Source organism: Faecalibacterium sp. AF28-13AC (assembly GCF_003478405.1).
Classification (GTDB): domain Bacteria; phylum Bacillota; class Clostridia; order Oscillospirales; family Ruminococcaceae; genus Faecalibacterium; species Faecalibacterium prausnitzii_E.
Map to the genome: position 1 here is coordinate 1 of NZ_QUFG01000002.1, position 55,903 is coordinate 55,903.

Annotated in this window: 53 protein-coding genes, 4 tRNA genes and 2 rRNA genes (1 of these 59 cut by a window edge); 33 read left to right on the forward strand and 26 right to left on the reverse strand. The window is 62.4% G+C overall.

What is annotated here, in order from left to right:
* From DWY95_RS02535 to DWY95_RS02575, 9 genes are all read left to right on the forward strand, one after another.
* Nucleotides 1-163, forward strand: a 23S ribosomal RNA gene (locus tag DWY95_RS02535); the annotation flags it as partial.
* A gap of 125 nt (nt 164-288) precedes the next feature.
* Nucleotides 289-405, forward strand: a 5S ribosomal RNA gene (gene rrf, locus DWY95_RS02540).
* Between the two features lie 100 nt (nt 406-505).
* Nucleotides 506-1,267 (forward strand): hypothetical protein, encoded by a 762-nt coding sequence (locus DWY95_RS02545; protein WP_118552081.1) that lies wholly within the window; start codon nt 506-508, stop codon nt 1,265-1,267.
* On the forward strand, nt 1,268-1,789 hold the full coding sequence (locus DWY95_RS02550) for a GNAT family N-acetyltransferase (protein ID WP_118552083.1): 522 nt from the start codon (nt 1,268-1,270) through the stop codon (nt 1,787-1,789).
* Nucleotides 1,790-1,914: 125 nt separating this feature from the next.
* Nucleotides 1,915-5,241: a DEAD/DEAH box helicase gene (locus DWY95_RS02555; protein ID WP_118552085.1), complete on the forward strand. Its 3,327-nt coding sequence runs from the start codon at nt 1,915-1,917 to the stop codon at nt 5,239-5,241.
* Nucleotides 5,238-6,221: a C40 family peptidase gene (locus DWY95_RS02560; RefSeq protein ID WP_118552087.1), complete on the forward strand. Its 984-nt coding sequence runs from the start codon at nt 5,238-5,240 to the stop codon at nt 6,219-6,221. The genes DWY95_RS02555 and DWY95_RS02560 overlap by 4 nt, the downstream gene beginning before the upstream one ends.
* A 168-nt stretch (nt 6,222-6,389) precedes the next feature.
* Nucleotides 6,390-7,391: a dipeptidase gene (locus DWY95_RS02565; RefSeq protein ID WP_118552089.1), complete on the forward strand. Its 1,002-nt coding sequence runs from the start codon at nt 6,390-6,392 to the stop codon at nt 7,389-7,391.
* Nucleotides 7,392-7,413: 22 nt separating this feature from the next.
* Entirely contained in the window at nt 7,414-8,265 is an 852-nt protein-coding gene (locus tag DWY95_RS02570; RefSeq protein WP_118552091.1) for a serine hydrolase, read from the forward strand.
* Nucleotides 8,266-8,354: 89 nt separating this feature from the next.
* Entirely contained in the window at nt 8,355-9,134 is a 780-nt protein-coding gene (locus tag DWY95_RS02575) for a TSUP family transporter (protein ID WP_118552093.1), read from the forward strand.
* Nucleotides 9,135-9,186: 52 nt separating this feature from the next.
* On the opposite strand, the gene DWY95_RS02580 is transcribed toward DWY95_RS02575, so the two are convergent.
* A complete protein-coding gene (locus tag DWY95_RS02580) occupies nt 9,187-10,047 on the reverse strand; it encodes a DegV family protein (RefSeq protein ID WP_118552095.1) in 861 nt (286 codons plus the stop codon).
* Nucleotides 10,048-10,240: 193 nt separating this feature from the next.
* Here DWY95_RS02580 and DWY95_RS02585 point away from each other — a divergent pair, with 193 nt between their 5' ends.
* From DWY95_RS02585 to DWY95_RS02605, 5 genes are all read left to right on the forward strand, one after another.
* Nucleotides 10,241-10,660 (forward strand): CPBP family intramembrane glutamic endopeptidase, encoded by a 420-nt coding sequence (locus tag DWY95_RS02585; RefSeq protein WP_243082543.1) that lies wholly within the window; start codon nt 10,241-10,243, stop codon nt 10,658-10,660.
* Entirely contained in the window at nt 10,657-11,145 is a 489-nt protein-coding gene (locus DWY95_RS02590) for a nucleoside deaminase (protein WP_118552099.1), read from the forward strand. Before DWY95_RS02585 ends, DWY95_RS02590 begins: the two co-directional genes overlap by 4 nt.
* Before the next feature lie 247 nt (nt 11,146-11,392).
* Nucleotides 11,393-12,373 (forward strand): 3-oxoacyl-ACP reductase FabG, encoded by a 981-nt coding sequence (fabG, locus tag DWY95_RS02595; RefSeq protein WP_187116956.1) that lies wholly within the window; start codon nt 11,393-11,395, stop codon nt 12,371-12,373.
* Nucleotides 12,374-12,453: 80 nt separating this feature from the next.
* Nucleotides 12,454-13,836: an RNA polymerase sigma factor gene (locus tag DWY95_RS02600; RefSeq protein WP_118552101.1), complete on the forward strand. Its 1,383-nt coding sequence runs from the start codon at nt 12,454-12,456 to the stop codon at nt 13,834-13,836.
* Nucleotides 13,837-13,961: 125 nt separating this feature from the next.
* Nucleotides 13,962-14,037, forward strand: a tRNA-Thr gene (locus DWY95_RS02605).
* Between the two features lie 148 nt (nt 14,038-14,185).
* On the opposite strand, the gene DWY95_RS02610 is transcribed toward DWY95_RS02605, so the two are convergent.
* From DWY95_RS02610 to DWY95_RS02630, 5 genes are all read right to left on the reverse strand, one after another.
* Nucleotides 14,186-15,403 (reverse strand): iron-containing alcohol dehydrogenase, encoded by a 1,218-nt coding sequence (locus tag DWY95_RS02610; RefSeq protein WP_118552103.1) that lies wholly within the window; start codon nt 15,401-15,403, stop codon nt 14,186-14,188.
* A 194-nt stretch (nt 15,404-15,597) separates the two neighbouring features.
* A tRNA-Thr gene (locus DWY95_RS02615) sits at nt 15,598-15,673 on the reverse strand.
* Nucleotides 15,674-15,676: 3 nt separating this feature from the next.
* Nucleotides 15,677-15,753: transfer RNA gene (locus DWY95_RS02620), tRNA-Asp, on the reverse strand.
* A gap of 182 nt (nt 15,754-15,935) precedes the next feature.
* Nucleotides 15,936-16,011, reverse strand: a tRNA-Trp gene (locus DWY95_RS02625).
* A 71-nt stretch (nt 16,012-16,082) separates the two neighbouring features.
* Nucleotides 16,083-16,532 carry an Rrf2 family transcriptional regulator gene (locus DWY95_RS02630; RefSeq protein WP_097792991.1) on the reverse strand — a complete coding sequence of 150 codons (450 nt, stop codon included), beginning with the start codon at nt 16,530-16,532 and terminating at the stop codon, nt 16,083-16,085.
* Nucleotides 16,533-16,670: 138 nt separating this feature from the next.
* Between DWY95_RS02630 and DWY95_RS02635 the strand changes: the two genes are divergently transcribed.
* The 4 genes from DWY95_RS02635 to nifU all read left to right on the forward strand — a co-directional run bounded on the left by DWY95_RS02635 (nt 16,671) and on the right by nifU (nt 19,438).
* Nucleotides 16,671-16,994 carry a rhodanese-like domain-containing protein gene (locus tag DWY95_RS02635; RefSeq protein ID WP_118552105.1) on the forward strand — a complete coding sequence of 108 codons (324 nt, stop codon included), beginning with the start codon at nt 16,671-16,673 and terminating at the stop codon, nt 16,992-16,994.
* Between the two features lie 215 nt (nt 16,995-17,209).
* Nucleotides 17,210-17,644 carry a hypothetical protein gene (locus tag DWY95_RS02640; RefSeq protein ID WP_118552107.1) on the forward strand — a complete coding sequence of 145 codons (435 nt, stop codon included), beginning with the start codon at nt 17,210-17,212 and terminating at the stop codon, nt 17,642-17,644.
* A 130-nt stretch (nt 17,645-17,774) separates the two neighbouring features.
* Nucleotides 17,775-18,992 (forward strand): cysteine desulfurase family protein, encoded by a 1,218-nt coding sequence (locus tag DWY95_RS02645; protein WP_118552109.1) that lies wholly within the window; start codon nt 17,775-17,777, stop codon nt 18,990-18,992.
* A 2-nt stretch (nt 18,993-18,994) separates the two neighbouring features.
* Nucleotides 18,995-19,438, forward strand: coding sequence for a Fe-S cluster assembly scaffold protein NifU (gene nifU / locus DWY95_RS02650; protein WP_118552111.1), 444 nt, complete (start codon nt 18,995-18,997; stop codon nt 19,436-19,438).
* Nucleotides 19,439-19,531: 93 nt separating this feature from the next.
* On the opposite strand, the gene DWY95_RS02655 is transcribed toward nifU, so the two are convergent.
* From DWY95_RS02655 to rsxC, 6 genes are read right to left on the reverse strand one after another with little or no spacing between them, the layout of a single operon-like run.
* The gene (locus DWY95_RS02655) at nt 19,532-20,395 is read right to left on the reverse strand and encodes an RnfABCDGE type electron transport complex subunit B (RefSeq protein ID WP_118552113.1); all 864 of its coding nucleotides are present in this window, start codon (nt 20,393-20,395) and stop codon (nt 19,532-19,534) included.
* 16 nt (nt 20,396-20,411) lie between these two features.
* Nucleotides 20,412-21,044 (reverse strand): Rnf-Nqr domain containing protein, encoded by a 633-nt coding sequence (locus tag DWY95_RS02660; RefSeq protein ID WP_097792985.1) that lies wholly within the window; start codon nt 21,042-21,044, stop codon nt 20,412-20,414.
* Between the two features lies 1 nt (nt 21,045).
* Nucleotides 21,046-21,711, reverse strand: coding sequence for an electron transport complex subunit E (locus DWY95_RS02665; protein ID WP_118552115.1), 666 nt, complete (start codon nt 21,709-21,711; stop codon nt 21,046-21,048).
* Between the two features lie 16 nt (nt 21,712-21,727).
* Entirely contained in the window at nt 21,728-22,276 is a 549-nt protein-coding gene (locus DWY95_RS02670; RefSeq protein ID WP_118552117.1) for an FMN-binding protein, read from the reverse strand.
* A complete protein-coding gene (locus DWY95_RS02675; protein WP_118552119.1) occupies nt 22,273-23,232 on the reverse strand; it encodes an RnfABCDGE type electron transport complex subunit D in 960 nt (319 codons plus the stop codon). Before DWY95_RS02675 ends, DWY95_RS02670 begins: the two co-directional genes overlap by 4 nt.
* A complete protein-coding gene (gene rsxC, locus DWY95_RS02680) occupies nt 23,232-24,554 on the reverse strand; it encodes an electron transport complex subunit RsxC (RefSeq protein ID WP_097792981.1) in 1,323 nt (440 codons plus the stop codon). The genes DWY95_RS02675 and rsxC overlap by 1 nt, the downstream gene beginning before the upstream one ends.
* 326 nt (nt 24,555-24,880) lie before the next feature.
* Between rsxC and DWY95_RS17510 the strand changes: the two genes are divergently transcribed.
* Complete coding sequence (locus DWY95_RS17510; protein ID WP_255535529.1) at nt 24,881-25,009, forward strand: hypothetical protein; 129 nt, start codon at nt 24,881-24,883, stop codon at nt 25,007-25,009.
* A gap of 69 nt (nt 25,010-25,078) precedes the next feature.
* Here DWY95_RS17510 and DWY95_RS02685 read toward each other — a convergent pair whose 3' ends face one another.
* From DWY95_RS02685 to ruvC, 11 genes are all read right to left on the reverse strand, one after another.
* Entirely contained in the window at nt 25,079-27,385 is a 2,307-nt protein-coding gene (locus DWY95_RS02685; protein WP_118552121.1) for an ATP-dependent Clp protease ATP-binding subunit, read from the reverse strand.
* Between the two features lie 25 nt (nt 27,386-27,410).
* A complete protein-coding gene (locus DWY95_RS02690; protein WP_118552123.1) occupies nt 27,411-28,106 on the reverse strand; it encodes a hypothetical protein in 696 nt (231 codons plus the stop codon).
* Between the two features lie 71 nt (nt 28,107-28,177).
* Nucleotides 28,178-29,383: a DUF5711 family protein gene (locus DWY95_RS02695; protein ID WP_118552125.1), complete on the reverse strand. Its 1,206-nt coding sequence runs from the start codon at nt 29,381-29,383 to the stop codon at nt 28,178-28,180.
* Nucleotides 29,376-30,140: a tRNA pseudouridine(38-40) synthase TruA gene (gene truA / locus DWY95_RS02700; protein WP_118552127.1), complete on the reverse strand. Its 765-nt coding sequence runs from the start codon at nt 30,138-30,140 to the stop codon at nt 29,376-29,378. The genes DWY95_RS02695 and truA overlap by 8 nt, the downstream gene beginning before the upstream one ends.
* Before the next feature lie 122 nt (nt 30,141-30,262).
* On the reverse strand, nt 30,263-31,078 hold the full coding sequence (locus tag DWY95_RS02705; RefSeq protein ID WP_118552129.1) for an energy-coupling factor transporter transmembrane component T: 816 nt from the start codon (nt 31,076-31,078) through the stop codon (nt 30,263-30,265).
* The gene (locus tag DWY95_RS02710) at nt 31,072-31,992 is read right to left on the reverse strand and encodes an energy-coupling factor transporter ATPase (RefSeq protein WP_097792975.1); all 921 of its coding nucleotides are present in this window, start codon (nt 31,990-31,992) and stop codon (nt 31,072-31,074) included. The genes DWY95_RS02705 and DWY95_RS02710 overlap by 7 nt, the downstream gene beginning before the upstream one ends.
* A 15-nt stretch (nt 31,993-32,007) precedes the next feature.
* A complete protein-coding gene (locus DWY95_RS02715; RefSeq protein ID WP_118552131.1) occupies nt 32,008-32,847 on the reverse strand; it encodes an energy-coupling factor transporter ATPase in 840 nt (279 codons plus the stop codon).
* Between the two features lie 96 nt (nt 32,848-32,943).
* Nucleotides 32,944-33,819, reverse strand: coding sequence for a class I SAM-dependent methyltransferase (locus tag DWY95_RS02720; RefSeq protein WP_118552133.1), 876 nt, complete (start codon nt 33,817-33,819; stop codon nt 32,944-32,946).
* Nucleotides 33,820-33,837: 18 nt separating this feature from the next.
* A complete protein-coding gene (ruvB, locus tag DWY95_RS02725; protein WP_097792972.1) occupies nt 33,838-34,893 on the reverse strand; it encodes a Holliday junction branch migration DNA helicase RuvB in 1,056 nt (351 codons plus the stop codon).
* 3 nt (nt 34,894-34,896) lie between these two features.
* The gene (gene ruvA / locus DWY95_RS02730) at nt 34,897-35,508 is read right to left on the reverse strand and encodes a Holliday junction branch migration protein RuvA (RefSeq protein WP_097792971.1); all 612 of its coding nucleotides are present in this window, start codon (nt 35,506-35,508) and stop codon (nt 34,897-34,899) included.
* 114 nt (nt 35,509-35,622) lie between these two features.
* A complete protein-coding gene (ruvC, locus tag DWY95_RS02735; protein ID WP_118552135.1) occupies nt 35,623-36,135 on the reverse strand; it encodes a crossover junction endodeoxyribonuclease RuvC in 513 nt (170 codons plus the stop codon).
* 235 nt (nt 36,136-36,370) lie between these two features.
* Here ruvC and DWY95_RS02740 point away from each other — a divergent pair, with 235 nt between their 5' ends.
* The 10 genes from DWY95_RS02740 to DWY95_RS02785 all read left to right on the forward strand — a co-directional run bounded on the left by DWY95_RS02740 (nt 36,371) and on the right by DWY95_RS02785 (nt 47,143).
* The gene (locus DWY95_RS02740) at nt 36,371-37,069 is read left to right on the forward strand and encodes a response regulator transcription factor (protein ID WP_097792968.1); all 699 of its coding nucleotides are present in this window, start codon (nt 36,371-36,373) and stop codon (nt 37,067-37,069) included.
* On the forward strand, nt 37,069-38,583 hold the full coding sequence (locus DWY95_RS02745; RefSeq protein WP_118552137.1) for a sensor histidine kinase: 1,515 nt from the start codon (nt 37,069-37,071) through the stop codon (nt 38,581-38,583). The genes DWY95_RS02740 and DWY95_RS02745 overlap by 1 nt, the downstream gene beginning before the upstream one ends.
* Nucleotides 38,584-38,825: 242 nt before the next feature.
* The gene (gene rpe / locus DWY95_RS02750) at nt 38,826-39,476 is read left to right on the forward strand and encodes a ribulose-phosphate 3-epimerase (protein ID WP_118552139.1); all 651 of its coding nucleotides are present in this window, start codon (nt 38,826-38,828) and stop codon (nt 39,474-39,476) included.
* A gap of 13 nt (nt 39,477-39,489) precedes the next feature.
* Nucleotides 39,490-40,494: an RnfABCDGE type electron transport complex subunit D gene (locus DWY95_RS02755; RefSeq protein WP_118552141.1), complete on the forward strand. Its 1,005-nt coding sequence runs from the start codon at nt 39,490-39,492 to the stop codon at nt 40,492-40,494.
* Nucleotides 40,491-41,216, forward strand: coding sequence for an Rnf-Nqr domain containing protein (locus DWY95_RS02760; protein ID WP_097792964.1), 726 nt, complete (start codon nt 40,491-40,493; stop codon nt 41,214-41,216). Before DWY95_RS02755 ends, DWY95_RS02760 begins: the two co-directional genes overlap by 4 nt.
* A complete protein-coding gene (locus tag DWY95_RS02765; RefSeq protein WP_118552143.1) occupies nt 41,213-41,821 on the forward strand; it encodes an Rnf-Nqr domain containing protein in 609 nt (202 codons plus the stop codon). Before DWY95_RS02760 ends, DWY95_RS02765 begins: the two co-directional genes overlap by 4 nt.
* A gap of 26 nt (nt 41,822-41,847) precedes the next feature.
* Complete coding sequence (locus DWY95_RS02770; RefSeq protein ID WP_118552145.1) at nt 41,848-42,969, forward strand: putative glycoside hydrolase; 1,122 nt, start codon at nt 41,848-41,850, stop codon at nt 42,967-42,969.
* A gap of 44 nt (nt 42,970-43,013) precedes the next feature.
* Nucleotides 43,014-44,306 carry a DUF1015 domain-containing protein gene (locus tag DWY95_RS02775; protein ID WP_118552147.1) on the forward strand — a complete coding sequence of 431 codons (1,293 nt, stop codon included), beginning with the start codon at nt 43,014-43,016 and terminating at the stop codon, nt 44,304-44,306.
* Between the two features lie 67 nt (nt 44,307-44,373).
* Nucleotides 44,374-46,314, forward strand: a complete 1,941-nt coding sequence (locus DWY95_RS02780) for a DEAD/DEAH box helicase (protein ID WP_118552149.1) — start codon at nt 44,374-44,376, stop codon at nt 46,312-46,314.
* Complete coding sequence (locus DWY95_RS02785; protein WP_118552151.1) at nt 46,304-47,143, forward strand: putative RNA methyltransferase; 840 nt, start codon at nt 46,304-46,306, stop codon at nt 47,141-47,143. Before DWY95_RS02780 ends, DWY95_RS02785 begins: the two co-directional genes overlap by 11 nt.
* Nucleotides 47,144-47,227: 84 nt before the next feature.
* Here DWY95_RS02785 and DWY95_RS02790 read toward each other — a convergent pair whose 3' ends face one another.
* Nucleotides 47,228-47,884 (reverse strand): ECF transporter S component, encoded by a 657-nt coding sequence (locus DWY95_RS02790; protein ID WP_158577506.1) that lies wholly within the window; start codon nt 47,882-47,884, stop codon nt 47,228-47,230.
* 194 nt (nt 47,885-48,078) lie between these two features.
* Here DWY95_RS02790 and DWY95_RS02795 point away from each other — a divergent pair, with 194 nt between their 5' ends.
* Nucleotides 48,079-49,521: a PLP-dependent aminotransferase family protein gene (locus tag DWY95_RS02795; protein ID WP_118552153.1), complete on the forward strand. Its 1,443-nt coding sequence runs from the start codon at nt 48,079-48,081 to the stop codon at nt 49,519-49,521.
* Here DWY95_RS02795 and DWY95_RS02800 read toward each other — a convergent pair.
* Nucleotides 49,428-50,345 (reverse strand): hypothetical protein, encoded by a 918-nt coding sequence (locus DWY95_RS02800; protein ID WP_118552155.1) that lies wholly within the window; start codon nt 50,343-50,345, stop codon nt 49,428-49,430. The genes DWY95_RS02795 and DWY95_RS02800 overlap by 94 nt on opposite strands.
* 375 nt (nt 50,346-50,720) lie before the next feature.
* Between DWY95_RS02800 and DWY95_RS02805 the strand changes: the two genes are divergently transcribed.
* Nucleotides 50,721-52,226, forward strand: a complete 1,506-nt coding sequence (locus DWY95_RS02805) for an alanine/glycine:cation symporter family protein (RefSeq protein WP_118552157.1) — start codon at nt 50,721-50,723, stop codon at nt 52,224-52,226.
* Between the two features lie 57 nt (nt 52,227-52,283).
* Here DWY95_RS02805 and DWY95_RS02810 read toward each other — a convergent pair whose 3' ends face one another.
* Nucleotides 52,284-53,552, reverse strand: a complete 1,269-nt coding sequence (locus tag DWY95_RS02810; RefSeq protein ID WP_118552159.1) for an aminoacetone oxidase family FAD-binding enzyme — start codon at nt 53,550-53,552, stop codon at nt 52,284-52,286.
* 234 nt (nt 53,553-53,786) lie between these two features.
* Between DWY95_RS02810 and DWY95_RS02815 the strand changes: the two genes are divergently transcribed.
* Together DWY95_RS02815 and DWY95_RS02820 are read left to right on the forward strand one after the other, a co-directional pair.
* Nucleotides 53,787-55,298: a GGDEF domain-containing protein gene (locus DWY95_RS02815; RefSeq protein ID WP_158577507.1), complete on the forward strand. Its 1,512-nt coding sequence runs from the start codon at nt 53,787-53,789 to the stop codon at nt 55,296-55,298.
* Between the two features lie 85 nt (nt 55,299-55,383).
* A protein-coding gene (locus tag DWY95_RS02820; protein ID WP_118552163.1) for a stage V sporulation T C-terminal domain-containing protein crosses the window boundary here: on the forward strand, nt 55,384-55,903 show its 5' portion. Its footprint extends 23 nt past the window's final position; only the first 520 of its 543 coding nucleotides appear in the window; the start codon lies at nt 55,384-55,386; its stop codon lies off the right edge, out of view.

A 55,903-nucleotide genomic window follows, 5' to 3' on the forward strand; every position in this document is an offset into this window, starting at 1 on the left:
ATAAACGCTGAAAGCATCTAAGCGTGAAGCCGACCCAAAGATAAGATATCCCACTGATTCAATCAGGTAAGATCCCTTGAAGACTACAAGGTTGATAGGCATGATGTGTAAGTGGAGCGATCCATTCAGCAAGTGTGTACTAATAGATCGAGGGCTTGACCACAATTCGCTTGAGACTCAAAGAGTCAACGAAAAAATGATAGCAGTGATTATTCAGTTTTGAAGGCACGTCCTTCTAAAAACACTGGACAAACAGTAGACCGGATGGTATACTGAACCAGTCATATGGTCGGGGACGATGACGGTGAGGTCCCACCTGTTCCCATTCCGAACACAGTAGTTAAGCTCACTCGTGCCCAAGATAGTTAGCTGGAAACGGCTTGTGAAAATAGGTAGTCGCCGACTTGATCGAAACGCTCTAAGAGAAATCTTAGGGCGTTTTTTGTTGCACTTTGGGACCCGCTCTGGTAGAATGAAAGAAACGACCGTAAGGGAGGTGCCGGAAATGGATTGGGTCATGTGTCTGCTGCCCTTTGCCGTGTGTTTTGTGGGCTTTCTTGCCGCCGCGAAGGTGACGAAAAAGAAAAAGCGGATTCTGGCTGCGGCCGGGGTCGTGCTGTTTCTGGCGGCTGCATTCGGCTCGCTGGCCGTTTACCGGAATCAAAAGATCACGAAGCCCATCCGGGACAGTGAGCTGCTCGCAGTGGCAGAACTGCGTCTGGACGCGTTCCTGGGGGATGCAGAGCTGAACGATTTCCAGACCGACCGCCTGACCGAACTGTATGGCGCACTGGGACACTATCTGAACAGCCTGGTCTATCTGCCCTGCATCAACCAGGACACATTTGATGCGGGTACTCAGGATGTGATCCTGCAATTCGGAACGGAGGAGGAGGTAAAACTCTGGCTGGCGTTCTATCCCGACCGCCGGATCTGCCTCGTGAACGGGAAAAAGGCCTATGTTTTTCCAGGTGGAACGGCCGCTTACCAGAAGATCGAAGCGATCCTGGCCTCGGACAGCGTACAGACCACTGTGACCATCACGGCACTGGATGCGGCAAACGACCAGCTGACGGCTTCGGATGCAGAGGGGAAAGAGTATGTGATCCACGGCATCTCAGAAAAGCTGCGGACGCGGGACGAAGAGCAGGTGGACGTCAAGGCGCTTTCGGCAGGCGATACGCTGACCGTTCTTTCGGATGGCGCGGCTCTTCTGAGCGCCCCCAGTCAGTTTGAGCATATTTATAAGATCTATTGGGAGAAATAAATGGACATTTTACCTATTGAAACACATCGCTTGCTGCTCCGGCAGTTTGCGGTAGAGGATGCCGAAGATGTATTTGCAATTTTTTCGGACGAGCAGACCACGCTGGACTGCGGAGGCTACCATGCCTTTGATGCGATGGATGAGGAATATGGCCGCTTGATGCAGAAATTTGCGGGGCAGACCCGATACAGTGTGGTGGAAAAGAAGACCGGGCGGGTCGTTGCAGTGATTTCGATGATGGACGCCGGGCGGGCTGTTCCGGGCTGGGACCTGGGCATTGAAGTTGCACCGGATGCCCGCCGGAAGGGATACGCACGTGAAGCATTGGCCGCGGTGGTGCGGACCTATTTTGAACAGACGGATACCGTGCTGTTCACTGGAGGACACTATGCTTATAATACGGCGTCCGGTGCGCTGCTGAAACAGCTGGGGTTCGTCTATGAGGGTGTGGAACACAAGGCGATGCGCCATGCCGAACGCGGCCCGACTGACCTGGTGTCCTATTTCCTGGAAAAAGAATGAATGCCGAGCGATTTCCGCTGTCTCTTCTTCAAGAGGCGGCGGATTTTTTTCGGCAAAAGCCTTGCATCTGGCCCACCGGTGCGGTATGCTTAACCAATAGAGCTCGCAGGGGGAGGGAAACCGGGATGGATATGGAAGAGATCCAGTATCTGCTGGGCAGTGCGATCTTTGCGCGGGCAAAAAAATATGTGAATCGCATCGAATCGTATGAATGCAAGACCGAAGAGAATGGGGTCCGGCATCTGAGCGCAGAGGTGGAGGGCGGCGGAGACGATCTGTATGAGACGGAGGCATGGCTGCGCCAGAACGGCAGCTTTGTCAGCGCGAGCTGCACCTGCCCCTATAATGACAATGGCAACGGCCTGTTCTGCAAACATATCGGGGCGCTTCTGCTGTATGACCAAAAAGAAACGGCGCAGACGCAGAAATCGTGTCCTTCTAAGATCGGCCTCACCGCGATCCCCGGCGTCGTGCGGGGCACGGCCAATCTGCCCGAAGAGCCGGAACCAGCCCGGAAGGACAGCTATGCCTCCGGGTTGCAAATGCTGTTCGGGCGGAAATGGCGGGGCGATGAGCCAGAATCGGACCCGGAGGCCCGCGCCCTGCTGCGCACCTATCGGGAAGGGGAGTTCTCCGAAGTGGAGGACAGCATCCTGCCCCAGCGCACCGGCTTTGTGGAGCTGGAACCGGAACTGACCGTGCTGCAGGGCGGCACACCCTGGCTGCGGCTCCGCATCTCGGACGGCGGACGGCCCTATGTGGTCAAGAGCCTGGAGGAACTGCTGTCGCATATTGAAAACAACCAGGTTGTCAGCTACGGAAAATCGCTGGCGTTCCAGCACCGGTGGGATGCCTTTACGCCGGAGGCCCGGCAGCTGCTGAACCTGCTGCGGCGGGAGATCATCAACCGGCAGCAGCTGGAAACGCGGGGCTATACCACGAGCCGCTACGCGGAGACCGGCCCGGCCGGCGGCATCACGCTGACGGGAGAGGCCTTTGACGCCCTTGTGAACCTGTATGCCGACCGACACGAGCTGGGCGGCTATGCCTTAAAGGAATGCATCCCCTCCCTGACGATCCAGGTGGAACGGCGGCGCGGCGGTGTGCAGATCAACGTGCGGCCGTCGCTGGGTTCGATCAAAGGGCTGGATTTTGATTACCTTTACAGCGAGGATACCATCTGGCGGCTGGATCGTGCAGCCACCGCCCGGATGCTGCCTGCGTTCCGGGGGCTGAGCGGAAAGAATCTGTTCTTTACGAGCGGGGACGCTACGGCTTTTTGCAGCTATGTGCTGCCGGAACTGGGCCGCTATGTGACCATCGAAGACCCGGAACGGCTGCTGCTGAACCAGATCCCGCTGGCGCCGGTGACGCAGTTCTATCTGGATGCGCCGCAGATGGGGACCGTGAGCGCCCATCTGGAATTTTTGTACGGCGAGGATCGCGTGACGCCCTTTGCTCCGCCGCCGCAGGGGCTGCTGCGGGATGCCCGCACTGAGAACCGCGCCGCCCGCCTGCTGGGCCGGTATTTGCAGCCGGGCGCGGGGCCGATGCAGTACAGCGCATCCGAGGAGGAAGCGGTCTACCGCTTTCTGGACGAGGGTGTCCCGGTGCTGATGAACGAGGGCGAAGTCTACCTGACCGATGCGTTCCGCAATCTGCAGGCCCCGCCGCCGAAGATCTCGGTGGGGGTATCGGTGCATGGAAGCGTCCTCGACCTGGAAGTAGACACCGGTGCGTTCCCGGTGGGGGAGCTGAAGGCTCTGCTGAAGTCGCTCCACCAGAAAAAACGCTACCACCGCCTGCGGGATGGCCGCCTGCTCAAGCTGGACGAGGAGTTCGAGGGGCTGGACGAGCTAAACGAGACGCTGGAACTCTCCGGGGTCAAGTTGAGCAAGAACCACGCGGAGCTGCCTCTTTACCGGGCACCGAGTCTGGATCGGGCGCTGTCGGGGCAGAGCGGGATCCACTTCAACCGCGACGATGCGTTCCGGCGGATCAGCCGCAGCTTCCATGCGGTAAAGGACAGCGAGTATACTCCGCCTGCTTCCCTACAAAAAGTATTGCGAAAGTACCAGCGCGATGGCTACCGCTGGCTGCGGACGCTGGACGGCTACGGCATGGGCGGCATCCTGGCCGATGATATGGGTCTGGGCAAAACGGTGCAGGTGCTGAGCTACCTGCTCTCCATCAAGGAGCTGGGGGAGGAGGCCCTCCCCAGCCTCATCGTCTGCCCGGCGTCGCTGGTGCTGAACTGGGCCGAAGAATGCCAGAAGTTCACGCCGGAGCTGCGCTGCATCGTTGTGGACGGCGGCGCGGCCCACCGCGCGGCCCTGGCCGAGCAGTGGGAGGGGGCAGACCTTGTGGTGACGAGCTACGACCTGCTCCGCCGCGACGAGGCGCTGTATGCAGACCGGAAATTCTATGCCTGCATCCTGGATGAGGCGCAGGCCATCAAGAACCATACCACCCAGAAATACAAGGCCGTGTGCCGGGTGAACAGCCGGGTGCGCTTTGCGCTGACCGGTACGCCGGTGGAAAACCGGCTGGGTGAGCTGTGGAGCATCTTCTCCTTCCTGATGCCGGGCTATCTGCCGCCCTACAAGAGCTTCTGCACCCGGTTCGAAAAGCCCATCGTGCAGGAGAACGACCCGACGGCGGTGCGGCGGCTGAACCAGCTGACCGGGCCGTTCATCCTCCGCCGCATGAAGGCAGAGGTGCTGAAAGAGCTGCCGCCCAAGACCGAGAACATCTACCGCATTGAGCTGGAAGAAGAACAGCGCAAGCTCTATCTGGCGGCGGTGCTGGATGCCCGCGAAAAGCTCAAGGCGGCCAAACCCGAAGACAAGATGGCCGTGTTTGCCGTGCTGATGCGGCTGCGGGAAATCTGCTGCGACCCGCACCTCATCGCCGACAACTGGGAGGGCGGCAGCGCCAAGCTGGACGCCTGCACCGAGCTGGTGACCTCCGCCGTGGAGGGCGGGCACCGCATCCTGCTGTTCAGCCAGTTCACTTCCATGCTGGACCTGCTGGCCAAACGTCTGGATGAAGCAGGCATCAGCCACTTCACGCTGCAGGGCTCGACCCCGAAGCCGGTCCGCGCCGAGCTGGTGCGGCGGTTCAACGGGGGCGAGGTGAGCGTTTTCCTCATTTCGCTGCGGGCGGGCGGCACCGGCCTGAACCTGACCGCCGCCGACATCGTCATCCACTACGACCCGTGGTGGAACGTGGCAGCGCAGAACCAGGCCACCGACCGTGCCTACCGCATCGGCCAGCAGAACCCGGTGCAGGTGTACAAGCTCATTGCACAGGATACCATTGAAGAAAAGATCGTTGCATTGCAGCAGGCCAAGCAGTCGCTGGCCGACACGGTGACAGGCAGCGCCGACGGCGCGATCCTGTCGATGAAGCCGGAAGAGTTGCTGGAATTGTTGGAGGTGCCGGAACCATGAACTTTGCGATTTTTGCACGGCCGGTCGTGACCATTTACGACCTGACCGAAACGACGAAGGAAAGCGACGCGGGGGTCGTCTCCACCATCGGGGACGAGGGCCTGTATGGGCAGGTCTGCCAGGTGCGCACGGCCCCCGGCGGCGTGACGGCAGAGGGCGTAACGCTGCCGGAGGAGATGGCCGAGGTGGTCAGCTTTTACGGCTATCACGGCTATGTGTTCGCATCGGAGCTGCGGTTCTGCGGGGAAGCGGAACTGCGGAGCTACCTTGCCGCCGAATGGGTGATGGCGGGCCGCGCGACCGATGTGCTGACCCTGCCCAAGGTGCAGGGCGTCCGGCTGCTGGAGCTGGAGCGCGGGGCGCTGCTGCGCCGCCTGCCCGAAGAGGCCCCCCACGACGGCTGGGCACTGGTCCGGCTCGTGGATGGACGGACCGGCTATGTCCGGTCTGTGGCGCTGGAGCCGGTGCGCTGGCCGATGACGGCGGTGTTCACCCAGCAGGCAGGCCGCCGCTTTGACGAGGCACTGGCGCTGGCCGAGGGGTGCAGGCCCGAAGAGCTTGTGCCCCGTGCCCTTGACCGCTGGTACGGCGGCAGCGAGGAAGCGTTCCGGAATGCGCTGGCCGAGCAGGCCAAACGGTATCTGGGCACAGAGTACCGCTGGGGCGGCAAGTCGGGCCGGGGCATCGACTGCTCCGGCCTCGTGAGCAGCGCCTACATGCAGTGCGGCGTCCTCATCTACCGGGACGCCCGACTCGTGGAGGGCTGGCCCATGCACGAGATCCCGAAGGAACAGGTCCGGCGCGGCGATGCGCTCTACTTCCCCGGCCACATCGCGCTCTATCTGGGCGAGGGGCGGTACATCCACTCCACCGGTGCCGCAGGGAGCGGCGGCGTGGTGCTCAACAGCCTGGACCCGGACGACCCGCTCTACCGGGAAGATCTGGTGAAGAGCCTGTATGCGGTGGGAAGTTTGTTTTGAACCCGCTCCGTCTCGCTCCGCCTGTCAGCTCCCCCCGAAGGGGGCGCTTTGGGCAAAACCAGAAATTTTGTAGGGATTGCCAAGGCCTCTCCTACAAGGAGAGGCGGCATTGCGAAGCAATGACGGAGAGGTTGTACGAAGGAACGATAGCAGAAAGGACGACACGTTATGAAAGTCTTTGATCTCCATTGTGATACCCTGAGCGAACTGCGCTATGCCGAGCGGCGGGGCGAAGCCAAGAGCTTTGCAACCAATGATCTGCACATTGATCTGGAAAAGCTGCACAAGGGCGACTACATGCTGCAATGCTTTGCCGCTTTTGTGAACCTGAGCGACCCGACCCCCGGCGCAGACCCGCTGGTGACGGCGCTGGAAGAGGTGGATGTGTTCAAGCGGATCATGGCGAAGTATTCCGACCAGATCGCGCCGGTCTACCGCCCGGAGGACATCCGCCGCAACGCGCAGGCCGGAAAGATCAGCGGAATGCTGACCATCGAGGAGGGCGGCTGCTGCAAGGGCAGCCTGGGTGTGCTGCGGCAGATGTATGAGCTGGGTGCCCGCATGATGACCCTGACCTGGAACCACGAAAACGAGCTGGCCAGCCCCAATGTGGTGCCCGGCGGGGGTGGGGACATCTGGCCCTGCAAGCCCAACACCGAGACCGGCCTGAAGGAGCGCGGGTTTGAATTTCTGGCCGAGATGGAGCGCCTGCATATGATCGTGGACGTGAGCCACCTGTCCGACCGGGGGTTCTGGGATATCGCGGAGCACAGCACCCGCCCCTTTGCGGCCAGCCACTCCAACTGCCGCGCTCTGGCACCCCACTGCCGCAACCTGACCGACGAGATGATCCGCGTCATGGCCGAAAAGGGCGGTCTCGTGGGCCTGAACTACTGCTCCGGCTTCCTGGATGACCAGCCGCGCCCGGAACTCTGCCGCAGCACCACGGCCCTGATGGCCCGGCACGCAGCCCATTTCAAGCGGGTGGGCGGCATTGAGATCATCGGCCTGGGCAGCGACTTTGACGGCATCGGCGGCAAGCTGGAAATGGGCGACTGCTCCAAACTTCCGCTGCTGGCCGACGCGCTGCGGAAGGAAGGCTTCACCGAGGACGAGGTGGAGCAGATCTTCTTCCGCAACGCCCAGCGCTTCTTCGAGGAAAATCTGTAAATAGAAAGGGAAAAATTCCGAAATGGATAAAAATATGACGCTGGAAAAGCGGATCGCGGCCGAACTGTACTCCTATCAGGGCAAGATGAGCGTTTTTGTGGACGACCTGCAGGGCCGCACGGTCGAGATCGGGGCCGATGAAGCGTTCGAGACGGCCTCGACCATCAAGGCATTCATCCTGGCGGCGCTGTATCTGCAGGTCAGCCGGGGCAAGGCCAGCCTGGACGAGCGCATCACCTACGAGGAGAGCCAGTTCGTGGACGGCTCCGGTATGCTGCGGGCGCTGGGCGTGGGTGCGGCGCTCAAGGTGAAGGACACCGCCACCATGATGATCATCTGCTCGGACAACATCGCCACCAATATGATCATCGACTATCTGGGGCTGGATACGATCAACGCCTGCATCCGGGAGCTGGGCTTTGCCCACACGGTGCTGCACAATCCGCTCCACTTTGACCGCTACCGCGACCTTGGCACCACTACCCCCCGCGATTACGCAGCGCTGTTCGCGCAGGTGGCAAAGGGCACCCTCGTCAGCAGAGAGGCCAGCGCGGAGATGCTGGCCATCTTCCGCCAGCAGCACTATAACACCATGCTGACCCACGATTTCCCGCAGTTCTATCTGGACTGCGAGGAGACCGGCGAACCGGAACGCATCTGGGTGGCCAGCAAGAGCGGCAGCATGAACGCCTGCCGCAACGACGGCGGCATCGTCCACACCCCTTACGGCGAGTATGTCATCGTGCTGATGAACAAAGACTTCCATGATATCATCGAGTACAACGACCACCCCTCCATGGTCTACGGTGCCCGCGTCTCCCGGATGATCCTGGACCAGATCCTGGCCTGCGAGGGCAGGCTGTATCTGGACTGACCCATTCGCGGTGCCCCGTCGGCTCCTCCCGGAGGAACCGGCCGTGAAAAACCGAAAAATATACAACGACGTGAAAAATAGAGGGAAACATGACAGAAAGTATAACGATCTCTCCGCTGATGCTGGTCTTCCTGATGTGCATGACCGGCTTTGCGGGCTTTGTGGACTCGGCAGCAGGCGGCGGTGGACTCATCAGCCTGCCTGCCTATCTGTTTGCGGGCCTCCCGGCCCACTACACCTATGGCACCAACAAATTCAGCGCCGCCTGCGGCACTACCTTTGCCACGGCGCAGTTTTTCCAAAAGGGTGCCATGAACATCAAAGTGGGCCTGCTGGCGGCAGCAGGCAGCTTTGTGGGCAGTGCCCTTGGCTCCCACATCGTGCTGCTGCTCAGCGATGAGGCGCTGCGGGCCATGATGCTCGTCATCCTGCCCATCGCGGCCGTGCTCATCCTGTGGCGGCGGAATCTGCCGGACGAGAACCGCGACGACGGCACCCTGACGGCCAAAAAGGCCGTGCTGGCTCTGGCCATCGGTCTGGGCATCGGCCTGTACGATGGCATCTTCGGCCCCGGCACCGGCACCTTTGCCATCATCGCCTTTACCACCCTGATGGGCTTTGACCTGCGCACGGCAGGCGGAAACGCCAAGGTGCTCAACCTTGCCAGCAACTACGCCAGCCTGGTCACCTACCTGATGAACGGGCTGGTGGTCTTCTCGGTGGGCATCCCCTGCGCCGTCAGCGGCATCGTGGGCAACCTGCTGGGGTCGCATTTTGCCCTGAAGAACGGCGCCAAGTTCATCCGCCCCATGATGCTCGTGGTGCTGGTGCTCCTGCTGGGCAAGATCGTTTCGGACGCGGTGCTGTAAACAAAAAAACGAGGAACTGCACAAAACAGTTCCTCGTTTTTGCGTCTGGGGGTTACAGATCCAGCGTCAAGGTCTTGTCGAAGAAGGCGATGCCGAAAGCGCCGGGGCCGGCGTGGGTGCCGATGACACAGCCGATCTGGCGGACCAGCAGATCTTCCTGCTGCAGGTTGTCGCGCAGGTAGGTCTGGATGGGCGTCACCTCACGGGGGGAGACGGTGTAACCGGCCAGCGCCGGGAAGGCGGGGTTGATGCCGCCCATCTCCTCGACCTTCTTGAACAGGGCCACGTAGGCACCGGGCAGGCCACGGGCCTTGCCGGCCATGGCGACCTTGCCGTCCTGGATGGTGATAAGGGGCTTGATGCCCAGCATCCCGCCTGCAACGGCTACGGCAGCGGGCAGGCGGCCGCCCTTGCGCAGGTACTTCAGGTCGTCGATGGCGGCCACAAGGTGCAGGTGCTCCTTGGCATGTTCCAGAATGGCGGCGATCTGACCGGCCGTTTTGCCGGAATCCCGCAGCTGGACGGCCAGGCGGACGAGCAGGGCTTCGCTCAGGCAGACGTGTCCGCTGTCCACAAAGAGGACGTTGTCCACATTGGCCATGTCGGCGGCCAGCTTGGCGCACTGGTAGGTGCCGGACAGCGCGTGGGACAGGAAGATGCCGATGACCTCATCCCCGGCGGCAGCGGCTTCGAGGAAGAAGTTCTCGAACAGTTCCGGGCTGGGCTGGCTGGTGGTGGGCAGCTTGCGGCACCCGGCCAGGATCTCATAGTAGGCGGAGGGGGTCATGTCCACGCCATCCCGCAGGACGGTGCCGTCCTCCAGCGTGACGTTCAGGGGAATGACGGTCACGCCCAGCTGCTCGGCTTCGGCGGGCAGGATGTCGGACGCAGAATCGGTGAGAATACGGATCATAAATACAATACCTCCGAGGGTCGTGGCCGTAAAACGACCAATTCATCAGAAAAGTCGTGGGAATTATACCAGATGCAGAGGGAAAAAGTCAATTGTTTGAGCAAAAATTTCTTCGCATTTTCGCAAAACAGCTCCTCGGCTTGCGCAAATGGGGGCGGATGTGGTACAATGTCCGCCGATGGGAGGGCTGTGCGTGAAAGAAAAACAGGAAACGGCCGCGTTCTGGAAAACGTTTGGTCTGGCGGCGCTGCTCTGGGCTGCGCTGGCAGCGGGGTCTGAACTGCTGTTTCCATCGTCGGCTGCGGCCCCGGCGGGGGCGGCAGGCATCCTGCGCAGCTGTCTGGTGCTGCCGGTGGCGGAGGAACTGGTCTTTCGCGGGGCCGCGCTGCGGCTGCTGCGTCCGCTGGGGCGGAATGCGGCCATCCTGGGGCAGGCGGTGCTGTTTGCTGCGCTGCACGGCAGTCTGCAGGCCAAAGCGTACGCGCTTGGGATGGGGCTGCTCTTCGGCTGGGCGGCAGACCGGTCGGGAAGCCTTCTGCCCGGCATCCTGCTGCATATCCTGAACAATGGGGCCGTGCTGGCCCGCTGCCTGGCAGAAAGGGGAACACCATGACCGATTATGAACTGATGGGCGCGGCGCTGGCCGAAGCCGAACAGGCCGCTGCGCTGGGCGAAGTACCGGTGGGGGCCGTCATCGCGAAGGACGGCGAGATCATCGCATCGGCCCACAATACGCGGGAGACCGAGAAAAATGCCCTCCACCATGCCGAGCTGCTGGCCATCGATGCGGCCTGCAAAAAGCTGGGCGGCTGGCGGCTGTGGCAGTGTGAGCTGTTCGTGACGCTGGAACCCTGCCCCATGTGCAGCGGGGCCATCCTCAACAGCCGAATCCGGCGGGTGGTCTACGGGGCGGCAGACACGAAAGCGGGCTGCTGTGGGTCGGTGACCGACCTGTTCGCCCTGCCGTTCAATCACCACCCGGCGGTGGAAAACGGGCTGCGGGCCGAGGAAGCACAGGCGCTGTTGCAGGCGTTTTTCCTCCGGCTGCGGGAGGAGCGGGCCGGCAAACCCCGCTGGAGACCGCCTGTGACGAAGTGAAAACTGAAAAAAGTGGGAACTGCGTGAAAAAGTCTGCGGTTCCCACTTTCTTTTTTCGAGAAATTGTGCTATATTATTCAATGGAAACTTGTCGAAACCACACACAATCGTTCCCAGGCACGCCGCAGGACCGGACTTGACCGGAAGAAGTGAGCAGAGCGCTGTTCTGGGGAGCGTGGAACGGCAGTTCCTCCTGCCTGTGCGGATTTTTGCGCGGGCAGAGAACAAGCGACAGGAGGGCTGACTCTTGTACGATGACGAATTTGAGCTGACATTCAATCTGCAGGACGAGGACGCCGCACCGGTGGAGCTGCCCAAGGCGGCGGAAGAGGCCGGACCGGAAGCCCCGGCTGAAACGCGGGAACCCGCAGCCGATGAGGAACCGACCATCGTGCTGCCGGACCGCAGGCCGGAGCCGGCCGCAGAAGCGGCAGCGCCGGACATGCCGCAGCCGGAAGCACCCACAGCATCCGAACCGCAGCCGGAGGCACCGCCCCGGCCTGCCAACGGGCGGTGTGTGCTGATCTCCGGCGGCGACCGTGGCATCGGCGCAGCAGCAGCGCGGGCGTTTTACGCGGCGGGCGACCGTGTGGCGGTGTTCTACCACACCAACGCCGACGCGGCGGCGGCTCTGGAACAGGAGCTGCCCGGCTGCATCGCCATCCAGTGCGATGTGGCATCCCGCGCCAGCTGTGAGGTCGCGTTCCATGCGGCCGAACAGGCGTTGGGCCGGGTGGATGTGCTGGTGAGCAATGCGGGCATCGCCCAGCAGAAGCTGTTCACCGACATCACCCCCGACGAATGGCAGCATATGCTGGACGTGAACCTGACCGGTGCGTTCCACCTGTGCCAGCTGGCACTGCCGGGGATGATCCGCCGCAAGGCGGGCCGCATCCTGACGGTCAGCAGCATGTGGGGCCAGACCGGCGGCAGCTGCGAGGTCCATTATTCCGCTGCCAAGGCGGGCCTCATCGGCCTGACCAAGGCCCTCGCCAAAGAGGAGGGCCCCAGCGGCATCACCGTCAACTGTGTGGCTCCGGGTGTCATCGACACCGATATGATGGCTGCCTTTACCGCCGAGGACAAGGCGGCGCTGGCCGAGGAGACCCCGGTGGGCCGTCTGGGCAGTGCGGACGAGGTGGCGAAGCTGCTGGTGTTCCTCGCCGGAGAGGATGCCGGATACATCACCGGCCAGGTGTTCGGCGTGAACGGCGGCCTGGTGATTTGACCGGCCTGACAGCGGACAAAACTATGATACAACGTCACTTCCGGGCGGAACCACGTCCGGCGTGAAAAGGAGAGAGCGAAATGGGCATGACTTTGAAGGAACTGTTGACGAAAGGCGAAGGCACCCTGAGCGCACAGGAGGCCAAAACGCTGGCCTCGCAGTGCCGGATGGATGTGGAGACCCTCTACACCCTGCTGGAGGAGCGCGGCATCAAAGTTCTGGACAACGAGGCGGAAGAGGATGCCAGCCTGGACGTGGACAGCATCCTTGCCGAGGTGGAGAACGCCGAGGCCAATAGCGATGAGCTGGGCCTGGGCGTTGACGAGGAAGAGGAAGCCGAGGAGAACCCGGCCGACCTGAAGGCAGCGATGGATGAGCTGCTGGACGACCCCGTGAAGAACTACCTCAAGCAGATCGGTCAGATCCCGCTGCTGAGCGCAGAGCAGGAAGTGGAGCTGAGCCGCCGTATCCATGCCGGTGCCGAAGCAGCACACATCCTTCAGGCAGACCGCATCAAGTACGGCGCGCCGGAGTACATCAAAAAGAACAGCGCCCGCTTCTCGTTCGAAGAGGATGAGAACAGCCGCAGCTACAACGAGGATCTGGACGACGAGGGCGGCGAGAAGTCCACCGAGGATGCCGAGGAAAAGGCAGCGGAAGAGAAGGCTGAGGAAGAGATCGAGAACGGCCCTCTGACCGAGGAGCGCCGTCAGGAGCTGCTGAAGACCCGCCGTGACGGCCTGAACGCCCGCCGCAGCCTGAGCGAAGCCAACCTGCGTCTGGTCGTTTCCATCGCCAAGAAGCACGTGGGCCACAATCTGGCATTCCTCGACCTGATCCAGGAGGGCAACATCGGCCTCATCAAGGCCGCTGAAAAGTTCGACTGCGACCGCGGTTTCCGCTTCTCCACCTACGCCACCTGGTGGATCCGTCAGGCCATCACCCGCGCCATCGCAGACCAGGCCCGTACCATCCGCATCCCGGTGCACATGGTCGAGACCATCAACCGGATGCGGCAGGCCACCAACCAGCTGGTCTACCAGAACGGCCACGAGCCCACCCCGGAAGAGCTGGCAAAGGCCATGGATATGAGCGTCGAGCGCGTCCGTGAGATCCAGCGCATGGCGCAGGAGCCGGCCAGCCTGGAAAGCCCCGTCGGTGAGGAGGAAGATTCCTCGCTGGGCGATTTCGTCGCAGACGAAAACGCTGAAGCTCCCGGCAAGGCAGCCGACCGCGCCATGGTGGCCCAGCAGATCAACCAGGCCCTCAAGAGCCTGACCCCCCGTGAGGAGAAGGTCATCCGTCTGCGCTTCGGTCTGGACGATGGCCGCCCCCGCACGCTGGAAGAGGTCGGCCGCGATTTCGGCGTTACCCGTGAACGTGTCCGCCAGATCGAGGCCAAGGCCATCCGCAAGCTGCACAGCCGCAAGTGCCTGGCGCTGCTGAACGGTCTGATCGAGTAAGAAAGAAAACCCAAAAGAGGTCGTCACGCAGCGTGACGACCTCTTTTTGAGAAAAATCGAACTTTTTTGCAAAAACCTCTTGCCAAGCGGCGCGTTTTATGATAAACTAATTGAGCTGTGATTATGCTGCTATAGCTCAGTTGGTAGAGCGCATCCTTGGTAAGGATGAGGTCTCCAGTTCGAATCTGGATAGCAGCTCCAGCTCAGGACACCTCGAAGCCGTTTGGTTTTGGGGTGTCTTTTTTTGCTCCCAGAGCAGACGGAACGCCTGAAACGCAAGAGCCGCAGGCCCGGTGAGGGTCTGCGGCTCTGCGTTTATGGGAAAGAGGAATCTCAGGAAAGATCGGGATCAGAAATCAACGTCGGTATCGTAGTAGCAGCACTTGAGCAGCTTCTCCATCTCCTCCTGGCTGGGCTGGCGGGGATTGGAACCGGTGCAGGCATCGCCGATGGCATTCTTGGCGATCTCCGGCAGACGCTCCAGGAAGACTTCCTCCGGAACGAAGCCCTGCTCAGTGGGATAGGAATCCGGGCCGTAGTGCTGGATGCAGTGGGGGATGTTCAGCGCGTCGTTCATGCCGCGCAGGTGTGCGATGAGCAGCTGGACCTTCTCGTCGTCATTGGCACCGCCGAGCTTCATCTCATCGGCAATGACGCCATAGCGCTTTTTGGCTTCGGGGTCTTTGGCGTTGAACGCGATGACCTTGGGCAGATACATGGCGTTGGCTGCACCATGGATGATGTGTGCGCCGTAGTCTGCAAAGGCAGCACCAGTCTTGTGGGCCATGGAGTGGACGATGCCCAGCAGCGCGTTGGAGAAGGCCATGCCGGCCAGACACTGTGCGTTGTGCATCGAATCACGCTTGGCCATGTCGCCGTTGTAGCTGTCCACCAGGTCGCCCTGGATCATCCGGATGGCAAAGATGGCCAGCGGGTCGGTATAATCGCAGTGTGCGGTGGAGACATAAGCCTCAATGGCGTGGGTCATGGCGTCCATACCGGTGTGTGCGACCAGCTTCTTGGGCATGGTCTCGGCCAGGTCGGGATCGACGATGGCGACGTCCGGGGTGATCTCGAAGTCGGCGATGGGGTACTTGATGCCCTTCTGGTAATCGGTGATGATGGAGAATGCGGTCACCTCGGTGGCGGTGCCGGAGGTGGAAGAGATGGCGCAGAAGTGTGCCTTACGGCGCAGCGGCGGGATGCCGAAGACCTTGCACATCTCCTCAAAGGTGATCTCCGGGTACTCGTACTTGATCCACATGGCCTTTGCGGCGTCAATGGGGGAACCGCCGCCCATGGCGATGATCCAGTCCGGCTCGAACTTCAGCATGGCCTCGGCACCGCGCATGACGGTCTCAACCGAGGGGTCCGGCTCGATGCCTTCAAACAGCTCGACTTCCATGCCGGCTTCCTTCAGGTAGCTGACCGCACGGTCCAGGAAACCGAACCGCTTCATGGAGCCGCCGCCCACACAGATCATGGCCTTTTTGCCGGTGAAGGACTTCAGGGCTTCCAGCGCGCCCTTGCCGTGGTACAGATCGCGGGGAAGAGTAAAACGTGCCATAGGAATCTACCTCCAAATCAATTTGCTCTGAAATCGTTATGAAAATAACCAATTTGCTTAAACAAATTATATCGCAAACTATTGAAAATTTCAATGAGCGGAATGGAGAAAGAAGCGCCGTGTTTTGGGCATTTTGATGAACTGCGGAAAACAAAAAAACCACCTGAATCCCAAGGATTCAAGTGGCTTCGCTGTGGAGCTGCTATCCAGATTCGAACTGGAGACCTCATCCTTACCAAGGATGCGCTCTACCAACTGAGCTATAGCAGCAAATGGCGACCCGGATCGGGCTCGAACCGACGACCCCCAGCGTGACAGGCTGGTGCTCTAACCAACTGAGCTACCGGGCCATGATCGCTCAAGTTCGCGGCTGTTCACCGCCGGAACGTGCTTTATTATACCCGAAGAATGACTTCTTGTCAAGCAGAAATCTACAAAAACCGCAAAAAACTTTTCGGGAGAACAGAAAAAGCCGCCTGCAGGCCGAAAATGGGCAAAACAAAACGTCCGGAACGATTGCTCCGGACGTTTGTGGCAGGGGTAGTAAGTCTCGAACTCACGGCACGCGGTTTTGGAGACCGCTGCTCTACCAACTGAGCTATACCCCTAGATCTGTGCTGCATTTTCTGAATGCTTGATTATTATATAAGATTCAGCGTAAAATGTCAAGCACATTTTTTCAATTTTTTGAATTGCAGCCGCAGCAGCCGTCGCTGGCAGAGGGCAGGCTCCGGGCCAGCTGTTCCAGCGTTACGCTGTCGATATACTGGTTGATGACATCGTCCAGCCCGCTCCAGAAGGGCAGGGTGAAGCACTGCTCGGACATGGGGCACTCGTTGGTCTCGCTGCCCAGGCAGGGGATGGGAGCCACGCTGCCCTCGATGGCGCGGAGAATCTCCCCGGCGGTGTAGTCGGCGGGAGCCTTGGTCAGGCGGTAGCCGCCCTGGCTGCCGCGCTCGCTCTTGACAAGGCCGACCCGTGCCAGCGGCGTGACGATCTGTTCCAGATATTTCAGGCTGAGGTTCTGGCGCTCGCTGATCTCCTTCAGCGGGACAGTGGTGCCCGGCGCATAGCGGGCCAGTTCAGCCATCAGCCGCAGCGCATAGCGGCTTTTTGTCGAAAACTTCATAGCGATCTCTCCTTGTTCGTTTTCTTAGTATAACACGCCAAACCGATTTTGAAAAGTGAAAACGCGGCTTTCTCTTGTCGAAACAAAAAAGGTCTGGTATCATATAATAGAGAAAGTCTGAGATCAGGAGATGAACCTATGATAGAGAAGATCGAACCGGCCGTAGCCATCCGCCTGCTGGATGCAGGCAAAGCGACTGCGGTGGACGTCCGGGAACCGGACGAGTTTGCGGTGGGGCACATTCCGGGAGCAAAGCTCCTGCCGCTGGGCGAGGTGCTGAGCCGTGCGGCAGAGGTCCTGCCCGACAAGAATGCCCCTTGGCTGATCTACTGCCGCACCGGCCGCCGCAGCGCCGATGCCGTGCAGAAGCTGGAAAGCCTCGGCTACACCAACCTCTACGATCTGGGCGGCATTCTGAGCTGGCCGTATGAGATCGAAGGCGATTTTGAGGGACACTTCTAAGGAAACTGTGGAAACAGTACTCTTTTGCGCGCCAAAAGAGTACCAGAAAAGCGCCCGCTACTTTCGAAGCGCGGGAGGCACGAACTAGGGGCTGCTCGCCCCTAGTGACCCCAAAGAAGAAGGCTCTGTCAAAAAATCGGGCGGTGCGCCAGTCGGCGCAGACGCTTTTCCGATTTTTCGACAAAGCCGATCAAAACAGGAACGAGGGCAACAGGATGGGATTTCAGGCAAAACAGTTTGCCGGCAGCCACTGCGGCTGCCGGTATCAGCAGGACTACCGCCCGACGCTGGGGCGGGACGGCAAAAAGGAGTCCGGTACGCTGGAGGTCATCAAATTCTACTACGACGGTGCCATTCGCTTTGAGCAGCACTGCTACGGCGAGGCTGCGACCTTCGTGTTCGGCGTCTGGGCGTCCGGCATGGACGAAGACGGCACCCTGCACTGGGCACTGCCCGACCGCCGGAAGAGCTACTACGACGAGGCGTATCTGCCCAAAAAACTGGACCGCGTGGACGAAGCCGGAAACCTCTACTTCGATGGCTCGAAATTTCCGTGGAAGCTGGCAGATGATTTTGAGGAAGACAAGCGCTGGGGCTATCCCCGCTGGAAGGTGCTGCTGGGCAGGCTGACCGGCAAAGGAAAAGGCTGAATTGTAAAAAATTCCGGAATTTCTGCAATTCATATTGACATAGTGGGAATACTAGGGTATAAATAGAGAGCGAAGTATTCATTCGGGCGAAAACTGGCCCGATGTTATCCGAGGAAAGGACAGGATCCCTATGGAAATTTCTGAAAAAGTTGTCTATCTGGACAACGCTGCGACCACGGCCTGCGCTCCTGAAGTGCTGGCTGTGATGACCGAGGCGCTGAGCGGCGCCTGCGGCAACCCCAGCAGCCATTACAGCGTCGGCTACGAAGCAAAAGAATTTGTGGATACCGGCCGCGCACAGGTGGCCAAGGCCATCAACGCTGCCCCGGCCGAGATCTTCTTCACCGGCTGCGGCTCAGAGGCCGACAACTGGGCTGTGAAGGGCACCGCCTTCACCAAGGCGCGCCAGAATAAAAAACACCTCATCACCAGCGCCTTCGAGCACCATGCCATCATGCACAGCATGGCTTCTCTGGAGCGCATGGGCTTTGAAGTCACCTATATCAAACCCACCGCCGAGGGCTACATCCGCCCGGAGGATGTCGAGGCTGCGATCCGCCCCGATACCGCGCTGGTCAGCATCATGATGGCCAACAACGAGATCGGCACCATCCAGCCCATCAAGGAGATCGCGGAGATCGCCCACAAGCACGGCGTCTGGATGCACACCGATGCGGTGCAGGCTGTGGGTGCCATCCCTGTGGACGTCAAGGAGCTGGGCGTGGATATGCTGTCCATGAGCGCTCACAAGTTCAACGGCCCCAAGGGCATGGGCGCACTGTACTGCAAGAAGGGCGTCTGGCCCCAGAACCTCATCGACGGCGGCAGCCAGGAGGCCCGCCACCGCGCCGGTACTGAGAACGTCGCCGGCATCGCCGGTATGGGCAAGGCGCTGGAGATGGCCACGGCCAATCTGGAAGAGCGGATGGCCCACGAGCAGCAGCTGCGGGACTACGTCATCCACCGCATCCTGAAGAACATCCCCGAAGCCCGCCTGAACGGCGGTCTGGAGCACCGCCTGCCCGGCAACGTGAACATCAGCTTCCCCGGCCTGGAGGGCGAGACCATTCTGCTGGACCTGGATATGCACAACATCTGTGCTTCGACCGGTTCTGCCTGCAACTCGGACAGCCTGGACCCCAGCCATGTTCTGCTGAGCATCGGTGTGCCGGAAGAGATCGGCCACGGTTCCATGCGGTTCACGTTCGGCCCGCAGAATACCATGGAAGAAGCAGAGTATCTGTGTGACGTGCTGGAGGAGGTCATCCCCCGCCGCCGCGCAATGAGTTGTATGTGGCTGCAGGGCCAGAACAAGGCCCGTCAGTTCAGCCTGAAGGGAGAGCAGTAAAAATGGCAAGTATGTATAGTGCAAAGGTCATGGAGCATTTCGCAAATCCGCACAATGTCGGTGAGATCCCCGACGCCAACGGCGTGGGCGAGGTCGGCAACCCCAAGTGCGGCGACATCATGCGCATGTACCTGAAGATCGAGAACAACGTCATCGTCGATGTCAAGTTCCTCACCTTCGGCTGCGGTGCCGCCATCGCCACCAGCAGCATGGCCACCGACCTCATCAAGGGCAAGACCATCGAAGAGGCCCTCAAGCTGACCAACAAGGCCGTTGTGGAAGCTCTGGAAGGTCTGCCTCCCATCAAGGTCCACTGCTCGGTCCTGGCCGAGCAGGCCGTCAAGGCTGCTCTGTCCGACTATTACCGCCGTCAGGGCATCGACCCGGAACCCATCGTCGGCAAGCTGGAAGAGGACTGCGAGCATTGCGAGAGCTGCGGGAAGTAACACACCCTGCATCCTGAAACGCCTGCGAAGAGAGAAAACAACAAAAGCTGGACTGCGTTTGCAGTCCAGCTTTTGTTGTTTCTCACGTTTGCGTTACTCAGCCTTGGGAGCCTCAGCAGGCTTTGCAGCCGCAGGTGCTGCGGGCTTCACGAGGGGATACGGATAGTCCTTCAGCGGGAAGAGGATGATCTTCTTCGGGCACTTCTGGGCGCACATACCGCAGCCCTTGCACTTGTCGTAGTCCACACGGGCCACGCCGTCCACAACATGGATGGCGTCGAACTTACAGGTGCGCTCACACATGCCGCAGGCGATGCAGGAAGTGGTGCAGGCCTTCATGGCAACAGGGCCCTTGTCCTGGTTGGAGCACATGACCACCGGCTTGCGGGGGCCGCCAGCGTCGATCATGATGACCTTCTTGGGGCAGATGTTGGCGCAGGCACCGCAGCCGGTGCACTTGTCCTTGTCCACCTTTGCCACGCCGTCCACGATGTGGATGGCATCGAACTTACAGACCTTGGTGCAGTCGCCCAGACCGACACAGGCGAAGGTGCAGGTCTTGGGGCCGCCGTACAGAGCCGCAGCCGCAGCGCAGCTCTGGATGCCGGTGTAATCGTAGCTGGGCTTGCAGTGCTCAGAGTTGCCCTGGCACTGGACCACAGCCTTCTTTTCAACCGCACTGGCCTCACCGCCCATGATCTTGGCGATGGCAGCAGCAGCCTTGGGGCCGCCGGGTGCGCACTTGTCGCAGGCCACGCCGTCCATGACGACGGCCTTGGCGTAGTCTGCGCAGCCTGCGTAGCCGCAGCCGCCGCAGTTTGCGCCAGCCAGACAGGAGGCAACTTCTTCAATGCGGGGATCTTCCTCCACGGCCATGAACTTGGCGGCAGCGACCAGAATGATCGCGCCCACCGCGCCCACGATGGTGCAGAGGATAACAGCCGATGCAATATTCATAGTTCTGTTTCCTCCTTTACAGCGTCACGTTGAACAGGTTCTCGACCAGACCGCCAAAGCCCATGAAGGACAGGCTGGTGATGGCCGCTGCGATCAGCGTGATGGGCAGGCCCTTGAAGGGTGCCGGGGGATCGCAGGCTTCCACGCGCTTGCGCACACCGCTGAACATGACCATGGCCAGCATGAAGCCGACGCCTGCGCCCACAGCGCAGACCAGAGCCTCAACGTAGGCGGCTGCAAAGCCCAGGGTGGCAACGTCAGCACCGTAGTCGTCCACGACCAGGATGGTGACAGCCAGCACGCAGCAGTTGGTGGTGATCAGGGGCAGGTAAACGCCCAGAGAGTTGTACAGAGCGACAACGTACTTTTTCAGGAAGATCTCGATGAACTGGACCAGAACGGCGATGACCAGGATGAAGACGATGGTCTGCAGGTAGCTCAGGCCAGCGGGGTCCAGAATGAAGATCTGCAGCGGGAAGGTGACAGCCGTTGCCACCAGCATGACGAAGATAACAGCACCGGACATGCCCAGCGAGGAGTCCAGCTTTTTGGAAACGCCCAGGAACGGGCAGATGCCATAGAACTTCACCAGCACGTAGTTGTTGACCAAGATCATGCTGAAGAAGATCGCAGCGAGTTTAACGAGCATCTTATTCCGCCTCCTTCTTCAGATTGTCAAGGTCACAGCAGCTCTTGCGCTCAATGCGGGCGTCCAGCTTGCCTTCCAGCCAGATGCAGCCGGCCATCAGGACACCGTAGCAGAAGAATGCGCCGGGGGCCTGGGTCATGATGCTCATCTTGGCCATGCTCTCCGGCAGGACGGTGAAGCCCAGCCAGGTGCCGCTGCCCAGGATCTCACGGATGGAGGCCATCAGGGTGACGGTCAGGGTGTAGCCGATGCCCATGCCGATGCCGTCCAGAGCGGAATCGACCACGCTGTTCTTGCAGGCGAACATCTCGGCACGGCCGAGGATGATGCAGTTGACGACGATCAGGGGCAGGAAGACGCCCAGTGCGGTGTACAGGCTCTCCATGTAGGCGTGCATCACCATCTGAACGATGGTCACGAAGCCTGCGATGATGACGATGTAGCAGGGCAGATGGACCTTTGCGGGGATCACGTTGCGCAGCAGCGAGATCAGGATGTTGGAGCAGACCAGCACGAAGGTGAAGGCCGCGCCCATGCCCAGTGCGCTGGAAACAGCCGTGGTAACGGCCAGGCACGAGCAGGTGCCCAGGACCAGACGCAGAACGGGGTTCTCTTTGATGATGCCGTTGGTAAGGATGCTTACCTTGGACTTGTTTTCGTTTGCCATTTCTTACCAACCTCCTTTATGCCAGCTCATTGTAGCAGTTGATGCAGTCATTGATGGCAGCAAACAGAGCCTTGGAAGAGATCGTAGCGCCGCTGTAAGCGTCGTAGCCCTGGCCCAGGGTGATGTTCTGGGTGCCGTCCATGCCGTCGAACTGCGCCAGGAAGCTGTCCGTTGCGACATTGCTGCCGATGCCCTTGGTCTGGGTCGAAGCGTCCACCCAGATGCCGGTGACGGTGCCATTGGTATCAAAGCCCATGATGACGGACAGGATGCCGCCGTCGAAGCCCTTTTCCTCTGCCTTGATGGCGATGCTGCCATCGGTGGCCTTGACCACGCCCGTCACGTTCTCGGTGCTGAAGTCGGTCACCTCGTCCAGGTCGGATGCGCTGGAAACGGTGGGCATGACATCCACATAGGCTGCCAGAGTCGCAGCCTTCAGGTGCTCCTCAATGATGGGAGCCGTAAAGGAGTTCACCAGTGCAAGCAGCAGGCTGACGATCAGAGCGATGACGCTCAGGACGACGACCGGCTTGACGGTGCTCTCCCAGGTAGAATTCTTACTCATTTGCCAGCACCCTCCTTTGCTTTCTTGGCAGGCTTGACATAGCCATAAGGAGTCTGACGGGTCCAGTCGTTGATGAAGGGGACCCACAGGTTCATGAACAGCAGAGCGAAGGAAACGCCCTCGGCGTAGCTGCCCCACTGACGGATGGCGAAGGTGACGATGCCCAGGCACAGGCCGTAGATCAGCTTGCCCTTCAGGGTGAAGGGGCTGGTGACATAGTCGGTCGCCATGAAGACGGCACCGAACATCAGGCCGCCGGACAGGATGCCGACCAGAGCGCCGTGCAGGCTGCCCGTGGAGATGAGGTAGAAGACGAACATGCTGCCGATGTAAGAAGCGGGGATGGCGATGCTGATGGTCTTGGTGGCCACCAGATAGATCAGGCCCAGCACGATGGCCAGAGCGCAGGTCTCACCCAGAACACCGCCGTGCACACCCATGAACAGGTCCAGCAGGCTCAGCTTGGAGGTATCTGCCACGGCCAGCGGGGTCGCGCTGGACAGCTGGTCCACCGCTGCGTCGGGGTAGACCCACTTGTTCATCGAACCGGCAAAGCTGATGAACAGCACGATACGGCCGACCAGTGCGGGGTTGGCAAAGTTCATGCCGATGCCGCCGAACAGCTGCTTGACCACCACGATGGCCACCAGGTCACCAACGATGAGCTGGCCCAGAGGCATGCCGACGGGCACGTTCATCGCCAGGATCATGCCGGTGACGACTGCGGACAGGTCGCCGATGGGGTTGGGCTTCTTGAGCAGCTTGCAGTACAGCCACTCAAAGGCCACACAGGCCACGACGGACACCGCCGTGACCAGCAGGGCACGCCAGCCGAAAATGATTGCAGAGGCGACCACGCAGGGGGTCAGGGCGACGATCACGTTGGCCATCAGGCTGGTGGTCGTCTCCTCCGAGCGCAGGTGCGGGGAGGCCGAAACAATAAGCCGAGTATCCATTACTTATTGCCTCCTTTTTTGATTTCACCAAGGTAGAACGCCTTTGCCAGACCCATCATCTGGGTGCAGGGACGCTTTGCCGGGCAGACGAACGAGCAGGAGCCGCAGTTGAAGCAGTAATCCACATGCAGCTTGCCCAGCTCCTGAACATCGCGGGCGGCGTAAGCCTGATTGACTTCCACCGGCTCCAGACCCATCGGGCAATACTCGACGCAGCGGCCGCAGCGGATGCAGGGAGAGACCGGTGCAGGCTGTGCAGCGGTGTCGCTCAGCATGATGAGGCCGGAGGTGGTCTTGGTGGTGGGGTAGCTCAGGTTCTCGACAGCGGGGCCCATCATGGCACCGCCGGCGACCACCTTGCCCAGCTTGACGCCGCCCTTGACACCGGCAGCGTTCAGCACATCCTCATAGGCAGTGCCCACGGGGACGATCAGGTTCTGGGGCTTTGCGCAGGCATCGCCGTCCACGGTGATGCAGCGGCTGACCACCGGCATACCGGTCGCCAGATACTTGCCCAGGGTGGAGACGCTGGTCACGTTCATGACGATGGCACCTGCATCGGCGGGCAGACCGCCGTGCGGGACCTCGCGGCCCAGGCACTTCTCGATCAGGATCAGCTCGGCACCGGTGCCGTAGACGCTGGGCAGCGGCTTGACCTCGATCGCAGGCTTGTCCTTGGTCTTCTGGCACAGCAGGTCGATGCACTCCGGCTTGTTGTTCTCGATGCCGATGACGCACTTCGGGATGCCGACGTACTTCAACACGGCCTCGATGCCGCGGATGATATCATCGCTGCAGTTCAGCATCTCCTGCGTATCGCTGGTCAGCCACACTTCGCACTCGGAAGCGTTGATGAGCAGGGTATCCACCGGAGGCTTGGGCTGGAGCTTGACGTCGGTCGGGAAGCCTGCGCCGCCCAGACCGACCAGGCCGCACTCACGCACGGCTGCCAGGAAGCTGGCCTTATCGGTCACTTCCGGGGCCTTGACGGCGGGGTCAACGGTCTGCTTGCCATCGGTCTTGATGACGACGGAGTCGCACATCCGGCCGTTGGACAGACGGAACGGTTCCACGGCAGCCACGGTGCCGGAAACACTGGAGTGGATATTTGCAGAGACAAAACCGCCTGCTTCACCGATCTTGGTGCCGACAAACACTTCGTCGCCCTTTTTGACCAGGGCTTTCGCCGGGGCGCCGATGTGCTGGCTCATCAGGATGCGTACCTGCGCGGGCAGAGGCATCGGGACTGGTTTGCTTGCAGCAGTTGCTTTGTCATGCGGCGTATGCGCGCCAAGCGCCGCACGTTTCAGCTTGTTCAACATGGAATTAAATCCCCCATTCTGCTTGAATTGCCTTCCCCGGCTTTCGTGCGGGCGCACGGGGGCCAGGGACGGCAGCTGCTTGACACGTTTATTGTATCATGTTGCATCCCGAAGTTCAACGACAACTGAGCCAAAATGATGCAAATTCCTGAATTTTCTTTGCCGATTTTGCTAATTAGGCAAGACTAACCCTTGACATTTTTGTAACGTTCTTCCAAAATACGGACGTTTGCGTTTCGGCATCGAATATGATATACTACCTATAATAACTTCTGTGGAGCTGGTCTTGCTCCACGGATGCCATACCCGCCAAGGAGGATCAAACGATGAAAGTTCTCAAAGCTCTGCTTGCTGTGTTCACGTTCTTAGCTGCCGCGCTGACCTGCGCATTGCTCTTTGTGCAGGAAAAACATGCTCCCCGTTATATCCAGATCTATACCGGCGAGCACGACTGAGCCGCCGATCAAACAACAACAGCCGCCGTGCAGTGAAAAACTGCACGGCGGCTGTTTCATCTTATACGCTTATCGCAGAACGATCTCGTTGTTCTCGGCGTCCACGGTCAGGCTGCTGCCCGAAACGAGGGTGCCGTCGATGATCTTCTCGGCGGCGGGGTCCTCCACGGCCTTGCGGATGACGCGGCGCAGGTCGCGCGCACCGAATTTGCCGCCCTGGCTTTTGACGACCAGCGCATGGAGGGCTGCCGGGGTGTAGCTGTACCGGATGCCCTTGGCCTCCATGCTGGGCTTGTATTCATCCAGCATGAGGGCAGCGATACCTTCCAGCGTCTCCTGCCCCAGCGGTCTGAAGGTGATGACCTCGTCCACGCGGCCCAGAAATTCCGGGCGGAGGAACTGGCTCAGGGCCTTGCGGCTCTTTTCCTCGCTGAGCTGGTCCTGGCTCTTGTTGAAGCCCAGACCGGCGGTGGACTGGTCGCTGCTGCCCGCGTTGGAGGTCATGCAGATGACGGTGTTGGAGAAATCGACCGTCCGGCCCTGGGCGTCGTTGATCTTGCCTTCGTCCAGGATCTGGAGCAGGATGTTCATGACGTCGGGGTGGGCCTTTTCGATCTCATCGAACAGCACGACGCTGTAAGGGCGGCGGCGGACCTTTTCGGTCAGCTGACCGGCCTCCTCGTAGCCGACATAGCCCGGAGGCGAACCGATCATGCGGGACACCGCATATTTTTCCATATATTCGCTCATATCGAGGCGGATGAGCGGGTCCGGCCCGTCGAAGAGCTGGCTGGCCAGCTGCTTGACCAGCTCGGTCTTGCCGACACCGGTGGGGCCGACAAAGATGAAGCTGGCGGGGCGGCGGCGGCCGGACAGGTCGGCGCGGCTGCGCTTGACGGCCTGTGCCACCAGATGGACGGCCTCGTCCTGCCCGATGATCTTCTTTTTCAGTTCGCTTTCCAGGCTGGCGAGCTTGGCGTACTCGGTCTCCCGGATCTTCACGGCGGGGATGCCGGTCCACAGCTCGATGACCTTGGCCACATCGTCCATGGTCACCTGGATCGCGCTGGCAGCGGCCTGCTTTGCGGGCAGCTCGCTCTCCAGCTGGGCCATCCGGGTCTTCCGTTCGGCCACCCGCTCATAGTCGATGGGTTCGTTGACATCGGCGTTCTCCATCTCGGCTTCTTCCTGCCGGAGGGCGTCCAGCTCCTTCTGCATTTCGAGGTACTCCGAGATGACCGGGTGGGCCAGATTGCAGCAGGCGCAGGCCTCGTCCAGCAGGTCGATGGCCTTATCGGGCAGGTAGCGGTCGGTGATGTACCGTTCGCTCAGGGTGACGGCTGCGCTCAGCACATCGGCGGGCACCTGCACATGGTGGTGCTCCTCGTAGTAGTGCTTGATGCCGTTCATCACGGCCAGCGTATCGGAGACGCTGGGCTCCTCCACCCGCACGGGCTGGAAGCGGCGCTCCAAGGCCTGGTCCTTCTCGATATACTTGCGGTACTCGTTGAAGGTCGTGGCACCGATGACCTGGATCTCGCCGCGGGAGAGGGCCGGCTTCAGGATGTTGCCCGCGTTCATGGCACCCTCGCTCTCACCGGCCGAGGTGATGGTGTGGATCTCGTCGATGAACAAAATGACGTTTCCGGCGGCCTTGACTTCGCTCAGCAGGCCTTTGACCCGCTGCTCGAACTGGCCGCGGAACTGCGTGCCTGCCACAAGGCTGGTCAGGTCCAGCAGGTAGATCTCCTTATCCTTCAGCCCGGCGGGCACCTCGCCTCTGGCGATGCGCTCGGCGATGCCCTCCGCGATGGCGGTCTTGCCGACACCGGCTTCGCCGATGAGGCAGGGGTTGTTCTTCTGGCGGCGGCTCAGGATCTGGATGGTGCGGTAGATCTCACGGTCGCGGCCGATGATGTCGTCCAGCCGGCCCTCCCGCGCCTTGCGGGTCAAGTTCTCGCAGTAGGTGTCCAGAAATTTGCGGCGGGGCGGCTTTTTGCCGCTCTTGCCGGGCTTTTTGTCCCCCTTGGGGGCGTCCTGCTCCCCGCCGTTCATGCTCAGCGGGAACGTTGCACTGGAGCCGGGCATGAGGTCTTCGTCCCCATCCTCACCGCTCTGCGGCTGCCCCATGTTCATCATCATGGAGAACGGATTGCCGGAGCCGTCGCCCAGCTCCTGCATCATGTTTTCCATCCGGTCTTCCATGTTGTCCATGTCCTCGTCCGACATGCCGAACTGCTTCATCAGATCCTCCACCGGCTTGATGTGCAGCTCGCGGGCACAATGCAGGCAGTACCCCTCGTTTTTCATCTGGCCGTTCTCCATCCGCTGGACGAAGATGATGGCCGGACGCTTTTGGCATCGAATGCAGACCATAGTTCCTCCTTCAGGTCCCACCCGTTTACAGGAACGGGTTGAACAAATTGAATGCTTTATAGTAAAGGCTGCTGCTCATCACAGTGTCGTTGAGCACCGTGAGATTGCCGCCGGTAATGACGATGATGGCCCAGACCACGCAGAGCACCAGATAGATGTCCACCAGGCTGGCCAGTGCGCCCACCGTATAGCCCAGCCCGCGGTTGACGGTGCCGATGACGGGCAGCTTGTTCACCAGCCCCAGCACCGTGACCAGCAGGCTGACGAGCATCCGCAGCAGGGCGAATGCCACGAAGAACAGCACCAGCGAGATCACCGGCGTCAGCAGCGGGGCCAGCACCTTCTGGACGATGACGTCGGCCAGAAGGACGGCGTTGTCGTTGAGCACGGCGGAGATGGAGCGCTCGCAGGCCTCCACGATGGAAGCCCGGAAGCTCTCCGGCAGAAATCCCGCGTACCGGGCCGCGATGCCGGAGAGGCTGACAGCCCCTTCTGCCGAGATGCTGGCGGCGATCTGGTCCCGGAAGCTGCCGGCAAAGAACCGCTCGAACACCTGCCCGGCGGCCCAGCCGGAAAACTGCCGGGCTCCGAACAGGCTGATGAGGTTGCCCGTCAGCTGCACGACCCCCGCCAGAAAGCCCTTGCGGGCGTAGCGGATGGCCAGAACGAGCCAGACCACCGTACATAGGATATCAAAAATAAATGACGGATTCTTGAACATACAACATGATCCTTGTTACTTTCTGCCGCAGAGTGCCAATCAAATCGCATTCTCCCCTCGCTCCAAAGCCCTTACTCCTGCGGCGGCTCCAGCACCTGTGCCGTATTGCCGCTGAACAGCAGCAGCTCCTTGGCGTCGGCCAGAAGTGCCTGGGGCTTGGCCGCAAGGGTCTGGCTCCACTGCCGCTCCCCGGAGACAGTGCAGCACTCCACCCCGCTGTCGGACAGCAGATAGAACAGGCTGCCCGCCCGGACGATGGCGTTGGCCGATGCCACCGAGCCGCTGAACTGGACGTTCAGGTTCTTGTCCAGCAGCACGGCCTGATGCAGCTGGCCGGACCCCAGCAGCAGGGCGATATTGCCCGCTGCATCCACCGAGACGTCCTTCAGGGTGTTCCCGGCGAACTCGTAGGCTGCGCGCTCGCCGCCGCCGGCGTTGTAGAGCACGACGCGGGTGTCGTACACGGCCAGGAGGGTGGACGCCGAGGTCCAGCCCAGCCACTGGGGCACACCGCTCTGGTTCGCGATGCTCACAGGGTCCCCCGATGCCAGATTGATGAGGTAAAGGTTCGTCATCATCTGGCCGCCGCTGGCTGTAACGGCGGCCGCCGCCAGCTTCCGGCTGTCGGGCGAGAAGGCCATCCGCAGCGGGGTGCCGTCGTTGGAGCTCATGCTCCAGCGCAGCACTTCTTCCATGTTGGCGTTGTAGACCAGCAGCTTCGCCATGGCGCTGATGTCCTCTGTGACCACGGCCAGATTGCCGTTGTCGGCTACCGCGCAGAGGAAGATGCTGTTTTCCATCTGTTTGGTATAGAGATTCTGAGTGCGGCTCTCCACCCGCAGCTCATTGCCGGACCGGTTGTAGAGCACAAAGCGGTTCCGGCCTGCGGCCAGAGCCGGGCGGGCGTAGCCGCTCTGGATGCTGTTCAGCTTTTTGCCGCTGCGGGAGTAGACGACGCAACTCTCCTTGCCCAGCTCCACAAAGCTGCCGGTCAGCGGCTCCACTTGCGTTACCTCGGAAACGCCGGTCTGCTGCGGCCAGCCGGAACCGGGCAGCAGCGCGATGCGGGCCGTGTCGATGAAGTCCTTTGCCATCGTCACCGAGCTGCCCACCACGCCGGTGGCAAACAGCACCACCGCCGTCAGCAGCACCAGCAGGACGGCCGTCCGCCGGATGCGCCGGGTGCGCACCCGCTGGCGGGCCTGCTCCAGATATTCGACACGCCCCGCCGAGAGCGGCTCGTCGTTTTCCGAACGGCCGCGGGAAATCTTACGCATTCGCTTCGCCCTCTCCCTTGTAATCTACGCATTTCAGGAACAAGCCCTGCGCGGGCAGGGTCGGCCCGGCCAGGCTGCGGTCCCGGCTGGCCAGGATGCCCGGCACGGCGTCCGGGTCCAGCCGCCCGGCACCGGCCTCGCACAGGGTCCCCGCCAGGATGCGCACCATATTATATAAGTAGCCGTCTGCCGTCACGGTGATCTCCAGGTCGTCGCCGTTTCGCACAACGCTGCAATCCGTAATGGTGCGGACGGTGTCGCCGTGGGCTGCTGCCGAGCTGCCCGCCGCACAGAGGGCGAGAAAATCGTGCGTTCCCACAAACTTCTGCGCCGCCTGCTGCATCCTGGTCTCATCCAGCCGCCGGGGGACGCGGGTGTAGTACTTCGCGTCGAAAGGCGAGTCGATGGGGCTGTTGTGGATGCGGTAAAGGTAGGTCTTGGTGTGAGCGGCATACCGGGCGTGGAAATCCTCCGGCACGATGCGGGCCGACAACACCCGGATATCCGGCGGCAGATGCTGGTTGAGCGCCAGCGGCAGCTTTTCCGGCGGGATGCGGGTGTCGGCGTGGAAGTTCAGTGCAAAGCCCAGCGCATGGACCCCTGCGTCGGTGCGGCTGCAGCCCTTGATGTCGGGCCGGGTGCCCAGCACAGCTTCCAGACCGTCCTGAAACGTCTGGGCCACGCTCCGCCCATTGGGCTGCACCTGAAATCCGCAGTAATTCGTGCCGTCGTAGGCTAAAGTGAGTAAAAAATTCATAGATACTCCTTCCGTCATCGCTGCGCGATGCCACCTCCCTCGTTGAGGGAGACTTTGCCGACCGTCGCGCATTCAGGCTCCCTCCCAGAGGGAGCAGTCTGCAACGCAGACTGAGGGAGTGGTTAGAAATTCGGGAACACCAGCCGCGAGGACAGGATGAGCGCAAAGCAGACGATGCAGACGGCAAGGTCGATGTAATCCTGCCGGGTGCAGCGCAGCACCTTCAGGCGGGTGCGGCCATCGCCGCCGCGGTAGCAGCGGCACTCCATGGCCATGGCCAGCTCGTCGGCACGGCGGAACGCCGAGATGAACAGCGGGATGAGCACCGGCACCAGCGCCTTGATCCGCTCGGTCATGGTGCCGCTGTCCAGCATGGCACCACGGGCCTTCTGGGCGTTCATGATCTTATCCGTCTCCTCGATGAGGGTCGGGATGAAGCGGAGGGCGATGCTCATCATCATGGCAAGCTCGTGCACCGGGAAGTGCAGCCTGCCCAGCGGCTTGAGCAGCTGCTCGATGGCATCCGTCAGCACGATGGGGCTGGTGGTGTAGGTCAGCAGGCTGGTGCCTGCGATGAGGGCCATGACGCGGACGGCCATCAGCACGGCGTAGCGGACGCCCTCGGCGTAGATCTTGAAGATCCAGAACTGCACCAGCGGGTCGCCCTCGCCGGAGACGAAGAAGAGGTTCAGCACAGCCGTAAAGAGGATGATGGGCAGGATGGGCTTCAGGCTCTTCAAGATCAGCTTGAAGGGGATCTTCGCCACGGCATACATCGCCACGAGGAAGAGGATGGACAGCGTCAGACCCAGCGGGTTGGACGCTGCGAACAGCAGGATGATATAAGCGATGGTCAGCACCAGCTTGAGCCGGGGGTCAAATCTGTGTACCAGGCTGCTGCCCGGAAAATGCTGGCCGATGGTGATGTCTCTCAGCATTCGGACACGCCCCCTTTCCGGCTCTGCTCACGGGGCAGGACGAGGCTCTCACCCGCATCCCGCCGCTGTTTGGCTTCCAGGATCATCTTGACAGCATAGGGCACGGTGTACACGTCCGCCGGGACATCCACGCCCATCTCCCGCAGCTTGAGGAAGATCTTCGTCACCTGCGGCACCGACAGCCCCAGTGCGAGCAGCTCCGGCGCACGGGCGAAGACCTGCTCCACGGTGTCGTACATCGCGATCTTCTTGTTGGACATGACCAGCACCCGGTCGGCGTACTTGGCGATGTCCTCCATGCTGTGGGAGACCAGCAGCACGGTGGTGCCGGTCTTCTTGTGGTAGTTCTTGACTTCGGACAGGATCTCGTCCCGGCCTTCGGGGTCCAGACCGGCGGCAGGCTCGTCCAACACGAGGATGCGGGGCTTCATGGCCATGACGCCCGCCACCGCCACGCGGCGCTTCTGGCCACCGGACAGCTCAAAGGGGCTGCGCTCCAGCAGGGCCTCGTCCAGGCCGACAAAGCTGGCGGCCTCGTGGACGCGGCGGTCGATCTCGGCCTCGTCCAGCCCCATGTTCTTGGGGCCGAAGGCGATGTCTTTGTAGCAGGTCTCCTCAAAGAGCTGATATTCCGGATACTGGAACACCAGCCCCGTCAGGAACCGGAAGTCCCGGATCTTTTCCGGCTCGGCCCACAGGTCGCGGCCATCGATGAAGATCTTGCCGCTGGTGGGCTTGTTCAGGCCGTTCATGTGGGTGATGAGGGTGCTCTTGCCGGAACCGGTGGCACCGATGATGCCGACGAAATCGCCCTCTTCCACCTCGAAGCTCACATCGTCCAGCGCGGTGACGGCGTTGGGCATGCCGGGGTTATACACATAGCTCAGATGTTCGACTTTGATGATGCTTCCCATTGCGTCCGCCCTCCTTTACTGCAGCAGCTCATAGAGAGCCTGTGCGCATTCGCCGGTGTCGATGATGCCTTCCGGCATGGGGATGCCGGCCTTGACCAGCTCGTCCCGCAGTTCCGCCGCCTGGGGCACATCCAGCCGCAGGGCGCGGACCTTCTCGGTCTGGCTGAACACCTCTTTCGGGGTGCCCTCCATCACCACATGGCCCTGGCTCATGACCAGGACGCGGTCGGCCTGCGCGGCCTCTTCCATATAATGGGTGATGGCGACGACCGTGATGCCCAGATCCTTGTTCAGGCGGTGGATGGTCTGCATCACCTGCTCGCGGCCGCGCGGGTCCAGCATGGCGGTGGCTTCGTCGAGGATGAGGCAGTCGGGCCGCATGGCGACGACGCCCGCAATGGCGACGCGCTGTTTCTGGCCGCCGGAAAGATTGTGCGGGGCGCGCTCGCGGTACTCGTAGATGCCCGCCATCTTCATGGCGTCATCCACGCGGCGGCGCATCTCTTCGGGAGGGACGCCGAGGTTCTCCAGCGCAAAGGCAACGTCTTCTTCCACCACGGTGGCCACGATCTGGTTGTCCGGGCTCTGGAACACCATGCCTACCTTCTGGCGGATGTCATAGATCTTCTCTTCGTCTCTGGTGTCCATCCCCTCCACCAGCACGGTGCCGCTTTCGGGCAGGAGGATGGCATTGAAGTGCTTTGCGAGGGTGGATTTGCCGCAGCCGTTCGCACCCAGAACGGCCACGAACTCGCCGCGCTGGACCCCCACCGACACGCCGTTCAGGGCGTAGACCGGCTGCTCCGGGTCGTAGCGGAATTTCAGCGCGTTCGCTGTCAGGATCGTTTCTTCCATTTGTGTTTCTCTTTCCGGTGGTGCGCCTTCTCAAAAGGCTGTACCCCATTCTATACGATGTCTTTTTTGCAAAAAGGTGAGTCTTCGTACAACCTTTTATTCTTCCCAGATCGCGGTCGCGCCGCAGGGCACGACGCCGCCGGTGGCCGAGACCGGCAGGCCGATCTCATCGCAGCTGGTCTTGCCGCCAAAGCGGGGCACCAGCGTCGTGTGGAGCATATACTCCATGACGGCGGGCGACAGGCCGGTGGTGTAGCTGTTGACGGCAAAGAAGAGCGGCTTGTCGCTCAGCACTTCTTCGCACTGGCTGACGAGGTCGTAGATGCAGTCTTCCAGCTTCCAGATCTCGCCGCCGGGGCCGCGGCCATAGCTCGGCGGGTCCATAATGATGCCGTCGTAGGTGTTGCCGCGCCGCTTCTCGCGGGCGACGAACTTGGCGCAGTCGTCCACCAGCCAGCGGATGGGTTTGTCGGCCAGGCCGCTGGCGGCGGCGTTGTCCTTGCCCCAGGCCACGATGCCCTTGGAGGCATCCACATGGCAGACGGTGGCCCCCGCCGCCGCACAGGCCAGCGTAGCGCCGCCGGTGTAGCCGAACAGGTTCAGCACTTTGATGGGCCGGCCCGCCGCGCGGATCTTCTTCGCATACCAGGCCCAGTTGACGGCCTGCTCCGGGAACACGCCCGTGTGCTTGAATCCGGTGGGGCTGACGATGAGGGTCAGCTTGTCCTCCCCTTCGCCGCAGGAGATCTTCCACTTTTCGGGCAGACGGCGGCGGTACTCCCACTCGCCGCCGCCCTGATTGGAGCGGTGGTAGATGGCATCCGCCTTGGCCCAGAGCGGGCTTTTCTGCGGCGTCTTCCAGACCACCTGCGGGTCGGGGCGGACGAGCAGCGTCTCGCCCCAGCGCTCCAGACGGTTGCCGCCGGTGGCATCCAGCAGCTCATAATCTTTCCATGTATCTGCGGGGCGCATAAGCGTCCTCCTTTCCTCTTAAAACAGGCTCTGCTGGCCGTTGTCCTCCGGGGAGGCACTCTCCGGGGCCTTCAGGCCAAGGTGTTCGTAGGCGAGCCGGGTGGCGCAGCGGCCGCGCGGTGTGCGGGTCAGGAACCCCATCTGCATCAGATAGGGCTCACAGAGGTCTTCCAGCGTGACGGCCTCTTCGCCGAGCGCTGCCGCCAGCGTTTCCAGACCCACCGGGCCGCCGTTGTACATCTCAATGATGGCGCGGAGCAGGCTGCGGTCCAGCTCATCCAGACCCAGCGCATCCACGTCCATCCGTTTGAGGCTCATCAGGGAAACATCCCGGTCGATGATGCCGTCGCCCAGCACGGTGGCGAAGTCGCGGACGCGCTTGAGGAAGCGGTTCGCCACACGGGGCGTGCCCCGGCTGCACTTGGCCAGCTCGTAGGCGCCCTCCGGGGTGATGGGTTGATCCAGGATGCCCGCTGAGCGCTGGATGATGCGGCTCAGCTCGTCAGGGCTGTACAGCTCCAGCTTGAGCAGCACACCGAAGCGGTCCCGCAGGGGGCCGGTGATCTGGCCCGCACGGGTGGTGGCACCCACCAGCGTGAAGCGGGGCAGGTTGATGCGGATGCTCTGGGCGCTGGGGCCCTTGCCGATCATGATGTCCAGCGCATAGTCTTCCAGCGCCGGATAGAGCACCTCTTCCACCTGCCGGGACAGGCGGTGGATCTCGTCGATGAAGAGCACGTCGCCCTCCTGCAGGTTGGTCAGCAGGGCAGCCAGATCGCCGGGCTTCTCGATGGCGGGGCCGCTCGTGATGCGGATCTGGACCCCCATCTCGTTGGCGATGATGCCCGCCAGCGTCGTTTTGCCCAGGCCCGGCGGGCCGTAGAGCAGGATGTGATCCATCGGCTCGCCGCGGCGCTTGGCCGCTTCCAGATAGATCTTCAGGTTCTGTTTGACCTTGTCCTGACCGATGTAGTCTTCCAGATGCTGAGGACGGAGGCTGTTTTCCTCGTTGTCCGCCGTGGTCAGGCCCGGCTGCATCATTTTTGCGCCATAGAGCGCGGTTTCGTCCTGCATGGATTACCTCCTGCCTGCCATGCCCCGCAGGGCCAGCTTGATGATCTCTTCCACGGGCAAGGTGCCGTCGATCTTGGAGACGGCCAGAGCGGCTTCGCTCTGGCTGTAGCCCAGCGACACCAGCGCCGCAATGGCCTGCCCGGCCCCCTGAGCGGCGGGCGTGTCGGCCGCAGCACCGGCTACATCTTCCAGGTTGATGCCCTCCACGAAGCCCTTGGCCACCTTGTCCTTCAGTTCCAGCACGATGCGCTGGGCCAGCTTGGGGCCGACGCCGGACGCGGCCTTGAAGGCCTTGTGGTCGCCCGCCGAGATGGCCAGCGCCACCCGGTCCGGCTCCATGACGCTCAGGATGGCAAGGCCGACCTTGGGGCCGACGCCCGACACCGCCGTCAGCATCTCGAAGCAGGCCTGCTGCTCCTCGGTGGCGAAGCCGTACAGGCTGACGTCGTTCTCGGTCACGCTCATCACGGTGTAGATGGTGGCGTCCTTCCCCACACCGGGCAGCGCACCGGCCACGCTGGCCGGGCACTGGGCAAAGTAGCCCACGCCGCCGCAGCTGAGCACTACGGCGTTCAGCGTCTTTTTGATGATCTTTCCAGTCAGACAGTAAATCATAAAACCTCTCAGTCAGCGCATTCGCGCTGCCAGCTCCCCTGTCAGAGGAGCCTTTGGCAGGTCGGGCAGGCCCGGCAAATGCAGTGCGCTGCCCTCATTCTAAAAGCTTCCGCTTCAGATCGGCCCCACGCCCTGGCGGCGGAACCGGTTGAGCTGGTTGCCGTTGGTGTGGCAGAACGTGATGGCCATCGCCAGAGCATCGGCGGTATCGTCCGGCTTGGGGATCGCAGGCAGATGCAGCAGGATGCGGGTCATCTCCTGCACCTGTTTCTTCACGGCCTTGCCGTAGCCGGTGACGGCCTGTTTCACCTGCATGGGGGTGTACTCGTAGATGGGCAGGCCTGCCTGCGCCGCCGCCAGCAGGATGACGCCGCGCGCCTCGGCCACGCCGATGACGGTGGTCTGGTTGTGCTGGTAGAACAGCTTTTCGATGGCCAGCACCTCCGGCTGTGTCCGCTCGATGACCTCCCGGATGCCGACATACACCTCATCCAGCCGCCGCTCGAACGGCACCCCGGCATCGGTGCACACCGCGCCGAAATCCACCGGCGCAAACCGGTTGCCTGCATAGTCCACAACGCCCCATCCCACGATGGCATACCCAGGGTCGATGCCCAAAACTCTCATTCTGCGATACCTTTCCTATTATAATCAATCCATTATACCACAATCCATGGGCCAGAGCAACGGAGAACACAACCAGTTTGCGGAAACCTCCACCCAAATCCCAAAAATCATACAAAACCTTCTTTATTTTGTCATAACTGTTCCGTATAATAGAAGATAGGGACTCTTTGAAAACACCCGTCCCAGGCTGTGGGACGATTTTTAAGAACGCTACATGGATACAGGAGGAACACTCATGGCAAACGAAAAGATCCTTGTCGTGGATGACGACGTCAATATCTGCGAGCTGCTGCGGCTCTATCTGACCAAGGAGGGCTATCAGGTCACCATCGCCAACGACGGCGAGGAAGGTCTGGAAAAGTTCAATCAGGTCAAGCCGGACATGGTCCTGCTGGATGTGATGATGCCCAGGATGGACGGTCTGGAAGTCTGCCGCCGCATCCGCAAGCTGGGCAACACGCCGGTGATGATGCTCACGGCCAAGGGCGAGACCTTTGACAAGGTGCTGGGCCTGGAACTGGGCGCGGACGACTACATGGTCAAGCCCTTTGATGCAAAAGAAGTCGTGGCCCGCATCAAGGCGGTGCTGCGCCGCTGCCAGACCAGCACGGCGGCGGCCGAGAGCACCGAGGGCGTCATCGAGTTCGACAACCTCCGCCTGGATATGAACAGCTATGAGCTGCGGGTCAAGGGCAAGGTGGTGGAGGCTCCCCCCAAGGAGCTGGAGCTGCTCAACTGCCTGGCCTCCCACCCGAACCGCGTCTACACCCGCGACCAGCTGCTGGACGAGGTGTGGGGCTTTGAATACTACGGCGACAGCCGCACCATCGACGTCCATGTCAAGCGCCTGCGCGAGAAACTGGCCGGCGCCTCCGACAAGTGGGAGCTCAAGACCGTCTGGGGCGTGGGCTATAAGTTCGAGGTGCGTCAGTAATGCGCAAAAGTATTTCCGTCACCTTCTTTTCGGTGGTGGCGACCCTTCTGGTGCTGGGAACGGCGGTGATGGGCTGCTCGGAGTGGGTCCTGTTCAACCGCTACTTTGCACAGGAGCGGTACGAAGCGCTAGACAGCGTGGCCGAGGTCACCCGGCGGGCGGCGGACTACGTAGTCCAGCAGGCGGCCCTGCCCAAGGGCGAGGAACTGGACGCGCTGAGCACCAAGCTGGAGATCATCGGCGAGAGCGCCGAGGCCTATCTGTTCCTGACCGATGAGGACGGCCATGTCCTCATCACCTCCAACCCGGCGCAGCTGGCGGAGGATACCGTGCCGCAAGCCCTGATGGCCAGGGTGGGGGATGAGAAGCCCTACCATGTCCTGAGCACGCTGGATGGCGTCCTGACCGAAAAAAGCTACGTTTCCGTGCGGAAAATGATGGACGACGACGGCGCTTGCAGCGGCTATCTCTTCCTGTGCTCGTCCGGTGCACGGCTGACCGATTTCAAGGATGAGTTCTGGTCGAACTTCTTCTTCTCGGCCTGCATCATGCTGCTCTGCGCCAGTGTGCTGACAAGCGTCCTGATGCGGCGGCTCACCGACCCGCTGCAAAAGATCACCGAGGCCGCGCAGCGGTTCGGCGGAGGAGATCTCTCGGTCCGCGTCGAGGGGGTCGAGGGCGAAGGCGAGGTCGTGGACCTGGCCCACACCTTCAACCAGATGGCCGAAAACATCCAGTCCAACGACAATTCGCGCGGCCAGTTCATGGGCAACATCGCCCACGAGCTGCGCACCCCGATGACCACCATCAAGGGCTTCATCGACGGCATTCTGGACGGCACCATCCCGCCCGACATGCAGAACCATTATTTGCAGCTGGTCAGCGAGGAGACCGGCCGTCTGGCCCGGCTCATCCAGAACATGCTGGACCTGTCCAAGCTGGAAAGCGGCGAGTATCAGGTGAACGCCCGGATGTTCAACATCTGGGAGACCCTGACCGGCGTGGCGCTCTCGGCGGAACAGCGGATCAACGACGGCATGATCGAGCTGGAGGGGCTGACCATGGACGAAAAAGTTCTGGTCTATGCCGACCCCGACCTCATTCATCAGGTGGCGTACAACCTTCTGGACAATGCCATCAAGTTCACCCCGGCGGGCGGGACCATCCGGTTCCACGTCGAGAAGCTGGGCCCGGAGGTGGAGGTCTCCATCTGGAACTCCGGCCAGGGCATCAGCCCGGAGGCGCTGCCCTATGTGTTCCAGCGCTTTTATAAGGAAGACCGCTCCCGCGGCCTCCACGCCCGCGGCGCAGGCCTGGGCCTGAACATCTGCAAGGTGCTGGTCAATCTGTCCGGCGGCCAGATCCGGGTCGAGAGCCAGCAGGGCGAGTGGTGCCGGTTCGTGTTCACCCTGCCCACCTGCCCGCCCAACCCCGGCGAGATCAAGCGCCTGCCCGACGAATCGGGCCGTCCGGTGCCGGTGGAAGACCCCGCCAGCATGAAGCCGGTCAACTGAATCCTGCACAGCCAGGCTGTTCCGTAGCGTGGAACGGCTTGGCTGTTTTTTGCATGATGGGGGCCGCAAAAGGGATTTTTGCGACTTTTCCGTGAAAAACACGGCTGCGGATTTGATTTTTTCTGCGTTTTCATGTAAACTAAGAATAGCTATGTCTACCCTGAATTCTGTCCCTGTACGGAGCACAAAAACAGGACGCATGGCAAAACTTTTTGAAAAAATAACGGAGAGTACAAACGAACATGACGATTGTAAGTCCTTCGATCCTTTCAGCCGATTTCACGAAGCTGGGCGCAGACTGCCAGATGGTGCTGGACGCCGGGGCGCAGATGCTGCACTACGATGTGATGGACGGCCATTTCGTGCCCAACATCAGCTTTGGTGTGCCGGTGCTGAAGAGCCTGCACAAGGGGATGCCCGCGGCGTTCTACGATGTGCACCTGATGATCAGCCACCCGCTGGCTTATGCCGAGCCGTTTGCAAAGGCGGGGGCCACGCTGCAGAATTTCCATCTGGAATGTGAGGACGACATCCAGCAGACCATCGACGCCATCAAGGCGCAGGGGTGCAAGGTCGGCCTGACCATCAAGCCGGGCACGGCCCCGGAGGCGCTGGCCCCGTATCTGGACCAGCTGGATCTCGTTCTGGTCATGAGCGTGGAGCCGGGCTTCGGCGGGCAGAAGTTCATGCCCTCGGCGCTGGAAAAGCTGCGCTGGCTGCGCGAAGAGCGGGCCAGACGGAGCGCCCACTTCCTGCTGGAAGTGGACGGCGGCGTGGACGACGCCACGGCCCCGCTCTGCGTGGAGGCCGGCGCGGATATTCTGGTGGCGGGCAGTGCCGTCTTTGGTGCGGCAGACCCGGCGGCGGCTGTGCGCCGTCTGGCTGCGCTGTGAGAGGTGCTGAGCCATGGATGAAACTTTGATCCGGGCGCAGCAGCGGGAACTGACCCGGACGGGCCGCTACTACCGGCATGTCTGCTGGATGGCCGTCCCGCTGCTGTGCATGTCCTGCTACTTCTACGGGCTGCGGCCGCTGCTGCTCTGCGGCGCGGCGGTGCTCACCGGCAATCTGTGCGACCGTCTGGTCTCACTGCTGCGCCGGCGCGTCTACCAGTCCAACGATTTTTCCAGCGAGAGCTTCGCGCTCCTCATCGCGCTGCTCATGCCCGCCACGGTGGATTGGTACGTCCTCATTGCGGCGGTCCTGGCCGGTGTCTTCATCGGCAAGGAAGTCTTTGGCGGCTACGGCAGCTACCCGTTCCACCCGGCGGCGGTGGGCTACGTCATCGCGGCGGTGTCCTGGCCGGAACAGGTGTTCCAGTACCCCCAGCCGTATACTGCCATCCCCCTGTGGGATGCGTCGGGTGTGCCGGTGTCGGATACCATCTCCCGGACCCTGCGCAGCGGCGGCATCCTGAACCTCAGCCCGATCTCGCTGGTGCTGGGCGAGTATGCTGCCCCCATGGGCACCGGTGCGGCGCTGGTCATTCTGGCCTGCGGGCTGTTCCTGTGGTATCAGAAGGATACCCGCCTGAGCGCCGCCGTCAGCTTTCTGGTGACGAGCGCTCTCATCGCGTTTCTGTTCCCCCGGCAGGTGGGCCTGCTGGACACTTCCTTTGTGGCCAGTCTGCTCCCCCGTTTGCAGTGTGTGCGGGATGAGCTGCTGACCGGCGCGATGCTGTTCAGCGCAGTCTTCCTGCTGAACGAGCCCTATACCTGTGCCCATCACCGCATCGGCCGCATTTTGTACGGTGTGCTGGTGGGTGCCGCGACCATGGGCTTCCGCTACTTTGGCGTCTACGATACGGGGGTCTGCTTTGCACTGCTCACGGTCAACAGCATTTCCGGCTGGCTGGACCGCACCGAGACCCGCCTGTACCGTCTGCTGGGCTGGAAGGAGGATGCGGAATGAAACGTCACGTTGCAGAAATGATCACCCGCGACCCCGAAAAGTTCGCACACCATGACCGCGTCTTCAAAAACAACCCGGTCGTCATGCAGGGCATGGGCCTGGCCCCGCTGGTGGTGCTGGCCACCAGCGGCAGAAACGCCGTGATGCTGGCGGTGGCCGTGGCCCTGTTGCTGACGCCCTCGCGGATGTTGGCCTGCCTGCTCAGCCGTCTGTGCCCCCTGCGGGACGAGCGCCCGGCCCCCGAAGAGCTGGAAAAGAAGCTGCTGCCCCGCGCCTTTGTCTACAGCGGCAGCGCCGCCGTGGTGTATCTGGCGGTGTATCCCATCCTGAACGCCCTCTTCGGCACCGATCTGCTGGTGCTGGGCATCTACCTGCCTCTGCTGGTGGTGGAGCCGCTGCTGACCTACCGCTTCGGCCGTGTGCAGGAAACGATGCACAAGGCTGTTTCCAAAGGTCTGCGCATCACGCTGGGCTATGCGCTGATCCTGCTGCTGTTGGGCTGTGTGCGCGAGTGGCTGGCCCTCGGCAGCGTGTTCGGCATCCCGCTCAGCCGCTCCGTCCTGCCCATGGCCGGGATGCCGGCGGGCGGCTTCATCGTGCTGGGCGTGGTGTGCGCCATCTGGCGCGCACTGGCCCGCAAGCGGCAGAAATACCTGAAAAATGAGGCGCGCGGCTATCTGGCCGTGCATCCGCAGGAGAACCGGAAGGAGGCAGAACAATGAGCGACGTGCTGCACCTGGTAGGCGTCTTCTTCAGCTATGCCGTTCTGGCCATCTTTGCCCAGAACGCCGTCTTTACCCGCAGCCTGGGCGTGTCCCGGCTGGTCCAACTCGTCGGCGACGAGCGGACGAGCAGCTGGTGGTTTGCCCTGATGCTCTGCATCACGCAGGTGCTGGTGGCTCCGCTGGTCTATTTTGCGGGCAGCTTCATTGCCCCGCTGCCCAACCGCGCCCAGCTGCGCCCGGTGATGTATCTGACCTGCATCGCGGCGGTCTGCCTGTTTGAGCTGCTGGTCCTCAAGCTGGCAAAAGGCCCCCGCAGCGGCCAGCTCATCCGCATCCTGCCCATAGCCGCCGTCAACAGCGGTGTGCTGGGCACGGTGCTGGTCGAGCGCACCCAGAGCTTCACGCTGGAACAATCCCTCGGCTTCGGCCTGGGCAGCGGCCTGGGCTATCTGCTGGCCGTCATGCTGGTGACGGAAGCACAGAACCGTCTGCGCAGCCGGGCCATCCCGGAGGCATTCCGCGGCCTGCCCGTCACGCTGATCTACATCGGGGTGCTGGCACTGGCCATCTATGGCTTTACCGGCCATTCTGTGATCTTGTAAAAGACCCCAAGGGAGGGTGGTTGATTATGGCAAAATATCCGAAACGCCAGAAGGTCAAGCGCTATCGGCGCAGCTTCTACAGCCGCGAGATGCGGGTAAAAAAGGGGATCGGCATCGCCGTGCTGGTCCTCGTGATGCTGGGCGCGGCCTGGCTGGCAGCTCCCCATGTGCTGGACTGGGCAACGCATACCTGGTACACCGTGGTGCGCAAACGGGATCTTTCCGCCTCCTCCCCCGCCAGCGCGAGCGCATCGTCCGTGGCGGAAAACCCGGCGTCCTCTGCGGCGAGTGAACCGGCCGCTTCTTCGGAGGCGCAGCCGGAGGTGGTGACGCCTGCTGTGGACGGCACCGCCATCGTGGAGGGCAGCTGGGCCGAGGCGGACATCACGGCCCTGACCGAGGATGCCTCCATCCGCGCTGCGGCGCAGCAGCTGGCTTCGCAGGGCGTGAAATATGCCGTCGTGACCCTGAAGGACGCCACCGGCGTGGTCTATTATGCGTCTCAGGTGCCCGCCGCTGCGGCCAGCCCGGCCAGCGTGACCGTGAACCCGGCCAGAGTGGCCGCCATCTTCCGGGAAGAGGGCCTCATCCCAGTGGCGAAGCTCGCCGCCTTCCGCGACCCGGCCGGTGCCCGCGCCGACCGCACCATGGCCATTGGGTATACGGGGCAAGCTTACCTCTGGCTGGACAACAAGGCGTCTGCCGACGGCAAGCCCTGGCTGAACCCCTATGCGGACGCGGCCGTCCAGTACATCGGCGGCCTCATTGACGAGCTGCACACCGCCGGGTTTGAGCAGATGGTGCTGGAGAACGTCCAGTTCCCGGCTTCCACCAGCAGCAAGCAGGACTATGGCACCACCAACGGCGTGAGCCGTGCCGACCAGCTGCGGGCCGATATGGCGGTCTGGGAGCAGCGCTTCGGCAACGGTGTGACCCTGTGGTACAGCTATACGCTGGCCGAGGTGGCCGACACCTCCAGCACACTGGGCGTCCCGGCCGCACAGCTGGGTGTGAAGAACCTTGTGGTGCGGGTGCCTTCGGCCTCCACCATGACCGCCGAGGAGCGCGCTGCTCTGGTGCAGGCGCAGACCGAAGCGGGCGTCGAGCATGTGGTCGTGCGGGACAATGCGGCCGGATACTATGAATAAAAACTACGGTTTCCTTTCAATAACGCGAGAGGGAGGAATGTGATATGAACAAAACATCGTGCTTTTCTCCGGCACATATCCTGCTCCCGGCGGAGAATATCCCGCTGGAGCAGTGGGGCTGCGTGGCCTGCGATCAGTTTACGAGCGACCGCTCCTATTGGGAAAAAGCGGCCCGGACGGCGGCAGGTTCGCCCAGCACCCTGAACCTGATCCTGCCGGAAGTGTATCTGGAAGAGAGCGGCGTGACCGGCCGCATCCAGAAGATCCATGAGACCATGGACGACTATCTCCGCACGGTGCTGACCCGCGCGGTGGACGGCTTTCTTTATGTGGAGCGCACCGAGCAGAGCGGCCGCATCCGGCAGGGGCTGGTGGGGAAGATCGACCTTGAAGCCTACAGCTACGCCGAAGGTGCCCAGCCGGAGGTGCGCCCCAGCGAACACACGGTCGAGAGCCGCATCCCGCCCCGGATGGCCGTCCGGCGCGGGGCCAGCCTGGAAACGCCCCACGTCATGATGCTGGCCGACGACCCGGACTGCACCCTCATCGAGCCCATCGGGGCGAAGAAAGACGCGCTGCGCAAGGTCTACGAAGGCGAACTGATGCTGGGCGGCGGGCACATCGCGGGCTGGGCCGTGGAAGACCCGGCTCTGCTGGCCCAGATCGATGCGGCCCTGCAGGGGCTGGGCCGTCAGGAAGTCTTTGATGCCCGGTATCCGCAGGCCAGGGGCGCAGCCCCGCTGACGCTGGCCGTGGGCGACGGCAACCACTCGCTGGCATCGGCCAAGGCCTACTGGGAGGAGCTGAAGCAGACCCTGCCTCCGGAGCAGCAGGCAAACCACCCGGCCCGCTGGTGCCTGGCCGAGGTGTGCAACGTCCACTCGCCCGCCATCGAGATCGAGCCGATCCACCGGGTGCTCTTCAATGTGGACTGCGGCGCGGTGCTGCTGGCCCTCATCGCGTGGAGCGACTCCCACAATGCAGGCATCTGCTTCGGCGATGCCCGGCAGCAGTCCTTCACGCTGGCAGGCCCCCACGTCGCCAATGTGCTCAGCTTCGAGCATCCCGTGGCCCCGCTGACCGTCGGCACCATCGACGCCTTCATCGAATACTTCATGGCCCGCCACATTGAGGCCCGCGTGGATTACGTCCACGATGAGCCTGCGGTCCGCGCTTTGTGCAAGCAGGGCGGCGTGGCCTTCCTGCTGCCGCCGTTCGACAAGAGCGACCTGTTCAAGGGCGTCGTGATGGGCGGTGTGCTGCCCCGCAAGACCTTCAGCATGGGCCATGCGGAGGAAAAACGGTATTACATCGAGTGCCGGAAAATCAAAGAGTAACAGAATGAAATGCAAAGGCCTCCCCGGCAGGGCGAGGCGGAAGCATTTTATGGACAATAGGAGAACCATGACTTTTAACGAACTGAATCTGTCCGCCCCGCTGCTGCGTGCCGTTGCGGAGGCGGGCTACGAATCCCCCTCGCCCATTCAGGCATCGGCCATCCCGCCGGTGCTGGCCGGGAGGGATTTGATGGGTTGCGCCCAGACGGGCACCGGCAAGACCGCAGCCTTTGCGCTGCCCATGCTGGACCGCCTGACAGCGGCCCCGGCCAAAAAGAAAGGGGCCGTCCGTGCCCTGATCCTGACCCCCACCCGCGAGCTGGCGCTGCAGATCGGCGAGAGCTTTGAGCTGTACGGCAAGTACCTGAACCAGCGCAGCACCGTGATCTTTGGCGGCGTGGGCCAGGCCCCGCAGGTCGCGGCCCTCAAGAAGGGCGTCGATATCCTCATCGCCTGCCCCGGCCGCCTGAACGACCTGGTGGGGCAGGGCCTCATCGACCTTTCCCACATCGAGATCTTCGTGCTGGACGAGGCCGACCGGATGCTGGACATGGGCTTTGTGCATGACGTGAAAAAGGTCATCGCCAAGCTGCCCGCCCAGCGCCAGAACCTGATGTTCAGCGCCACCATGCCCAAGGAAATCGAGCAGCTGGCGGCCGGTATCCTGCACGACCCCGCCTTCGTCAAGGTGGACCCGGTGTCCAGCACCGTGGACCGCATCGACCAGAGCCTGTATTTCGTCGAGAAGGGCAACAAGAAGTTCCTGCTGCCCTGGCTCATCCAGAATCTGAAACCGCCGGTGCAGAACGCGCTGGTCTTCAGCCGCACCAAGCACGGCGCGGATAAGATCGCCAAAGATCTGAACAAGCAGGGCATCCCGGCGGCAGCCATCCACGGCAACAAGAGCCAGTCCGCCCGCGTGGCGGCACTGGAGGGCTTCAAGGCCGGAAATACCAAAGTGCTGGTGGCTACCGATATCGCCGCGCGCGGCATCGACATCAGCGAGCTGTCCCATGTCTTCAACTACGACCTGCCCGAAGTGCCGGAAACGTACGTCCACCGCATCGGCCGCACGGCCCGCGCCGGTGCCGACGGCACGGCCGTCAGCTTCTGCGCCCCGGAGGAGCAGGAGTATCTGGCCGGGATCGAAAAGCTGAACCGCCGGAAGATCCCGGTGGTGTCCGGCCACCCGTGGGACGGTGTGCCTGCCCCGGCCAAAAAGGAGCCGCCTGTGCGGGGCAAAAAGCCCAAGGCGGAGGCCGAAGCGCCTGCCGCCCAGCCGGAAAAGCCCGCCAAGGCGGCGAAACCGGCCCGGCCCAAAAAAGAAAAAACGGCTGCTGCCAAGGCAGAGCCGATGAAATCTCAACCGAAAGAGGAACCATCCATGGATGAAAACCAGAAGCGCACCCCCGGCGGACGCAGCGAAAACCGCCGCTCCAACAACAGCCGCCCCCGCCGCGAGGGCAGCAATACCGCCCCGAACCGCGGCAGCAACGCCCAGCCTAAGTTCGACCCCCACTTTGTGAGCGCCCCGGAAGCGACGCCGCTGCGCCCGGCCAAAAAGCCCAATGCGCCCGCAGCCCAGCCCGCCGCAAAAACGGCAGCCCCGGCCGGCAGCGCCAAAGGCGAGAACACCCAGACCGCCCCGAACAGCCAGAGCCGCCGCAATGCCCAGCCGGGCAGCGCCAGCCGCCCGGCTCGCGGAGGCCGCACCGAGCGGACGGAGCGCCCGGCCCGCCCGGCACAGAACGCCGCAGGCAGTGCCAACACCGGCAAGGGCCGCACGGAGCGCAGCACTGCGGGCCAGCCCGCCCGCGCACCCCGTGCCCCGAAGCAGGAGGCCTCCCGCAGCCGCAGCCGGAACAGTGCGCCCAGCCGGGACGAAGATCCGGGTCTGGTCCTCATCAGCCGCCGCCCGCCGCAGCAGAAGTTCACCAACTTCGAAGAGTATATGAACGCCCACGGCGGCGCAACGGCTCCCATCGAGGATCACAGCGATGAAGTCTGAGCCATGGCAGTGCCCGCTGTGCGGCGGGCCGCTGACCGGGGAGCAGGATCTGAAATGCCCCTCCGGCCACTGCTTTGACCGCGCCAGAGAGGGCTACTGGCACCTGCTGCCGGTGCAGAGCATGCGCACCAAGGCCCCCGGCGACAGCAAAGAGATGGTCGCCGCCCGCCGCGCCTTTCTGAATGCCGGATACTATGGTATCTTTGGGCAGGCGGTGGGGGAGCTGTGTCTGGAATACGGTCTCCCGGCCGGGCCGGAGGCCCCGCTGCACCTGCTGGATGCAGGCTGCGGCGAGGGCTGGTACGACCGCTGCATCGCCCGGCAGTTTGATGCGGCCGGGCGGCCGCTGGAGCTGGCGGGGTTCGACATCGCCAAACCGGCAGTCCGGCTGGCGGCGAAGGCGCTGCCCACGGCCCGCTATGCAGTGGCATCCAGCTTTGCCCAGCCGGTCCGCACCGGATGGGCCGACCTGCTGCTGAACTGCTTCTCGCCCTTTGCGCGGGAGGAGTTTTTGCGGGTGCTGCGCCCCGGCGGGCGGATGCTCTACGTCGTGCCCGGCGCGGAGCATCTGTACCAGATGAAGGCCGTCCTCTACGAGACGCCCTACAAAAACCCGGTGCAGCAGGTGGCGTATGAAGGCTTCCGCCCCATCGGGGAGCGGGAGGTCTCCGGGACCATCACGGTGCCCGCCGCCCAGCTGGAAGCGCTCTTCGCCATGACGCCCTACTACTGGAAAACGCCCCGCGACGGCGCGGCCCGTCTGGCCGCCCTGCCGGAGCTGACCACCGACATCGCGTTCCGCTTCCTCGTATTTGAAAAAGAGCAATAAACGACCCGCCCCCGGTGCTGCGCAGATGTGCGGCACCGGGGGCGGGCTTTTGTGTAGAGACCTGTGGAGAGGCAGGGGAAAGGCTTAGTTCTTCTTCTCCCCCTTGGGCAGCAGACCGGCGCGGTCGAGGGCCGGGCGCAGGGCAAGGTAGAGCAGGACGACGCAGACGGTGGAGGCCACGCTGTTCACGAAGGTGACGCCGCCGGCGATCTTGGTCAGGGCCTGGGCTACGGTGTACTCCTGACCGAAGATGTAAACGTTGCGGAAGTAGCCGAGGAACGGGTCGGTGAAGACGTTCAGCAGCAGGCCGGAACCGGCCGCCACGATGACCTTGACCAGATAGCCGGAGCTGTGGCGGTCGAGGTCGCGGAGCTTGAACACCTTGTGGGCCACCGCGCCGCAGGTGATGCCGATGAGGAACTTCAGTACGAAGGTGGTGACGGCATAGCCCGGATCACCGGCCAGGATGTCGGCCAGAGCCAGACCGATGGCACCGGCCAGACCGCCGGACACGCCGTCCAGCAGCAGGGCAGTCAGCGCGGTGAAGGTGTTGCCCAGATGGAACGAGGAGCCGCCGTAGAACGGAACCCGGAAGAACAGATAGGCCACCAGGCTCAGCGCGGCCATGACGCCGGTGAGCGCCAGCTCGTGGACGGTAAAGGTGCGCTTGTACAGCACACTTGCAAAGACGATGACAATGACAACGACTGCCAGCAGCAGCCACATTGCGGTGGTTGACATGATGATTCCCTCCAATTTTCACAAAGACCTGCCGGGAGACCGGAATGTCCCAATTTACCCATAAAACTACTTGACATTTGGGTGTACAGCGGGTATGCTCCTATTATACGCAAAACTGGCCCCGTGAAAATACCCAGAATATAGTTTTTTTATGGGGTCAGTTTGAGGGAATGCCCAAAAAGAGGAGGGGTTTTGTGTTCCATTTGACGACAGCACTGGATGCAGCCTCGGCGGTGCCGCTGTACGAACAGCTCTATGAGAGCCTGGCCGAGGAGATGCGCACCGGGGCCATCCCGGCGGGCACCCGGATGCCCGGCAAGCGGCGGCTGGCGGCGGAACTGTCCGTCTCGGTGAACACCGTGGATGCAGCTTATCAGCTGCTCGCGGCGGAAGGATATCTGGAATCGCGGGAGCGCAGCGGCTTTTATGTACAGGAATATCTGGCCCTGCCCATCCGCCCGGCCGCGCCGCCGCCCGCCGCGCTCCTGCCCCAGCCGGAGGCGGGACCGCCGGTGCAGCCGGTGCGGTATGACCTCTCCACGCGGGGGGTGGACCCGGCCCTCTTCCCGTTCCGCACCTGGGCACGGCTCCAGAAGGAGCTGCTCTACTCCTCGCCCGAACTGCTGACCCACGGCGACGCGCAGGGGGACATCGAGCTGCGGCAGGCGCTGGCGGATTATCTGGAAGAATACCGGGGCGTGCGGTGCCGGGCGGAGCAGGTCGTCGTGGGGGCGGGTCTGGAATATCTGCTGGGTCTGCTGGCCCCGCTGCTGCCTGGCCCGGCGGCGGTGGAGAACCCCGGCTACCCCCGCGCCCGGCGGGTGCTGGAGAACAACGGCGTCTCCTGCTGCTGCCTGCCCGTGGATGCGGACGGCCTGTCCATCGAGGCGCTGTCCCGCTCCGGCGCGGCGGTCTGTTATGTGACCCCCAGCCACCAGTTCCCCACCGGGGCCACCATGCCCGCCGGACGCCGGGCCGAGCTGCTCCACTGGGCCTCCCGCAGGCCGGGGGAGCGCTACATCATTGAGGACGACTACGACTCCGAGTTCCGCTTCGACACCCGCCCGCTGCCCAGCCTGCAGGGCATGGCAGGGGCCGACGGCCCGGTGGTCTACCTTTCCACCTGCTCCCGCAGTCTGGCCCCCAGCATCCGCATCGCCTATATGGTGCTCCCGGTCCAGCTGCTCCCGGCGTGGCGGGCAGCGTACCGGCTCTATTCCAGCCCGGTCAGCCGGTTCGAGCAGCAGACGCTGGCCCGGTTCATCAACGAGGGATATTTCACCCGGCATCTGGCGCGGGAGCGGGTGGCCTACAAGGCCCGGCGGGATGCGCTGGTCCGGGCGCTGAACGCAGCCTTCGCTCCGGGAGAGCTTCGCTTTTCCGGCCTGCACACCGGTCTGCATCTGCTGGCGGCGCTCCGGGATGCCCCGCCGGATGCGGCGCTCCGGGCCGCTGCCGAGGCCGAGGGTGTCCGGCTGAGCCTGCTGAGCGACTACGACCTGACCGGCAGCGCCCGCGGCCTTGCGGGCACACTGGTGCTGGGCTACGGCTCGCTGGCGGACGACGCCTGCCCCTCGGTGGGGGAGACGTTGAGGAAGGTCTGCACCGCTGCGCGGGACGCCTCGGTGACGGTGTAAGTGCCCGCCTTGCGGTCCCACGCGCCGGGCAGGGCGTCCGACTGGAACACCGCCGCGCGGTTCACGAGAAATTCGAGGATGTCGCCCAGCAGGGCGTAGTCCTGGGCTGCAAAGTCGGTCAGCAGGGCGGAACTCTGGCTGCGCAGGGCCTCCGGCAGGGTGGAGGGCAGCAGCTCGAAGTTCTGGCGGAAAAAGGCGTCCCACACGGCGGCGCGGGCTGCGGCCCGGCGGCTGGGCGGTAAAAGGCCGTCGGCGTCCAGCCCGGTCAGAAGATCCGATGCCTCCCGTGCGCGGAAAGTCTGGACGCTGGGGCTCTGGCCGAGGGCGTCCAGCTCCTCGGCGGTCAGTGCGCCCGAAAGGCTGACCCGCACGGCCCCATACCGCGCTGCCAGCGTTTCCAGCACGGCGGGCGAGAGGGCCAGATACAAAGTGTCTTCCGGCAGGGCCAGCGTTTCCAGCAGGGCCTGACGGCACCGCGCCGGGCCGGCCGCTGCATAGCACTGGGCCAGCGAGGCTTCGCCGCCGCCGAACGGCACCGTCAGCTGCCCCGGCACGGCCAGCAGATGGGCGGCGTTCTGGGGCGCGTTCAGGTAGAACAGCACGAAGCCGGGCTGCTCCCCGGCGGTGCAGAGCAGCAGCGTCATCCGGTCGTCGGCTTTGGGCAGGTCGATGGGCACGCTCCGCTGCGGCTCGGCGGTCTGCATCAGCCATTGCTGGCGCAGCATCTGCCGGGTGAGCAGGACGGTGCCGCCCACCAGCGGCAGCAGCACCAGAAGCGCCGCCCCCAGTGCGGCCCAGAACGGCTTCCATCCGCCTTTGTGCATTCCTGACTCCTCCTTTGCCGGTGTTACGGAAAGGATGGCCCCGCCGCCTGCGGATTATACAAAAAACGCGGGCTGTGCGGAGAAGTCATACGAAAATAAAATTCATCCACTTTGCATCAAAGATGAAACCTCAGAATAAATTGAAACAAAAAGCTTGCCAGCGGCGGGAAACTATGATACAGTTCTTCTATCACGCACAGACAAACGGAACTGTGCATCACACGGGAACAGAATGAGGGGAGACGGCGGAGCCGCCGTCTGTTGCGCACAAAGGGGTGCGTCTGTCAGCAGCAGACCCCTGTGCGGGAAGCTGCGTTTTGCGGGCAGAGCCTTTGGCGTTCTGTCCGCTTTTTGTTTTGCAGAGGGGGAACGATCATGTTAGAGACCATTACGAGCGTGAATGGAGTTGTCAACGGCATCGTCTGGGGGCCGGTGGGGCTGGCGCTGCTGTTCGGCACCGGATTTGTGATGTCGGTGCGCACCGGTTTTTTCCAGTTCGGGCATTTCCGGTACTGGCTGCGGAACACCATCGGTGCCATCTTCACCGACCGGGACATCACGGCCCATACCGAAAAGAACGATAAGGCCATCAGCCAGTTCCAGAGCCTGTGCACCGCGCTGGCGGCGACCATCGGCACCGGCAACATCGTGGGCGTGGCAACGGCCATCCTCAGCGGCGGGCCGGGTGCCATCTTCTGGATGTGGGCCATGGCCATCCTGGGCATGATGACCAACTACTCGGAAAACGTTCTGGGCATCTTTTACCGCCGCAAGAACGCCGACGGCGAGTGGTCCGGCGGCGCGATGTACTACCTGGCCGACGGTCTGGGCAGCAAGAAGGGCTGCAAAAAGCTGGGCCGGGTGCTGGCGGTGCTGTTCGCCTGCTTCTGTGTGCTGGCCTCCTTTGGCATCGGCAACATGAGCCAGATCAACTCCATCGCAGGCAACATGAATGCGGCCTTCCAGGTGCCGAATCTCCTCACCGGCATCCTGCTGGCGGTGCTGTCCGCGCTGGTCATCCTGGGCGGCTTGAAGCGTGTGGCGGCCGTGACGGAAAAGGTCGTTCCGCTGATGGCGCTGTTCTACATCCTGGGTGCGCTGACGGTCGTGCTGACCCATATCACGGCGATCCCGGCTGCGTTCGCGGCCATCTTCAAAGGCGCTTTCGCCATGCAGGCGGCGGGCGGCGGTGTGCTGGGCTACGGTGTGTCCCGCGCCATCACCTGGGGCTTCAAGCGCGGCGCATTCTCCAACGAGGCGGGCCTCGGCTCGTCGGTCATGGTGCACGCGTCCTCCAACGTCAAGGAGCCAGTGCAGCAGGGCATGTGGGGCATTTTTGAGGTCTTTGCCGATACCATCGTGGTCTGCACCCTGACGGCGCTGGTCATCCTGACGTCCGGCTTCGTGGACCTGAACACTGGCCGGATGCTCACCGAGGTGCAGGGCTCTGCGCTGGTGGGCGAAGCCTTCTCCACCGTGTTCGGCAGTTTTGGCCCCAAGTTCATCGCGGTGTCCATCCTGCTGTTCGCCTATTCTACGGTGCTGGGCTGGAGCCACTACGGCACCAAAGCCTTTGAATATCTGTTCGGCACCAAGGCCAGCATGGGCTATAAGGTGGTCTTCGTGGCCATGGTGCTGGTGGGTGCGACGATGAAGCTCGACCTCGCGTGGGACCTGTCCGATACCTTCAACGGCCTGATGATGCTGCCGAACCTGATCGGTGTGCTGAGCCTGTCGGGAACGGTCGCGGCCATCACCCGGAACTATCTGGACCGCAAGTTCCACGGCAAGCGGGTCGAACCCATGTGGTCGGCCTTTGCAGAGTACCAGAAGGAGGAAGAAGCGGAGGAAGCCACGCTGGACAAAGCCGCAAACGAATAAAGAACGCAAAAAGACCCGGCCCTCTCCGGCAGATGTGCAGGAGAGGGCCGGGTCTTGTCATCTCTTTTTATGCGGGCGGCGCAGGGTGCGCACGGCGTCCCGCCCGGCGGTGATGCCGCTGCCGAAGGCCCAGTGCAGGTTGAAGCCGCCGCACATCCCGGCGCAGTCCAGCGTTTCGCCCACGAAGTACAGCCCCGGACAGCCTTTGAACTGGAAGCTGGGCTCCAGCTCGGTCAGGCTCAGGCCGCCGCCGGTGGTCTGGGCCTGTTTCCAGCCGCAGGGGGTCAGGTCTTCGAAGAGCCAGTGCTTGGCCGTGTTGGCCAGCACCTGCCAGGCGGCATCGGGCAGGGTGTCCAGCGGTGTGTCCGGCAGGCGGGCCGCTGCCCAGAGGGCGCGGCCCAGTTTGGGGTTGAGCAGCCCCGTCCAGAAATCGGCGGGCGTCCGGCCCGGCAGCAGGGGCACCCGCGCAGCGAACAGGGCCGTCAGCGCGGCCTCGTCCAGCGCGGGGAAGAGATCCAGCTCCACAGCGGGGCGCTTCGGGCCGCGCCGGGGGGCCAGCAGGCCGGACAGCTGCATGATGCAGATGCCGGACAGGCCGTAGTCGGTGAACTGCACCTCGCCCGTCTCCTCGGCCAGCAGGGTGTGGCGGTCCAGGTCGAGCAGCGCGGCGCGGGCTTTGACCCGGATGCCGGCCAGCGCTTTGTTGGGCCGGGCCGTCTGCAAGGCGGTCAGGCAGGGGTAGAGCGGTTCCAGCTTTCCGCCGCACTGGGCGGCAAAGCGGGTGCCAAAGCCGTCGGTGCCGAACTGCGGGCCTGCATTGCCGCCCATGGCGCAGATGACGGCATCGGCATGGAGCGTCTCGTTGCTGCGCTCGGCGCTGTCAAAGAGGACGGCGTAGCCGTTCCGGTTCTGGCTCAGGGTGTTGACGGTGCAGCCAGTGCGCACCTCCACCCCCAGCCGGGCCATGTGGCCCTCCAGCAGGGCGAGGACGTCCGCCGCCTGATTGGAATACGGGTAGACCCGCCCGGCTTCGTCGGTGCGGGTGTAAAGCCCCAGCGCCCGGAACCATTCCAGCGGCGCGGCGGTGTTCACGGCATTCAGCAGCGGGGCCAGCGCCTTTGGGTCTGCGGTGAAATAGCACTTCGGCGCGATGCCGGTGTTGCTGAGGTTGCACCGGCCGTTGCCGGTGGCCAGCAGCTTTTTGCCGCAGCGGGGGTTGCGGTCCAGCACGGTGACGCGCACTGCCCCGGCGGGGGCCGCCTGTGCTGCGGCCAGCGCCGCCGCCATCCCGGCCGCACCGCCGCCTAAGATCACGATCTGTTGCATGAAACGATCCTTTCTGAAAAGAGAAAAAGCCGCCGGAATCCTCCCGCGCGGCGCAGGGCCTGAAGAACAGACCCAGTATAGCATAAACCAGAAAAAACGGCCAGAGTTCAAACGTAAAAAACTACGGAAGAGCATTGACAGAAGAGGAAGAATATGGTAAATTTGAAATGATGCAGCAAAGATGCGGCTAAGAAACTTTAACTTCTCTCGAAAAAAATCGGGGGTACGATGAATATGTCATGGAATTATAGGATAGAGAGAAGCAGACGGCGAGCCGCTGCGCTTACGCTCCTGGTGGTGGTGTTCCTTTTCAACATTGTGGGCTATCTGGTATATGTGCAGCGCCAGTTCTATCGGGAGAGCACCCAAAACCTGCTGGAGACCTACGAGCAGGTGAACAAGACTTTTACCATGTTCGCGCAGCGCAACTGGAACGTGCTGAGCGAGTGGGGCAACAGCTTGCAGGAGGCAGACGAAACGGCCATCCGGGCCAGTCTGCGCCACTTCAACCGCGAAAAAACGACCTGGCGGTACAGTGAGCTGTACCTGTTCAACGAGTCCAACCAGTATCTGAAAGCCACCGGAGGGAGCGGAGAGGCGCAGGAACAGTGGGGCGCGTTTGCGGCGACGTATGCGACCGGCTGCTCCAGCGTGAGCAGCTATATCATGGACACGGGCGAGCGCCGGGTCGTGTTCACCGTGCCCATCCGGCCGATCGAGGTTTCTGGTGTGACCTACACCTGCATTGCCGTCAGCTACAACAATGCAACGCTGGAAGAGATGATCGGCGGCCATGCCTACAACGGCCAGAGCGACTGCTACATCATCTACCCGGACGGCAGCGTGATGCTGTCCGAGGAGCCGAAGAGTGAGATCGAATCCTGGATGACGAACCTGTTCGATTTTCTGGAGAAAAATGCCAAGGTCGATGCCGACGGCTTTGCCGCCATGCGGGAGAACGTGCGCAGCGGCGGCAGCGGCAGCACCGGGTATCGGTACGGCGGCAAGGGCTATTATCTGGTCTATCAGCCGGTGGGCTTTCAGGACCTGACCGTCGTGGGTATCGTGGAGCGCGATGTCGTCGATGCCGGGATGCGGAAGATCCAGACGGCTACCATCCTGCTGCTGCTTTTTTTGATGGGCAGCGTGGCCGTGGCGATGGTGCGGTCGGTCAAGCTGGATGCGGCACTGGAAATGGAAGAAAAAGAAAACGCCCTCCGCACCGAAGCGCTGGAACGACGGAAACTGGAGGGGCTGGCCAACACCGACGGCCTGACCGGCCTGTTCAACGAGCGGTGCTTCAACAGCACCCTGAAGCAGAAGGAAAAGGCGCGCCAGCCCTTTGCTCTGTTCTATCTGGATCTGGACCGGTTCAAGCCGGTCAACGACACCTACGGCCACGATGTGGGCGACCAGCTGCTCCGGGCCGTGGCCGACCGGCTGCGGAGCTGTGTGCGGAGCAGCGACTTTGCGTTCCGCATCGGCGGCGATGAGTTTGCCCTGATCGTGAACGGCGAAGTCGATGCAGACGGGTGCGCCCAGCGGATCGAGACCATCAAATCGGTCATCCGGCAGCCCTATGTGCTGGACGACCGGACCATCTGCATTGGCACCAGCTGCGGTTCGGCCTGCTACCCGGCCGACCGGGCCGACGTCCGCGACATCCGCATCCTGGCAGACCACCGGATGTATGAGGACAAGCAAAAACAGGGAAGCTCCCGCAGGCAGAGCTTCGCGCTTGAATAATTCTCCTTTCTCTACCACAAAATAACCACAGGAAACGAAATCTGGGAACCAAGGAAACGTGGGACCGAGAAAGGGAGAATGTGTTATGAAAGCAACCGGGATCGTCCGCCGCATTGATGAGCTGGGGAGGGTCGTCATCCCCAAGGAGATCCGCCGCACCCAGCGCATCCGCCGGGGGGACCCGCTGGAGATCTTCACGACCGGCGACGGCGAGGTCATCTTCAAGAAGTATTCGCCGGTGGGGGAGTTGAGCAGCGTGACGACGCAGTATGTGGATGCGCTGAGCAAGAGCTTCGCACTGACGGCCTTCGTCTGTGACCGGGACCGCATCCTGGCGGCGTCCGGTGCCGGGCGGCGGGACCTTGTGGACCGCAGCGTCAGCCAGCCGCTGGAAAAGCTGATGGACAGCCGGAAGCTCTACACCAACGGCGGCGACCCGGAAAAGGCCCTCCTGCCCTGCGAGGGGGCGCAGCGCGCTCTGCTCTGCGTCTGCCCCATTATCGCGGCAGGAGATGTGACCGGTGCCGTGGGCCTTCTGACCGAGGACCGGGCGGCACAGCCGGATGCCGCGCAGGAAAAGGCCGCAGCTGTGGCGGCGGCGTTTC

Coding starts and splice junctions, on each gene's coding strand:
- DWY95_RS02545 (WP_118552081.1), top strand. CDS start 506: ATGGATTGGGTCATGTGTCTGCTGCCCTTTGCCGTGTGTTTTGTGGGC.
- DWY95_RS02550 (WP_118552083.1), top strand. CDS start 1,268: ATGGACATTTTACCTATTGAAACACATCGCTTGCTGCTCCGGCAGTTT.
- DWY95_RS02555 (WP_118552085.1), top strand. CDS start 1,915: ATGGATATGGAAGAGATCCAGTATCTGCTGGGCAGTGCGATCTTTGCG.
- DWY95_RS02560 (WP_118552087.1), top strand. CDS start 5,238: ATGAACTTTGCGATTTTTGCACGGCCGGTCGTGACCATTTACGACCTG.
- DWY95_RS02565 (WP_118552089.1), top strand. CDS start 6,390: ATGAAAGTCTTTGATCTCCATTGTGATACCCTGAGCGAACTGCGCTAT.
- DWY95_RS02570 (WP_118552091.1), top strand. CDS start 7,414: ATGGATAAAAATATGACGCTGGAAAAGCGGATCGCGGCCGAACTGTAC.
- DWY95_RS02575 (WP_118552093.1), top strand. CDS start 8,355: ATGACAGAAAGTATAACGATCTCTCCGCTGATGCTGGTCTTCCTGATG.
- DWY95_RS02580 (WP_118552095.1), bottom strand. CDS start 10,047: ATGATCCGTATTCTCACCGATTCTGCGTCCGACATCCTGCCCGCCGAA.
- DWY95_RS02590 (WP_118552099.1), top strand. CDS start 10,657: ATGACCGATTATGAACTGATGGGCGCGGCGCTGGCCGAAGCCGAACAG.
- DWY95_RS02600 (WP_118552101.1), top strand. CDS start 12,454: ATGGGCATGACTTTGAAGGAACTGTTGACGAAAGGCGAAGGCACCCTG.
- DWY95_RS02610 (WP_118552103.1), bottom strand. CDS start 15,403: ATGGCACGTTTTACTCTTCCCCGCGATCTGTACCACGGCAAGGGCGCG.
- DWY95_RS02630 (WP_097792991.1), bottom strand. CDS start 16,532: ATGAAGTTTTCGACAAAAAGCCGCTATGCGCTGCGGCTGATGGCTGAA.
- DWY95_RS02635 (WP_118552105.1), top strand. CDS start 16,671: ATGATAGAGAAGATCGAACCGGCCGTAGCCATCCGCCTGCTGGATGCA.
- DWY95_RS02640 (WP_118552107.1), top strand. CDS start 17,210: ATGGGATTTCAGGCAAAACAGTTTGCCGGCAGCCACTGCGGCTGCCGG.
- DWY95_RS02645 (WP_118552109.1), top strand. CDS start 17,775: ATGGAAATTTCTGAAAAAGTTGTCTATCTGGACAACGCTGCGACCACG.
- nifU (WP_118552111.1), top strand. CDS start 18,995: ATGGCAAGTATGTATAGTGCAAAGGTCATGGAGCATTTCGCAAATCCG.
- DWY95_RS02655 (WP_118552113.1), bottom strand. CDS start 20,395: ATGAATATTGCATCGGCTGTTATCCTCTGCACCATCGTGGGCGCGGTG.
- DWY95_RS02660 (WP_097792985.1), bottom strand. CDS start 21,044: ATGCTCGTTAAACTCGCTGCGATCTTCTTCAGCATGATCTTGGTCAAC.
- DWY95_RS02665 (WP_118552115.1), bottom strand. CDS start 21,711: ATGGCAAACGAAAACAAGTCCAAGGTAAGCATCCTTACCAACGGCATC.
- DWY95_RS02670 (WP_118552117.1), bottom strand. CDS start 22,276: ATGAGTAAGAATTCTACCTGGGAGAGCACCGTCAAGCCGGTCGTCGTC.
- DWY95_RS02675 (WP_118552119.1), bottom strand. CDS start 23,232: ATGGATACTCGGCTTATTGTTTCGGCCTCCCCGCACCTGCGCTCGGAG.
- rsxC (WP_097792981.1), bottom strand. CDS start 24,554: ATGTTGAACAAGCTGAAACGTGCGGCGCTTGGCGCGCATACGCCGCAT.
- DWY95_RS17510 (WP_255535529.1), top strand. CDS start 24,881: ATGAAAGTTCTCAAAGCTCTGCTTGCTGTGTTCACGTTCTTAGCTGCC.
- DWY95_RS02685 (WP_118552121.1), bottom strand. CDS start 27,385: ATGGTCTGCATTCGATGCCAAAAGCGTCCGGCCATCATCTTCGTCCAG.
- DWY95_RS02690 (WP_118552123.1), bottom strand. CDS start 28,106: ATGTTCAAGAATCCGTCATTTATTTTTGATATCCTATGTACGGTGGTC.
- DWY95_RS02695 (WP_118552125.1), bottom strand. CDS start 29,383: ATGCGTAAGATTTCCCGCGGCCGTTCGGAAAACGACGAGCCGCTCTCG.
- truA (WP_118552127.1), bottom strand. CDS start 30,140: ATGAATTTTTTACTCACTTTAGCCTACGACGGCACGAATTACTGCGGA.
- DWY95_RS02705 (WP_118552129.1), bottom strand. CDS start 31,078: ATGCTGAGAGACATCACCATCGGCCAGCATTTTCCGGGCAGCAGCCTG.
- DWY95_RS02710 (WP_097792975.1), bottom strand. CDS start 31,992: ATGGGAAGCATCATCAAAGTCGAACATCTGAGCTATGTGTATAACCCC.
- DWY95_RS02715 (WP_118552131.1), bottom strand. CDS start 32,847: ATGGAAGAAACGATCCTGACAGCGAACGCGCTGAAATTCCGCTACGAC.
- DWY95_RS02720 (WP_118552133.1), bottom strand. CDS start 33,819: ATGCGCCCCGCAGATACATGGAAAGATTATGAGCTGCTGGATGCCACC.
- ruvB (WP_097792972.1), bottom strand. CDS start 34,893: ATGCAGGACGAAACCGCGCTCTATGGCGCAAAAATGATGCAGCCGGGC.
- ruvA (WP_097792971.1), bottom strand. CDS start 35,508: ATGATTTACTGTCTGACTGGAAAGATCATCAAAAAGACGCTGAACGCC.
- ruvC (WP_118552135.1), bottom strand. CDS start 36,135: ATGAGAGTTTTGGGCATCGACCCTGGGTATGCCATCGTGGGATGGGGC.
- DWY95_RS02740 (WP_097792968.1), top strand. CDS start 36,371: ATGGCAAACGAAAAGATCCTTGTCGTGGATGACGACGTCAATATCTGC.
- DWY95_RS02745 (WP_118552137.1), top strand. CDS start 37,069: ATGCGCAAAAGTATTTCCGTCACCTTCTTTTCGGTGGTGGCGACCCTT.
- rpe (WP_118552139.1), top strand. CDS start 38,826: ATGACGATTGTAAGTCCTTCGATCCTTTCAGCCGATTTCACGAAGCTG.
- DWY95_RS02755 (WP_118552141.1), top strand. CDS start 39,490: ATGGATGAAACTTTGATCCGGGCGCAGCAGCGGGAACTGACCCGGACG.
- DWY95_RS02760 (WP_097792964.1), top strand. CDS start 40,491: ATGAAACGTCACGTTGCAGAAATGATCACCCGCGACCCCGAAAAGTTC.
- DWY95_RS02765 (WP_118552143.1), top strand. CDS start 41,213: ATGAGCGACGTGCTGCACCTGGTAGGCGTCTTCTTCAGCTATGCCGTT.
- DWY95_RS02770 (WP_118552145.1), top strand. CDS start 41,848: ATGGCAAAATATCCGAAACGCCAGAAGGTCAAGCGCTATCGGCGCAGC.
- DWY95_RS02775 (WP_118552147.1), top strand. CDS start 43,014: ATGAACAAAACATCGTGCTTTTCTCCGGCACATATCCTGCTCCCGGCG.
- DWY95_RS02780 (WP_118552149.1), top strand. CDS start 44,374: ATGACTTTTAACGAACTGAATCTGTCCGCCCCGCTGCTGCGTGCCGTT.
- DWY95_RS02785 (WP_118552151.1), top strand. CDS start 46,304: ATGAAGTCTGAGCCATGGCAGTGCCCGCTGTGCGGCGGGCCGCTGACC.
- DWY95_RS02790 (WP_158577506.1), bottom strand. CDS start 47,884: ATGTCAACCACCGCAATGTGGCTGCTGCTGGCAGTCGTTGTCATTGTC.
- DWY95_RS02800 (WP_118552155.1), bottom strand. CDS start 50,345: ATGCACAAAGGCGGATGGAAGCCGTTCTGGGCCGCACTGGGGGCGGCG.
- DWY95_RS02805 (WP_118552157.1), top strand. CDS start 50,721: ATGTTAGAGACCATTACGAGCGTGAATGGAGTTGTCAACGGCATCGTC.
- DWY95_RS02810 (WP_118552159.1), bottom strand. CDS start 53,552: ATGCAACAGATCGTGATCTTAGGCGGCGGTGCGGCCGGGATGGCGGCG.
- DWY95_RS02815 (WP_158577507.1), top strand. CDS start 53,787: ATGTCATGGAATTATAGGATAGAGAGAAGCAGACGGCGAGCCGCTGCG.